Origin of the sequence: Archaeoglobus sulfaticallidus PM70-1, assembly GCF_000385565.1 — an archaeon.
GTDB classification, from domain to species: domain Archaea; phylum Halobacteriota; class Archaeoglobi; order Archaeoglobales; family Archaeoglobaceae; genus Archaeoglobus_A; species Archaeoglobus_A sulfaticallidus.
This window is the reverse complement of sequence record NC_021169.1, coordinates 168,837-225,435: the sequence shown is the minus strand read 5'-3', so window position 1 is coordinate 225,435 and position 56,599 is coordinate 168,837. Positions and strand designations below refer to the sequence as shown.

Annotated in this window: 61 protein-coding genes (1 of these 61 running past the window's edge); 33 read left to right on the top strand and 28 right to left on the bottom strand. The window is 43.0% G+C overall.

Annotated elements, in window-relative coordinates; genetic code table 11:
- Positions 1-229 precede the first annotated feature (229 nt).
- Together hypF and hypE are read left to right on the top strand one after the other, a co-directional pair.
- Positions 230-2,533 carry a carbamoyltransferase HypF gene (gene hypF, locus ASULF_RS01275; protein WP_015589885.1) on the top strand — a complete coding sequence of 768 codons (2,304 nt, stop codon included), beginning with the start codon at positions 230-232 and terminating at the stop codon, positions 2,531-2,533.
- Positions 2,530-3,567 (top strand): hydrogenase expression/formation protein HypE, encoded by a 1,038-nt coding sequence (gene hypE / locus ASULF_RS01270; protein WP_015589884.1) that lies wholly within the window; start codon positions 2,530-2,532, stop codon positions 3,565-3,567. Before hypF ends, hypE begins: the two co-directional genes overlap by 4 nt.
- Here the strand turns inward: hypE and ASULF_RS01265 are convergent.
- A complete protein-coding gene (locus ASULF_RS01265) occupies positions 3,564-4,841 on the bottom strand; it encodes a tRNA (N(6)-L-threonylcarbamoyladenosine(37)-C(2))-methylthiotransferase (protein ID WP_048098264.1) in 1,278 nt (425 codons plus the stop codon). The genes hypE and ASULF_RS01265 overlap by 4 nt on opposite strands.
- A gap of 122 nt (positions 4,842-4,963) precedes the next feature.
- Here ASULF_RS01265 and ASULF_RS01260 point away from each other — a divergent pair, with 122 nt between their 5' ends.
- The 5 genes from ASULF_RS01260 to ASULF_RS01240 all read left to right on the top strand — a co-directional run bounded on the left by ASULF_RS01260 (position 4,964) and on the right by ASULF_RS01240 (position 11,027).
- Positions 4,964-6,310: a hypothetical protein gene (locus ASULF_RS01260; protein ID WP_015589882.1), complete on the top strand. Its 1,347-nt coding sequence runs from the start codon at positions 4,964-4,966 to the stop codon at positions 6,308-6,310.
- A 4-nt stretch (positions 6,311-6,314) separates the two neighbouring features.
- Positions 6,315-6,779, top strand: coding sequence for a hypothetical protein (locus ASULF_RS01255; protein WP_169336377.1), 465 nt, complete (start codon positions 6,315-6,317; stop codon positions 6,777-6,779).
- Between the two features lies 1 nt (position 6,780).
- A complete protein-coding gene (locus tag ASULF_RS01250; protein WP_015589880.1) occupies positions 6,781-8,355 on the top strand; it encodes a type II/IV secretion system ATPase subunit in 1,575 nt (524 codons plus the stop codon).
- Positions 8,339-9,214, top strand: a complete 876-nt coding sequence (locus ASULF_RS01245) for a type II secretion system F family protein (RefSeq protein WP_015589879.1) — start codon at positions 8,339-8,341, stop codon at positions 9,212-9,214. Before ASULF_RS01250 ends, ASULF_RS01245 begins: the two co-directional genes overlap by 17 nt.
- 214 nt (positions 9,215-9,428) lie before the next feature.
- Positions 9,429-11,027 carry a type II secretion system F family protein gene (locus ASULF_RS01240; RefSeq protein ID WP_169336376.1) on the top strand — a complete coding sequence of 533 codons (1,599 nt, stop codon included), beginning with the start codon at positions 9,429-9,431 and terminating at the stop codon, positions 11,025-11,027.
- Here the strand turns inward: ASULF_RS01240 and cofC are convergent.
- Positions 11,011-11,652: a 2-phospho-L-lactate guanylyltransferase gene (cofC, locus tag ASULF_RS01235; RefSeq protein ID WP_015589877.1), complete on the bottom strand. Its 642-nt coding sequence runs from the start codon at positions 11,650-11,652 to the stop codon at positions 11,011-11,013. The two genes, ASULF_RS01240 and cofC, sit on opposite strands and share 17 nt — an antisense overlap.
- A gap of 115 nt (positions 11,653-11,767) precedes the next feature.
- On the opposite strand from cofC, the gene ASULF_RS01230 reads away from it, so the two are divergent.
- The 6 genes from ASULF_RS01230 (at position 11,768) to ASULF_RS01205 (ending at position 16,290) form a co-directional block, all read left to right on the top strand.
- Entirely contained in the window at positions 11,768-12,043 is a 276-nt protein-coding gene (locus tag ASULF_RS01230; RefSeq protein ID WP_015589876.1) for a DUF5749 family beta-barrel protein, read from the top strand.
- A 9-nt stretch (positions 12,044-12,052) separates the two neighbouring features.
- The gene (pth2, locus tag ASULF_RS01225; protein ID WP_174269877.1) at positions 12,053-12,406 is read left to right on the top strand and encodes a peptidyl-tRNA hydrolase Pth2; all 354 of its coding nucleotides are present in this window, start codon (positions 12,053-12,055) and stop codon (positions 12,404-12,406) included.
- Positions 12,403-13,659 (top strand): tRNA pseudouridine(13) synthase TruD, encoded by a 1,257-nt coding sequence (truD, locus tag ASULF_RS01220; RefSeq protein WP_015589874.1) that lies wholly within the window; start codon positions 12,403-12,405, stop codon positions 13,657-13,659. The genes pth2 and truD overlap by 4 nt, the downstream gene beginning before the upstream one ends.
- Positions 13,660-13,802: 143 nt before the next feature.
- Positions 13,803-15,152, top strand: coding sequence for a phosphoglucosamine mutase (glmM, locus tag ASULF_RS01215; protein WP_015589873.1), 1,350 nt, complete (start codon positions 13,803-13,805; stop codon positions 15,150-15,152).
- Positions 15,153-15,231: 79 nt separating this feature from the next.
- Positions 15,232-15,630 carry a thioredoxin gene (gene trxA, locus ASULF_RS01210; protein WP_048098073.1) on the top strand — a complete coding sequence of 133 codons (399 nt, stop codon included), beginning with the start codon at positions 15,232-15,234 and terminating at the stop codon, positions 15,628-15,630.
- Positions 15,631-15,678: 48 nt separating this feature from the next.
- Positions 15,679-16,290 (top strand): TIGR00296 family protein, encoded by a 612-nt coding sequence (locus ASULF_RS01205; RefSeq protein ID WP_015589871.1) that lies wholly within the window; start codon positions 15,679-15,681, stop codon positions 16,288-16,290.
- A 51-nt stretch (positions 16,291-16,341) separates the two neighbouring features.
- On the opposite strand, the gene ASULF_RS01200 is transcribed toward ASULF_RS01205, so the two are convergent.
- On the bottom strand, positions 16,342-17,517 hold the full coding sequence (locus ASULF_RS01200) for a magnesium transporter (RefSeq protein ID WP_015589870.1): 1,176 nt from the start codon (positions 17,515-17,517) through the stop codon (positions 16,342-16,344).
- A gap of 206 nt (positions 17,518-17,723) precedes the next feature.
- On the opposite strand from ASULF_RS01200, the gene ASULF_RS01195 reads away from it, so the two are divergent.
- The gene (locus ASULF_RS01195) at positions 17,724-17,888 is read left to right on the top strand and encodes a preprotein translocase subunit Sec61beta (RefSeq protein WP_015589869.1); all 165 of its coding nucleotides are present in this window, start codon (positions 17,724-17,726) and stop codon (positions 17,886-17,888) included.
- A gap of 41 nt (positions 17,889-17,929) precedes the next feature.
- On the top strand, positions 17,930-18,577 hold the full coding sequence (gene engB / locus ASULF_RS01190) for a GTP-binding protein EngB (protein ID WP_015589868.1): 648 nt from the start codon (positions 17,930-17,932) through the stop codon (positions 18,575-18,577).
- Here the strand turns inward: engB and ASULF_RS01185 are convergent.
- From ASULF_RS01185 to ASULF_RS01155, 7 genes are read right to left on the bottom strand one after another with little or no spacing between them, the layout of a single operon-like run.
- A complete protein-coding gene (locus ASULF_RS01185; protein WP_015589867.1) occupies positions 18,567-19,232 on the bottom strand; it encodes a fibrillarin-like rRNA/tRNA 2'-O-methyltransferase in 666 nt (221 codons plus the stop codon). The genes engB and ASULF_RS01185 overlap by 11 nt on opposite strands.
- A 4-nt stretch (positions 19,233-19,236) precedes the next feature.
- On the bottom strand, positions 19,237-20,031 hold the full coding sequence (locus tag ASULF_RS01180; protein WP_015589866.1) for an NOP5/NOP56 family protein: 795 nt from the start codon (positions 20,029-20,031) through the stop codon (positions 19,237-19,239).
- Positions 20,032-20,039: 8 nt separating this feature from the next.
- Complete coding sequence (locus ASULF_RS01175) at positions 20,040-20,732, bottom strand: ATP-binding cassette domain-containing protein (protein WP_169336375.1); 693 nt, start codon at positions 20,730-20,732, stop codon at positions 20,040-20,042.
- On the bottom strand, positions 20,719-21,366 hold the full coding sequence (locus ASULF_RS01170; protein ID WP_015589864.1) for an ATP-binding cassette domain-containing protein: 648 nt from the start codon (positions 21,364-21,366) through the stop codon (positions 20,719-20,721). The genes ASULF_RS01175 and ASULF_RS01170 overlap by 14 nt, the downstream gene beginning before the upstream one ends.
- Positions 21,353-22,270 (bottom strand): branched-chain amino acid ABC transporter permease, encoded by a 918-nt coding sequence (locus tag ASULF_RS01165; RefSeq protein ID WP_015589863.1) that lies wholly within the window; start codon positions 22,268-22,270, stop codon positions 21,353-21,355. The genes ASULF_RS01170 and ASULF_RS01165 overlap by 14 nt, the downstream gene beginning before the upstream one ends.
- A 4-nt stretch (positions 22,271-22,274) precedes the next feature.
- Positions 22,275-23,030 (bottom strand): ABC transporter permease subunit, encoded by a 756-nt coding sequence (locus tag ASULF_RS01160; protein WP_015589862.1) that lies wholly within the window; start codon positions 23,028-23,030, stop codon positions 22,275-22,277.
- Positions 23,021-24,214 carry an ABC transporter substrate-binding protein gene (locus tag ASULF_RS01155; RefSeq protein ID WP_015589861.1) on the bottom strand — a complete coding sequence of 398 codons (1,194 nt, stop codon included), beginning with the start codon at positions 24,212-24,214 and terminating at the stop codon, positions 23,021-23,023. Before ASULF_RS01155 ends, ASULF_RS01160 begins: the two co-directional genes overlap by 10 nt.
- A gap of 123 nt (positions 24,215-24,337) precedes the next feature.
- Here ASULF_RS01155 and tmk point away from each other — a divergent pair, with 123 nt between their 5' ends.
- Positions 24,338-24,952, top strand: coding sequence for a dTMP kinase (gene tmk, locus ASULF_RS01150; protein WP_015589860.1), 615 nt, complete (start codon positions 24,338-24,340; stop codon positions 24,950-24,952).
- Here the strand turns inward: tmk and ASULF_RS01145 are convergent.
- The 3 genes from ASULF_RS01145 to ASULF_RS01135 are packed head-to-tail and all read right to left on the bottom strand — an operon-like array spanning position 24,949 to position 26,282.
- Complete coding sequence (locus ASULF_RS01145) at positions 24,949-25,257, bottom strand: transcription factor S (RefSeq protein WP_015589859.1); 309 nt, start codon at positions 25,255-25,257, stop codon at positions 24,949-24,951. The genes tmk and ASULF_RS01145 overlap by 4 nt on opposite strands.
- Complete coding sequence (locus ASULF_RS01140) at positions 25,235-25,648, bottom strand: NUDIX domain-containing protein (RefSeq protein ID WP_015589858.1); 414 nt, start codon at positions 25,646-25,648, stop codon at positions 25,235-25,237. The genes ASULF_RS01145 and ASULF_RS01140 overlap by 23 nt, the downstream gene beginning before the upstream one ends.
- Positions 25,641-26,282 (bottom strand): PHP domain-containing protein, encoded by a 642-nt coding sequence (locus tag ASULF_RS01135; RefSeq protein ID WP_015589857.1) that lies wholly within the window; start codon positions 26,280-26,282, stop codon positions 25,641-25,643. The genes ASULF_RS01140 and ASULF_RS01135 overlap by 8 nt, the downstream gene beginning before the upstream one ends.
- 44 nt (positions 26,283-26,326) lie before the next feature.
- Here ASULF_RS01135 and artA point away from each other — a divergent pair, with 44 nt between their 5' ends.
- Genes artA through ASULF_RS01120 form a run of 3 tightly spaced genes read left to right on the top strand, consistent with a single transcriptional unit; the run spans position 26,327 to position 28,722 of the window.
- On the top strand, positions 26,327-27,106 hold the full coding sequence (artA, locus tag ASULF_RS01130) for an archaeosortase A (RefSeq protein WP_015589856.1): 780 nt from the start codon (positions 26,327-26,329) through the stop codon (positions 27,104-27,106).
- A 5-nt stretch (positions 27,107-27,111) separates the two neighbouring features.
- The gene (locus ASULF_RS01125) at positions 27,112-27,714 is read left to right on the top strand and encodes a phosphatidylserine decarboxylase (RefSeq protein WP_236609732.1); all 603 of its coding nucleotides are present in this window, start codon (positions 27,112-27,114) and stop codon (positions 27,712-27,714) included.
- A gap of 30 nt (positions 27,715-27,744) precedes the next feature.
- Positions 27,745-28,722, top strand: a complete 978-nt coding sequence (locus ASULF_RS01120; RefSeq protein ID WP_015589854.1) for a transcriptional regulator — start codon at positions 27,745-27,747, stop codon at positions 28,720-28,722.
- Between the two features lie 3 nt (positions 28,723-28,725).
- On the opposite strand, the gene pyrE is transcribed toward ASULF_RS01120, so the two are convergent.
- Entirely contained in the window at positions 28,726-29,271 is a 546-nt protein-coding gene (pyrE, locus tag ASULF_RS01115; protein ID WP_015589853.1) for an orotate phosphoribosyltransferase, read from the bottom strand.
- A 5-nt stretch (positions 29,272-29,276) separates the two neighbouring features.
- Positions 29,277-29,828, bottom strand: coding sequence for a CDP-2,3-bis-(O-geranylgeranyl)-sn-glycerol synthase (locus ASULF_RS01110; RefSeq protein ID WP_015589852.1), 552 nt, complete (start codon positions 29,826-29,828; stop codon positions 29,277-29,279).
- Positions 29,829-29,931: 103 nt separating this feature from the next.
- On the opposite strand from ASULF_RS01110, the gene tes reads away from it, so the two are divergent.
- The 3 genes from tes to ASULF_RS01095 are packed head-to-tail and all read left to right on the top strand — an operon-like array spanning position 29,932 to position 32,566.
- Positions 29,932-31,497, top strand: coding sequence for a tetraether lipid synthase Tes (gene tes, locus ASULF_RS01105; RefSeq protein ID WP_015589851.1), 1,566 nt, complete (start codon positions 29,932-29,934; stop codon positions 31,495-31,497).
- A 17-nt stretch (positions 31,498-31,514) separates the two neighbouring features.
- Positions 31,515-32,102, top strand: coding sequence for a nicotinamide-nucleotide adenylyltransferase (locus tag ASULF_RS01100; protein ID WP_081623029.1), 588 nt, complete (start codon positions 31,515-31,517; stop codon positions 32,100-32,102).
- Positions 32,099-32,566: a methylated-DNA--[protein]-cysteine S-methyltransferase gene (locus ASULF_RS01095; protein ID WP_015589849.1), complete on the top strand. Its 468-nt coding sequence runs from the start codon at positions 32,099-32,101 to the stop codon at positions 32,564-32,566. Before ASULF_RS01100 ends, ASULF_RS01095 begins: the two co-directional genes overlap by 4 nt.
- A 27-nt stretch (positions 32,567-32,593) precedes the next feature.
- Here ASULF_RS01095 and ASULF_RS01090 read toward each other — a convergent pair whose 3' ends face one another.
- The 5 genes from ASULF_RS01090 to ASULF_RS01070 all read right to left on the bottom strand — a co-directional run bounded on the left by ASULF_RS01090 (position 32,594) and on the right by ASULF_RS01070 (position 35,884).
- A complete protein-coding gene (locus ASULF_RS01090) occupies positions 32,594-33,502 on the bottom strand; it encodes a formylmethanofuran--tetrahydromethanopterin N-formyltransferase (protein WP_015589848.1) in 909 nt (302 codons plus the stop codon).
- Between the two features lie 99 nt (positions 33,503-33,601).
- Positions 33,602-34,069 carry a DUF1641 domain-containing protein gene (locus tag ASULF_RS01085; protein WP_015589847.1) on the bottom strand — a complete coding sequence of 156 codons (468 nt, stop codon included), beginning with the start codon at positions 34,067-34,069 and terminating at the stop codon, positions 33,602-33,604.
- Between the two features lie 20 nt (positions 34,070-34,089).
- Positions 34,090-35,229 (bottom strand): NAD(P)/FAD-dependent oxidoreductase, encoded by a 1,140-nt coding sequence (locus tag ASULF_RS01080; protein WP_015589846.1) that lies wholly within the window; start codon positions 35,227-35,229, stop codon positions 34,090-34,092.
- 27 nt (positions 35,230-35,256) lie between these two features.
- Positions 35,257-35,484, bottom strand: a complete 228-nt coding sequence (locus ASULF_RS01075) for a sulfurtransferase TusA family protein (RefSeq protein ID WP_015589845.1) — start codon at positions 35,482-35,484, stop codon at positions 35,257-35,259.
- 10 nt (positions 35,485-35,494) lie between these two features.
- Entirely contained in the window at positions 35,495-35,884 is a 390-nt protein-coding gene (locus ASULF_RS01070) for a DsrE/DsrF/DrsH-like family protein (RefSeq protein WP_015589844.1), read from the bottom strand.
- A 105-nt stretch (positions 35,885-35,989) separates the two neighbouring features.
- Here ASULF_RS01070 and ASULF_RS01065 point away from each other — a divergent pair, with 105 nt between their 5' ends.
- Complete coding sequence (locus tag ASULF_RS01065; RefSeq protein WP_015589843.1) at positions 35,990-38,332, top strand: DNA-directed DNA polymerase; 2,343 nt, start codon at positions 35,990-35,992, stop codon at positions 38,330-38,332.
- On the opposite strand, the gene ASULF_RS01060 is transcribed toward ASULF_RS01065, so the two are convergent.
- Positions 38,321-39,052, bottom strand: coding sequence for an acetoacetate decarboxylase family protein (locus tag ASULF_RS01060; RefSeq protein WP_015589842.1), 732 nt, complete (start codon positions 39,050-39,052; stop codon positions 38,321-38,323). The two genes, ASULF_RS01065 and ASULF_RS01060, sit on opposite strands and share 12 nt — an antisense overlap.
- Before the next feature lie 172 nt (positions 39,053-39,224).
- On the opposite strand from ASULF_RS01060, the gene ASULF_RS01055 reads away from it, so the two are divergent.
- The 4 genes from ASULF_RS01055 to ASULF_RS01040 are packed head-to-tail and all read left to right on the top strand — an operon-like array spanning position 39,225 to position 42,600.
- Complete coding sequence (locus tag ASULF_RS01055) at positions 39,225-39,467, top strand: hypothetical protein (RefSeq protein ID WP_048098072.1); 243 nt, start codon at positions 39,225-39,227, stop codon at positions 39,465-39,467.
- A 57-nt stretch (positions 39,468-39,524) separates the two neighbouring features.
- On the top strand, positions 39,525-40,721 hold the full coding sequence (locus ASULF_RS01050) for a methionine adenosyltransferase (RefSeq protein WP_015589840.1): 1,197 nt from the start codon (positions 39,525-39,527) through the stop codon (positions 40,719-40,721).
- A gap of 51 nt (positions 40,722-40,772) precedes the next feature.
- Positions 40,773-41,954: an Nre family DNA repair protein gene (locus ASULF_RS01045; protein ID WP_015589839.1), complete on the top strand. Its 1,182-nt coding sequence runs from the start codon at positions 40,773-40,775 to the stop codon at positions 41,952-41,954.
- Positions 41,955-42,012: 58 nt separating this feature from the next.
- Positions 42,013-42,600, top strand: coding sequence for a metal-dependent transcriptional regulator (locus ASULF_RS01040; protein WP_144060463.1), 588 nt, complete (start codon positions 42,013-42,015; stop codon positions 42,598-42,600).
- A gap of 9 nt (positions 42,601-42,609) precedes the next feature.
- On the opposite strand, the gene ASULF_RS01035 is transcribed toward ASULF_RS01040, so the two are convergent.
- The gene (locus ASULF_RS01035) at positions 42,610-43,791 is read right to left on the bottom strand and encodes a hypothetical protein (RefSeq protein ID WP_169336374.1); all 1,182 of its coding nucleotides are present in this window, start codon (positions 43,789-43,791) and stop codon (positions 42,610-42,612) included.
- A gap of 352 nt (positions 43,792-44,143) precedes the next feature.
- On the opposite strand from ASULF_RS01035, the gene ASULF_RS11650 reads away from it, so the two are divergent.
- The 5 genes from ASULF_RS11650 to hisC all read left to right on the top strand — a co-directional run bounded on the left by ASULF_RS11650 (position 44,144) and on the right by hisC (position 50,617).
- Entirely contained in the window at positions 44,144-46,849 is a 2,706-nt protein-coding gene (locus tag ASULF_RS11650; RefSeq protein WP_015589836.1) for a PGF-CTERM sorting domain-containing protein, read from the top strand.
- A gap of 66 nt (positions 46,850-46,915) precedes the next feature.
- Complete coding sequence (locus ASULF_RS01025) at positions 46,916-47,479, top strand: UbiX family flavin prenyltransferase (RefSeq protein WP_015589835.1); 564 nt, start codon at positions 46,916-46,918, stop codon at positions 47,477-47,479.
- A 132-nt stretch (positions 47,480-47,611) separates the two neighbouring features.
- Complete coding sequence (gene glnA / locus ASULF_RS01020; RefSeq protein ID WP_015589834.1) at positions 47,612-49,060, top strand: type I glutamate--ammonia ligase; 1,449 nt, start codon at positions 47,612-47,614, stop codon at positions 49,058-49,060.
- Positions 49,061-49,210: 150 nt separating this feature from the next.
- A complete protein-coding gene (locus ASULF_RS01015) occupies positions 49,211-49,528 on the top strand; it encodes a hypothetical protein (RefSeq protein ID WP_015589833.1) in 318 nt (105 codons plus the stop codon).
- A 33-nt stretch (positions 49,529-49,561) separates the two neighbouring features.
- Positions 49,562-50,617 carry a histidinol-phosphate transaminase gene (gene hisC, locus ASULF_RS01010; RefSeq protein WP_015589832.1) on the top strand — a complete coding sequence of 352 codons (1,056 nt, stop codon included), beginning with the start codon at positions 49,562-49,564 and terminating at the stop codon, positions 50,615-50,617.
- A gap of 38 nt (positions 50,618-50,655) precedes the next feature.
- Here the strand turns inward: hisC and ASULF_RS01005 are convergent, their stop codons facing one another.
- From ASULF_RS01005 to ASULF_RS00995, 3 genes are read right to left on the bottom strand one after another with little or no spacing between them, the layout of a single operon-like run.
- A complete protein-coding gene (locus ASULF_RS01005) occupies positions 50,656-51,555 on the bottom strand; it encodes an OB-fold nucleic acid binding domain-containing protein (RefSeq protein WP_015589831.1) in 900 nt (299 codons plus the stop codon).
- 9 nt (positions 51,556-51,564) lie between these two features.
- Positions 51,565-52,506, bottom strand: a complete 942-nt coding sequence (locus ASULF_RS01000; protein WP_015589830.1) for a ribose 1,5-bisphosphate isomerase — start codon at positions 52,504-52,506, stop codon at positions 51,565-51,567.
- Between the two features lie 4 nt (positions 52,507-52,510).
- Positions 52,511-53,296 (bottom strand): ROK family protein, encoded by a 786-nt coding sequence (locus tag ASULF_RS00995; RefSeq protein ID WP_015589829.1) that lies wholly within the window; start codon positions 53,294-53,296, stop codon positions 52,511-52,513.
- A 109-nt stretch (positions 53,297-53,405) separates the two neighbouring features.
- Here ASULF_RS00995 and ASULF_RS00990 point away from each other — a divergent pair, with 109 nt between their 5' ends.
- Complete coding sequence (locus ASULF_RS00990) at positions 53,406-54,293, top strand: malate dehydrogenase (protein WP_015589828.1); 888 nt, start codon at positions 53,406-53,408, stop codon at positions 54,291-54,293.
- A gap of 12 nt (positions 54,294-54,305) precedes the next feature.
- Here the strand turns inward: ASULF_RS00990 and ASULF_RS00985 are convergent, their stop codons facing one another.
- The 3 genes in view from ASULF_RS00985 to ASULF_RS00975 are tightly spaced (at most 33 nt apart) and all read right to left on the bottom strand, a layout consistent with a single transcriptional unit that may run on beyond the window.
- Positions 54,306-55,898, bottom strand: a complete 1,593-nt coding sequence (locus tag ASULF_RS00985; RefSeq protein WP_015589827.1) for a tRNA uridine(34) 5-carboxymethylaminomethyl modification radical SAM/GNAT enzyme Elp3 — start codon at positions 55,896-55,898, stop codon at positions 54,306-54,308.
- Between the two features lie 33 nt (positions 55,899-55,931).
- Positions 55,932-56,423 (bottom strand): Mut7-C RNAse domain-containing protein, encoded by a 492-nt coding sequence (locus tag ASULF_RS00980; RefSeq protein ID WP_052312072.1) that lies wholly within the window; start codon positions 56,421-56,423, stop codon positions 55,932-55,934.
- Positions 56,413-56,599: the 3' end of an HD domain-containing protein gene (locus ASULF_RS00975; protein WP_015589825.1), read on the bottom strand. It continues 377 nt past the right edge of the window; only the last 187 of its 564 coding nucleotides appear in the window; its start codon lies off the right edge, out of view — the gene reads right to left on this strand; its stop codon occupies positions 56,413-56,415. The genes ASULF_RS00980 and ASULF_RS00975 overlap by 11 nt, the downstream gene beginning before the upstream one ends.

Here is a 56,599-nt window from a genome sequence, read left to right as displayed (position 1 = left end):
TTCGAGACCCTGATTGTTTCATATGGTGCGGACCTGTCAAATATTCACCCTATTTTGCTCTTGAGAAGTCTTACTTGGTATCGGAATTGTGTTTGTGATTTATGATGTAGTCCTGATCCTGAAAACCGAGATTGAAGTTACTGCTATTTTTGGCTTTTTATGATCAACCTCTCGTTTTTGTTGAGCAAACCATCAAAATTTTAAATGTTTGTTTCGGTTAGGGACTGTAATGTATAAACTGACTGTGAAGGGAGTAGTTCAGGGGGTTGGCTTCAGACCATTTGTGTATCGCCTTGCCAAATCTATGGGGCTTAAAGGCTATGTCAGGAATATGGGAAATGGAACGGTTGAGATAGTCATTGACAGGAATCCGGAGCTGTTCATTGAAAGGATGAAAGATGAGAAACCCCCTATTTCGAGAATTGATGAGGTTTTTGTTGAGACTGTAGAATTTGAAGCTGAAGACTTTCTGATTTTGAGAAGTGCTGAAAAAAAGGCTGACGCCCTCTCACTGCCACCTCCCGATGTTGCGATCTGCGGTAAATGCCTTGAGGAACTTTTTGATGAGAGCGATAGAAGGTATCTCTACTCGTTCATATCATGCACGGACTGTGGAGCGAGGTTCTCGGTTGCCATAACACTGCCCTACGATCGAGAGAACACTACATTCAGCGAATTTCCCCTATGTGAGGAATGCAGGAATGAGTATGAGAATGTTATGGACAGAAGGTACTATGCCCAGTCGATTGCCTGTCCAAAATGCGGGCCGGATTACTTGTTGTTCAACCACAAAAAAGAAAGGCTTGCTGAGGGGTATGAGGCCATTAAAATGGCAGCCAGACTAATAGACTCATCTCATTTTATTGCCGTAAAGGGCATCGGTGGATACCATATAGCATGCATAACTGACGATGATGTTGTTTTTGAGCTGAGGAAGAAGCTGAGGAGGGAGCAGCAACCCTTCGCAATAATGGCCAGGAACATGGAAAAGCTGAAGGAGATAGCCGTTGTTAATGCTGAGGCTAATGAGCTGGAAAGCTATATAAGGCCGATTGTGGTTTTGAAAAAGAAAAACAGAGATGCATTTTACGCTGTAGCTCCAGAGCTCGACACGATTGGTGTTATGCTACCGTATTCTCCAGCACATTATCTGCTATTTGAAAACATGAAGGCAGATTTTATAGTGATGACCTCTGCGAACCTGCCCGGAGAACCGATGTTCATCGATGATGGAGTTTTTGAGCTCGACCTCGATTACTATCTGGTGCACAATCTCAGGATAAACAACAGAATCGATGATTCTGTCATCAAATTCGTTAATGGGAGGAGGATGATAATCAGGAAGTCGAGGGGGTTTATACCTCATGCGTTCAGGCTTGAATCAAGATATAACGGGGTAGCTCTCGGTGCAGAGCTGTACAACTCGATCTGTTTTCTCAAGGATAGCATGATAATCCAGAGCCAGTACATTGGAAATACGGCAGATTTCAGAACATTCAATGAGTTCTTCAAGAAATCTCTGAACTTCTTCCAGAATTTTCTGTCAATGGACTCAGTGGATTTTGTCTTCTGCGATCTTCATCCTCTTTATAACACCTCACAGTTCGCTGAAAAGCTGGTGGAGAAAATCAATGCGAGGCTCATCAGGATTCAGCACCACTTCGCCCACGGAATGTCTGTTATGAACGAGAAATCCCTCGACAGGGCCGTAGCCATCTCGGTTGATGGCGTTGGCTATGGTTATGATGGCACGATCTGGGGTGGTGAAGTCATTTACATCGATCTTGAGGAAGGCAGATTTGAAAGAATTGGAAGGCTTGAGGACTTCAGGCTCATCGGAGGGGATCTGGCTGGAGAATATCCTTTGAGAATTCTTTTCTCGCTTGTTTACGATTATCTTGGAGACTACGATTTGCTGAGAGGGTATGAAAAATATCTGAGAGAGAATGAAAACTTTGAGCTTTTCGAGAGCCTGATGGATCGCAATTTATCGACGATTCTGTCAACTTCCACAGGCAGAATGCTCGACGCAGCATCGGCAATGCTGGAGGTCTGCTTCAGGAGAACCTATGAGGGGGAGCCAGCAATGAAGCTCGAGGCGATTGCAGTCGATACGGATCCGGATGGACCTGAGATAGGAGGGAGCAGAGAGGGAAGAGTGTATCCAGTGTTCGCAGATAGGGTTGTGGATGGCAGGAAGGGAGAGGTCAGCGTCCTGAAAACCAAAAGAAAATTCGTTGAGTGTCTTGAGAGATACGCTGATGGGGAGGACAGAGGTGTTATAGCTGGAGAAATCATAGCATACCTTGCCGAAGGTCTGGCTGAGATAGCATGCAGGTTTGCTGAGAGAAAAGGCTTGCCTGTGGTTTTGAGCGGTGGTGTAGCTTATAACACGATCTTTAACCGCCATGTATATAAAAAGGCTGAGGAGTATGGGGTTAAAGTCCACATAAATGAATACACCGCTGCTGGAGATAATGGAATAAGCTTCGGACAGATCTATCTCTCAAAATATCTGGATGTGGAAAAATGAGAGTGAGAAAAGAGGATGGTGCTGGCGGAAAGTACATGATGGACTTCATAAAGCAAAACATAGTCAGCAGATTCGACTGCAGGATTAACGAAATCTCGCTGGGGGATCTTGAGGACTCAACAGACTTCTCAGAAAATTTTTTGCTAACAACTGACTCTTATGTGGTTGACCCTCCAGTATTTCCGGGAGGAAGCATCGGAAGTCTTGCCATATGCGGAACCTCAAACGATCTGGCAGTAAAGGGGGCCAAACCGTCTTTCATGTCGATGTCGCTTGTACTCCAGGACGGATTCGAGATAGAAAAGCTGAGAACAATTCTGGAGGATATGGAAAGGTGGGCAAGAGAGATTGGTGTGAAGATTATAACCGGAGACACAAAGGTCGTTGACTCCGGGGTTGGAGTTATAATAAATACATCTGGTGTTGGTGTGAGGAATGAGTATCTGGAGAAAAACCTCGGCGTTCTGAGGGAGTATAGAGAGTATCCGTATTCATGGGTGAGGGATTGCGGTGTTGTGGATGGAGATGTGATAATAATCAACGGCAGTATTGCGGAGCATGCTTCGGCGATCATGGTCATCAGAGAGGGACTGGAATTCCAGATGGATGTTAAATCCGATGTCTATCCGGTCTGGATGTTTTTGAAGGATGCCATGAATGTTGGCGGGATTTCTGCTATGAAGGATCCCACTCGAGGTGGCATCGCAGCATCCCTCAACGAGATCGCTGAGAAGAGCGGTGTGGGAATACTGATTGAGGAAGATGCCATCCCGATAAGGGATGATGTGAAGAGCTTCTGCGATGTTCTTGGCTTGGATCCATTCTCGATGGCTAATGAGGGGAAGGTTGTTATGGCTGTACACCCAGAAATGGCTGAGGAAGTTCTGAAAGCTCTAAGAAAGTCAGGACAGAAGGATGCGGCAATAATAGGTCATGCCACCTCCGAGTTCAGTGAGGTTGTCCTTGAAACGAGCATCGGAACTAGAAGGATCCTCCCCCAGCCTGTGGCAGATCCAATACCGAGGGTCTGCTAATCTTTTTTACTAATCTTTTTACCCTTCAGATAGTTGAATGTGCAGTCTTCAACAAAAACACTGTAAAAATTCCCGATCTCGACATCTTCAACTATAACCGGCCTGTAAGAATCAGTTCTCGCAAGAAATGTGTTTCCTTTCCCTTTTTTCGTTACAAGCACGGTATATCTTTTTCCAACATGTCTTGAGTTGTTCTCCTTTCCTATTCTATAGACCAGTTCTGTCAGCTTCCTGCTACGCTCTTTTTTAATCCAGTCAGGTATATCCCTGAGTTTACTCGCAGGAGTTCCTTTTCTGGATGAGAACCTCGTTATATTCACGATGTCGGGCTTTATTCTCTCTAGAAGCCTGTAGCTTTCCATGAACTCCTCAAGACCCTCCTGTGGATAACCAACGATTATGTCTGTCGATAGCACGATATCCTCAAACTCTTTCCTGAGCTTGACTATGATCTCTTCAAACTCTTCTACGGTATATTCTCTGTTCATCCTTCTCAAAACAGCATCAGAACCGCTCTGAACCGGGATGTGGAAGAACTTGAATATCTTCTCAGATTTAAATGAATATATTAGATCTTCAAGGATATCCAGCATGTGGTTGGGATTCATCATCCCAACCCTGACCCTGAACTCTCCATCGATTTCGGAAATCATCATCAGGAGTTCAGCCAGATTCGTGTTCATGTCTCTTCCATAGGCCGATGTGTCCTGTGAGGTAAGCTGTATCTCCTTAAAGCCGGACTCAACAGCCAGCCTTACCTCATCGACTATGTTCTCTGGTTTGAAGCTTTTCAGCCTCCCCCGCGCAAACCTCGTTGCACAGTAGGAGCATTTCCCGAGGCAACCTTCAGATATTGAGACTATTGCTATCGCATTCTCCCTCAGCCTGCATTTCACACATCTGAACTCTGATTTGTCAACCTTCCTTCTCTCATCGAAGACAACATTCTTGCCCTCAAGAACATTTCTTACAGCATCGCTTATCCGGTCTATGTTGTCTGGGGATACTATGGAGTCTGCAATGCTGTCTTTTATGCCTGCTATTCTGGGAAGACATCCCGCTAGAATAACTCTCTTTCCTGAGCTTTTGAGCTCCTGAACCCTCCTCAGTATTTTCCTTTCAGTGTACTCAACCACACCGCATGAGTTTATCACAACGACATCAGCATCGTCAATACTCGATAGTGTGAACTCCTTTGCGATCAATCCTCTCATTATGTCCGAATCTGCCTGATTGCTCGTGCATCCATAGGTTTCTATGTACACTTTTGCCATAGCTGTTAACTCGCTCTCATGGGATAAAAAGGTGACTTTCTTTCTTGTCACGAAAAGATAATTACATTCATGTAAAAAAATCATAGTAAAATTAATAAATAACTGGTATTAATTAGATTGTAATGATTAGGGACGAACGGGCAGTAGTAGGTATTTTATCCATGGTACTGGTATTGGGTATTGTCGCAATTGTAATAACTTACCTTAATGTTGATTTTTTCCCGTCTTTAATCAAGAATAATGAAGCTTCACATATGAGGGAGGTAGGAAATCAGTTTTCCGAGATGGTTAGTAGGATGGAGATGCAGGCGATTTTTGAGGTTGAGGGTGTTATGGCCTCACCCATTACACTAGGTTCCAAAACTCTCTGGTTTCCCCCCTCTTCAGGAACAATAGGGGTGGAACAGAGTGGAAGCGTACACTTAAACGCTACCAACGCCTTTGTCAGAGTTCTGGAAGGAAAAGATTATTCGGCAGTAGGACAGGGGGTTACACATGAAATCTCTCAGGGAACTGAAGAAACTAATATTGCAAAGATAACTTATTTTATGCTTACGATAAATGTTAACAATATTGGGACAAACGATTACGCTCTGGTTAACGTCTCCGTTTACGATAAAGATGGGGATTATGTTGGAAGTGCAGTTGTGAAATTTATAAAAAAAGCTGGAAGTAAAGGACAAGAGTGGACAGGGGTGTATCTGATAGTCTCAAATTCAACAACAGAGTACCTCAATCAGCCTGTATCTTGGTATTATGCTGAGAACGATATTTCAAACTATAGAATCAATTTACTCAACCCAAATTATAGATTTACAGAGGTACTTTCTTCCGCAGAAACGCCTTTAACTTTGAGTTTTACCTATAGTTCAAATGGACCGGAAATTTCCGCCGATTACACAATAGTCTATGAAACTCAGGAAGGAGACGAGGTTGGAGTAGGTGGAAAACTTAAAAATATCGACCTTACATATCTGTGTAACGCGATAAAATTCTCATCAAGTAATCTTAGGTTCATCGACCAATCGTATGTTTTTGAATGTAGTGGTACGATATTACATCAGGAAGATGGAAATATTTTTTACCAGTTACCCTCAATAAGTTTTGATAGGCGAGGAACTAAGACTGAAATTGATATGCTCATAATCAATGTGATTCCTAAGGATTACAGCGAGGTTAGTGGGAATCGGCTGTCTTCTGTAAAAACAAAATTTAGGATGGGAAGGAGTACAGTTTTTGAAACGAATACTTTGAATCTAACAATAATAACAAATTATCAGAATGCGTGGTATGAATACTTGGATAACAGCCTTCAAAAACTGGGTTTCGAAAAAGGAGTGGACTATGAAATAAGTAAAGGTAAAAATGTTAGCCTGAAGATTTATGGTGTCAGTAAGGATGGTGAGAGGGATATAGAAGTGCATATGAAGTATGCAGAAATCGAAGCAGAAATTGGAATTAGAGGATGAAGAGATGCCCGAGGAAGAAATACCATCTGAAAAACCACTGGTGGAGGACGCTAACTTAATGTTAAAGATAGAGGATGCTCTCACATTGTCTAGAGTTATTGGTTATCTGGAAGCTAAAAAAGAGGAAATTAAGGAGAAATCCGATCAGCTTAAAAAAGAAATACTCGATTATGAGCGGGAAAAACTCGAACTCGAAAGAGAAATAGAGAGACTTAAAGAAGAGATAAAGAATTTGAGAAAGGAAAAGGAAGCCAAAATTGTTAAGGTAAAAAAGAAACAAAGGTTTTTGAAGAGATTACTTGGACTAGGGAGGAAAAACGAAATAGAAATACCTGAAGAGGAGCTAAGGCTTGTGCTGGCTGAGGTGGACAGGCTCCTTGGGTTTTTACCAGAAGAGGTTGTTGCTGAGTTCTCCCAGACGGAAGAGGGGAAAAAATACCTAGAGCTTTTAGAGAAGCTTGGTGTCTGATATGGGGTTAAAAGACAGGATAAAGGACGCTTTGCTAGGAAAAAAAACCAAACCAATGGTTAAGAGAGGATTTCAGATAGATGTAGAGGGCAGACTTGTTGAGGCGTATGATATTGAAAAAGGTTTTTCAAAGGTCGAAATACTGTTTGATGATGAAAATGATGAGTACTTCTACAAGGTTATTGAGCCTGAGCTTTCTGATAGAGATCTTTACATTCTCGAGTTCATCAAGGACACGATGCTAAAAACGATACATGTTGACATAGAGAAAGCTGAGAATAAGGTTGAAACACTCTGGGAAATCTTTCAGAAAATAATCACAGATTATGATATCAATGCAGATTCAAGGATTTTCTATTATATTAGGAGAGACTTCATCGAATATGGTAAGATTACTGTTCTGATGAAGGATCCCCTGCTTGAAGACATCTCCTGTGATGGGCCATACATCCCGGTTTATGTATATCATAAAAATTACGAGCATCTGAAAACCAACATAGTTTTTGAGGAGTATGAGCTGGATTCCTTTGTCATCAAGCTTGCACAAAAGGCCGGTAAGCACATTTCAGTTGCAGATCCTATACTCGACGCTGCACTACCTGATGGTTCAAGATTACAAGCAACTTATGGCAGGGAAGTTACTGCAAGCGGTTCAACCTTTACAATAAGAAAATTCCAGGAGATTCCATTTACTGTTCTTGATCTGATAAAATATAACACGATCAACCCGCAAATGGCTGCATACTACTGGTTAATGGTTGAAAACAAGATGAACATAGTTTTTGCTGGAGGAACTGCAAGCGGTAAAACCACAATGCTCAACGCAATCTGTCTCTTCATACCCTTCAATGTTAAGATTGTGAGCATCGAAGACACTAGAGAGGTTTCCCTTCCTCACCCCAACTGGATTAAATCTGTAACTAGGGAAGGGTCTGGGGAGATCGTTGGAGGTAGGAGAATCGGTGAGGTGGACATGTATGATCTGCTGAGGGCTGCGTTAAGGCAGAGGCCAGAATACATCATCGTTGGAGAGATTAGAGGGAAAGAAGCTGTAGTTGCTTTTCAGGCTATGGCAACGGGGCATGTTGTTTATACCACAATGCACGCCGACTCTGTCAGCTCGGTTATTCACAGGCTTGAGTCTGAACCGATAAACATCCCGAGAATCCTGATCCAGAACCTCCATGTAGTCTCCATACAGAAGATGCTGAGTCTTGGTGGTAAGAGGCAGAGAAAGGTTGATGAAATAGCTGAGATTATAGGCATCGATCCGGCAACAAAGGATGTGCTTGTAAATACGGTTTTCAAATACGATGAATCTATAAACGATTTCATATTTTCGGGAAGATCGTATCTACTGGAAAATATTGCAAAGGTAAAGGGAGTATCGGTTGAAGAAATTTTTGAGGAAATGGAGAATAGGGCGAGGGTTTTGCAGTGGATGATGCATAAGGGCGTGAGTTATGATGAGTTCACGGTTATTGTTAACAAGTATTATAAAAATAAAGAATCTATTATGGAGGAAGTTAATGCCCTAGAAACCTATTCGGGAGGGGATTATGAGGATATACGATAAAATTGCCTACAGACTTTTCGGTAGATTTGCTGATAGGAGGGTTAAGAACTATCCGCAAATCGAGACCACTCTTTTAATGGCCGAGATGTTTATCCGGGCTGAATATTATGTTGCTAGAATTTACTTTTCTTGTTTTCTGGCTGGAATAATAACATCCCTGTCATCACTACTTCTCTTTTTCTTACTACCAGAAAATATGAAAGCGAGATTGGTCCCGATTCTGGTAGCTTTTCCAATGATAACGATCACATTTGTGTACGCTTTCGGTTATTTCTATCCGGAAAATAAGGCAAGAGAGAGGGCGAGAAATATTGAGTTACAGCTTCCATATGCTCTTTCCTTTATGGCAGCCCTCGCATCTGCTGGTGTAACTCCTGTCGGGCTATTCAGAGCTCTTGCAAACCAGAAAAGTGCATATGAGTCTATATCTAGTGAAGCCTCAAAAATATATACTGACGTAACCCTGTATGGAATGGACATTATCACAGCACTAAAGAATTCTGCAGAAAGATCGCCTTCCGCTAGATATAGAGAAGTCATTCAGGGAATAATTTCAACGATAACCGCAGGAGGTAGTTTGAAAGAATATCTGTTCAGAGAAGCTCAGGAGTTGATGAGGGAGAACAGGACTAAAATGAAATCTTTTTTTGAGACATTAAGCGTTCTTGCGGAATCCTATGTTGTGCTGGGCGTTGCCTTCCCGCTTTTTATGATGATACTCTTTTCTGTCATGCTTTTAATTCAGACTTCAGGTTTGGTGCTCTCAATTCAGGTCTTATATGTAATAATCTTCATTGTTCTCCCAGTAATATCCATAGCCTATGCAATATTATTGAAGATATCGATGCCGGGGGTATGAGATGGAGGGTATTACTGAATCAATAAAAAACTTTGGCCTTCAGAAAATTAATTCAGCTCTTAAAGCGGGATTTCTAGACTTAACCCAAAATGAATTTATAAACTCGTTTATTGCGAAAATTATTGAAATTAAAGACCTCTTGGTCCAGTATCTGAGTAATCTGAGTATTACCCATCTAAATTTAGAATTTGACATATTTTACATTCCAATAATTTTGATAATAATATCAAACCTGTATTCTTTTGTAAGTTTAGAGAAGAGAAGGTGGAAGGGAGAAGCTGATGGTGTCGCCAGAACACTTTCGATAAATATTTCAGTTTTCCTGTTGAATGTATTTGTAACTCTCTATGCCCTTATACTTGTCTTTTCAATTTTGAAAAGGCTTAGAATTTTAATTTTTGAGTGGCCACCTAATTATATTTATGTCTGGACTCTACTATATGCTTTAACCCTCATTTTCATCGTTGTTGCAATAGAGAATGCGTCAAAAATCATGATCAAAAGGGGCGAGAGAAAAAGACTTTCACTCCTGTTAGCTTCACTCTCAATCCTGTTCGCTATAGTTTCTGTTCTAATCTGGGAAGGAATAATTTCAATACAAATCGGAGGCCTCATTCTTTATCCGAGCGATGCTTATGGTATTCTCAATGTTTCTGCAATACTCAATATCTTAATGGTGCTCGTTCACAATGAATTTCCAAACGTCTACAGATACTTTACTGAAATTGAGTTCAGAAAGAAGAGGTACTATCATGGAGGATGGGGGATCTGGTTGTTTATTATTATTCTACTCACACTAATCCTCTCAATTCTGATTATTGTTCAGCTTGAAGTTTATGCTGGAATACTGAAATTGCCTTTCTCGTATTTCCTCACGATCGCTTCATTGATCTTTGCGAGCATAATCCTGATACTGCTGTATCTCGCATGGCCAAGGAGAGAAGAAGGTATTCTGAAAAGAAGGCTTGATTATATAGAGGTCGAAAAAGTATTTGTTTATTCAACTTCTGCAATTCTTTCAATAGCTTTTGCTTTTACTTCGGTTATGATAATAATTGGAAATATTGGGGAAATTGAGTTTTACGATGTAACACTTGACCACATAGACTTTGCTGTTTTCGCATCCCTCTCAGCTACAGGACCAGTTTCCTTCTATCTCGCATATCAAAACAAGAAACTTTTTGCAATTGAGGAGCTTTTCGCGAAGTTTTTGATTGATCTTGCAGAATCGAGAAGAGTTGGTATGCCACTTGGACAAGCTATAAAGAGAGCGAGTGGAGGAGATTACGGCCTCCTGACACCGTACATAGTTAAAATGAGCTATCAAATGTCAGCAGGACTCACATTTATTGAGGCACTTGAAAAATTCGCTGCTTCTATAAAATCCAAGATTATAAAAAGAGGTGTTGCTTTAATAATCGAGGCTTTTAGATCTGGTGGGAGCATTTCAGAGGCACTCGAAGTTTCTGCCATGCACATAACAGAGATGAAATATCTGGAGAAAGAGAGGAGAAGCAACATGACTGTTTATTTACTTGTTATATATGTTGCATTCTTTGTTTTTCTTTTTACAGATGCTGTACTCTACAAGTTATTTCTACCATCTCTATTTGAAGCTTCTGCCGTAATGGGAGCTGGGGCAAAAACTACTTTAGAGGAAATGAAATTCCTTTATTTCTCAGCGGCCTTCATTCAGGCATTCGGAAATGGTGTTGTTGCAGGAGTTCTTGCAGATTCGAGAATATCAACAGGAACCAGACACTCTTTCATAATGCTCTTGGTTGCATGGGCTCTGTTCAAGTTCTTCGTTTGATGTACGGGTCTTTACTACTGCAGTCAACGCTCATAATCGAGCTCAAAAACTTATAACTCTCCTTTCCCTCACCATGTATCAAAAGCTCCAGAATATCTGACTCATCATCTATATCGATACTGGAATAGAACGAGTCGAACACAACTACTTTCAACTTTCTGGATTTGGCTATTGCTAAATGCTTCATAAAGCTTCCATAGTGGTACGAAACTCTAAACATCCTGTTTCTCACGAGTAACATGTTCGTTCCACCCTTTCTTCCGGGAGCGATAACAACATCTCCATCAGTTTCAAAGAATTTTGACAGAATCTTCTCGTTCAATAAAGGCAAATCAGCCATCACAACAGCGACCTCTCCATGACTATCGATGAAATAATTCACGAGATCGTCAAGGTTTCTATCATCCATTACAACTTCGGCATTCTCAAACTTTGCGTTAATAAAGCTGCAGGCTTTAACGCTCTCGTCATCCGGAACAACCACGGTAACCCTGTCAACTCCGCTCAATGCACTGAGAACATCCCTTAGCATGGTCATGGCGAGCTTCTTTCTTTCATCCAAGCTCAGTATTTTAGCCAACCTCGTTTTTGGATTTCTGTACTTGAATGGCACCACTGCGATCATCAAGGGCAGTTTGGTTTGGGGATAATAGTATTTTTGCTTTGGGTTTTTGTTTAGGTTTGCTTTAAGCACAGAAAACTTATATTTTCCAAGTTTAAGTTAACTGAAGGTGAAGGTGATGGGGAATTTTGACATGATATGCAAGTTCGTTTACTGCAATGGAGCGATGGTAGGCGAGAGTGTTGATGTGTATGAGAACATGATCATTGTAAAGGTGGGAGAAAGGTTCATCGGAATTCCACTGGATAGGGTTGAAAAAGTTGATGCTGAAAACATCCATATCTCCGAATTTGATGAGGATGAAGCAAAAGAGGTTGGTGAGAGATGGTTCAATGAGAAATCAAAGCCAGTCAGCATTGAGGAATTGAATGTCTTCGGTTTTGGCGAGAACTAGTTGCCGGGGATATCTATGGAGTACAAGCAGGTAATTGTTGTGAGGGACGATTTAAAGCTTTCAAGAGGGAAGTTGTCCGTTCAGGTTGCACATGCTTCTATTCTTGGATATGAAGCCTCAAATAAAAAGATCGTCGATGCATGGAGAAAAAGCGGTCAGAAGAAGATAGTTCTCAAAGTTAAGGATTTGCAGGAAATGATGATGGTTAAATACAAGGCTGAAAAGGAAGGTCTTGTTACGGCATTGGTCAGAGATGCAGGTTTGACTGAGATTCCACCGGGAACAGTAACAGCTTTGGCGATAGGTCCTGACGAGGAGAAAAAGATTGATAGGGTGACCGGTAACTTACCTCTGCTGAAATGAATGTCGAGCACAGGGTTGGGATAAGGGGATACATAACCTCCACAGGAGGTATAGGCGGCTTAATAAAGGAGGAACCGGATTACTTCAAGGTAACCGAGGTTGCTGATGTGGCAATTGGTGAGGGCAAGCATCTGATCTTAAGGGTGGCTAAGAGAAACTGGGATACCATAAACTTCGCCAGAGTTCTGTCCAACAAGCTTGGAATAAGCCAGAAGAGGATTGGTTATGCTGGAACAAAAGATAAGAGGGCTTTTACGGTTCAGTATTATTCAATAGCCAATGCCAGAGAAGTGGCTGAAAAGCTTGAGGGCTTGCATATAAAGGATGCTGAGATAGAAGTCATTGGGTGGAGCAACAGGGCTTTGAAGCTTGGAGATTTGATCGGAAATGAGTTTGAAATAAGAATTACGGAAAGCGATGCTGACAGCGAAATAATAGATGAAACCATTGAGGAGTTGAAGGTTAAAGGCTCCCCCAACTTCTTTGGAACCCAGAGATTCGGCACGATAAGGTACATAACACATATAGTAGGCCTTCATATTCTGAAGAGGGATTATGGGGCTGCTTTCTGGACATATGTTGCAAAGCCCTTTGTTTCAGAGAATGAGGAGGTAAGGAAGATCAGGGAGGAGCTCTGGGAGTCAAGAGATCCTAAATTTGGGTTGAGGGAGTTGCCAAAGCATTTGAGGTATGAGAGAACATTATTGCAAAAACTCATTGAAGAGAACTCTGAGGAAAAAGCACTTCTAAGCCTGCCAAAGAACCTGAAGATGATGTTCGTTCACGCCTATCAGTCCTATGTCTTCAACAGGATCCTCTCTGACAGGATAGCGGAGTTCAAAACCCTAAGAGAGATCTGTGATGAGGACATCGTGGATTTCATCCGGATCAGGAATGGTAGGTTAACGATTGCGGGCAATCCAGTTGAGGTTAGAAACAGGAAGAGAATAGATTTCCTGATATCTGTTGGAAGGGCCGTTCTCTGCCTGCCTCTTCCCGGCTATAAAACGGAAGTGAAGGGGTGGGTTAAAGACAGGCTACTCGATATTCTGGCAGAGGATGACATCAGCTTTGAAGACTTCAGGCATGAGCATAAGGAGTTCTCATCCTCAGGGGAGTTCAGGTCTGCGGAGATACCCATAGACTTTGATGAGCTTTACTATGAGATAGATGGAAGAGATGTCTTCATGAAGTTCTTCCTGCCAAAGGGCTGCTACGCAACATCTTTCCTGAGGGAATTTCAGAAGTCGTGATGGCTCAGAACTCAATACCCTCATCATGGTTCAGAGGGGTCCTTTCATCATCGCCGTATAACCTTCGCATTGGGGATTAATTACCTTTTGGATACTTTTCCGAATTTCGAATACCTTTTAAACTATCAAATCTACTTGCTTTTATGACAAGAATTGGTGGTGCTGGAGAACTTTTCGGTACTAATGGTGTTAGAGGAGTTGCAAATGAGGAATTAACAGCAGAAATGGCTCTGAATCTTGGAAGGGTCATCGGTAGCCTTAGAAAGGGTAGAATTGCAATAGCAACGGATGCAAGAATCTCATCGCAGATGCTGAAGTGTGCTGTTATCGCTGGCATAACCTCTGTTGGAAGCGATGTTATCGATTTAGGAGTAGCACCAACTCCCGCACTGCAGTACTATGTTAAGATGAGGGATGTTACCGGTGGTGTTATAGTCACAGCAAGCCACAATCCCAGAGAGTACAACGGAATCAAGTTCGTTCACAGCGATGGGACGGAGTTCACGAGGGAGATGGATGAGGAGAGTGAGAGAGTTTACAAGAGCAAGGACTTCATGCTTGCGAAATGGAATGAGGTGGGACAGGTTTTTGAGGATGATTGCAGGAGGCTTTACATCGATGGAATCAAAAGCAGGGTTGATCAGGGTCTTATAGCGAAGAAAAAGTTCAGGGTTGTTATTGATTGCGGGAATGGGGCAGCCGTTTTTACAACCCCACAACTGCTCAAGGAGCTTGGCTGTGAGGTTATATCCATTAACGCACATCCTGATGGAACTTTCCCGCAGAGAAGTTCCGAGCCGGTTGAGGAGAATGTTGAGCTGCTAAAGAAGGTTGTCAAGGAGACATCAGCGGATCTGGGTATAGCTCATGATGGGGATGCGGATAGGGCAACCTTCGTTGATGAGAATGGCAACTTCATATCTGAAGATGTCATGCTCGCTTTAATGGCTGAATACTACGTCAGAAGCTTTGGTGGGAAGGTTGTAACTCCCATTTCAAGCTCGAAATGTGTTGAGGATGCTGTGTTGAGGGCTGGAGGGGAGATAGTATATACTGCTGTTGGCTCTCCCGTGGTTGTTAAAGTCATGAAGGAAATAAATGCCGTTTTTGGAGGAGAGGGAAATGGTGGACTGATCTTTCCAGAGTTTCAGCTAACAAGGGATGGGGCAATGAGTGCGGCGAAGGTTCTGGAGCTTATGGCTAAGGAAGATAGACCAATATCTGAGCTGGTGAAGGACATTCCGAGATATTACACCTTAAAAGAAAAGATGGGATGCGATAACAAGCGAAAGTTACTTGATGGATTGAGAAAGGAGTTCCCGGATGCGAACTTTACAGATGGTGCGAGGATAGACTACGATGATGGCTGGATTCTCATACGACCTTCAGGCACGGAGCCAATAGTGAGGATTTTTGCTGAGGCTACGACGAAAAGCAGGGCTGAAGAACTAATCAAGGAAGGAATGGATGCTGTGAGGAGGATTTTGGGTTGAAATTAATGTGATCTATATCAATGCGGTCATCACTCACTATTGCGAAACCTTCAAAAAGCTGATCGGGAAATTGGGATTTATGGATGAGCTTGAGATAATCCGGAAGAAGAAGCTAATGGAGAAAATGGAGAGGATGATGGGTGAGAAAATGGAGAAGATAAACTATCCCGTTAATGTAACTCAATCAAACTTCAATGAGATTTTGAAGAACAGGTATGTTGTTCTAGACTTCTGGGCTGACTGGTGTGCTCCATGCAAGATGATTGCCCCCATTATCGATGATCTTGCAAGGGAGTACGATGGGAAAGTGGTCTTCGGGAAAGTGAACACAACTGAAGAGCAGGCTATAGCGAACAGGTTTGCCATAACGGCGATACCAACCCTGATATTCTTCAGAAATGGAAAGCCTGTGGACAAGATTGTTGGGGCGATGCCGAAAGGTGAATTGATCAGGTGGATAAATAAGAACATGGTTTAGCGTAACCATATACGATAAACTAATATTTTCTTGGATCTTTTTACTGTTATGACCAAACTTCTCACACTTGAAGAAGGTATAAAGGCCGTGAAGCTTGCCAGAAATGCAATCGAGGTATATCTAAAAGAAAAGAAGGTTATTGATACAAGATATGATGGAGTTTTTGCCGAAAAGAGGGGTGTTTTCGTAACGCTCAGGAAGAACAAGGAATTGAGAGGATGTATAGGCTTTCCATATCCATACAAGAGGCTTGATGAGGCAATAATCGAATCCGCAATATCTGCTGCAACTCAGGATCCGAGGTTCAGACCTCTAAGCACAAAAGAGCTTGATGTTGTTACTGTTGAGGTCACTATCCTCACACCTCCGGAAAAAATAGAGGTGGATGTAAGAAAAATTTCAGAGCAGGTTGAGATCGGTAGGCACGGTTTGCTTATAAAGAGAGGAATTTTTTCAGGCTTGCTGTTACCCCAGGTGGCGATCGAGTTCAACTTTGACAGTGAAGAATTTCTATCGCAAACATGCATGAAAGCTGGACTGCCTCCTGACTGCTGGCTGATGGATGGGACAGAAATATACAGGTTTGAGGGGCAGATCTTTGAGGAAGTTGAACCCGGAGGAGAGGTAGTTGAGGTAGATATGAGATCGTGCAAGGTGTAGCAAAAGCGGGATGAAGTTGATAGAATAAGGGTAACTAAAGCATACTAAAGCTTACAGCAGCAGGAAAGCCATAACAACCGTGAATGCAGTACCTATCATATCTGCGATGGTGGTTATAACAGGCACGGTTGTGTTGTCGGGATCGAAGCCAACCTTCTCTGAGACTATGGCTATCAGGTGAGCTATCGTCATCACAAAGAGCAGGAATATCGGATATAGCAGAAGGAAAATGGGAACGAGTCCAACTGTTTTTCCGAGAGTAACCTTAACGATGAGGGTTGCGAGGGAGTTCATGATCACAGCCAGAGGTATACCGGTCATCGAGTAGATAAGAATCTCATAGACTATTTTCCTGTCTAGGGGTTTCCCAATCTCACCGAGATGCAGCATTGTCGATGTTTTGGCACCTATGATCGACCCATAGTTTCCTGAGCTATCAAGAATTGCTGGATACATCACGCTGAAGATTGTTGAAGCATAGATTACATCGCTGTAGGATTCGAGTATTCCTCCAGAGATAGCTGATATCGCCGCTAAACCAGCAATGATAGTGATCATTTCCTTGAGGGCTCTCTTCTCATCCATTCCAAGTTTTACAGCAATTAGCATGTACGCGAAGAGCATAAAGGCGGATAGGGTGAGGCTGTAGAATGTTATACCAGAAACTTCGTACAGCAGCATGAATCCGACAAGGAGGGGTATTGTGACAAGATCCGCTATGGATGTTATTACCGGTGGAGCTATTGAGTTCGGATCAGTCCCCTTCCTGAAGGGTATAACTGTCACCAATGCTGTGGAATAGGCCAGAATGAGGCTTGCAAAAATCGTGGAGGATATTGCGATTAAGAAAACAACAATCGCTATGCTGAAATCCATAACCTTCAAGCTCCCAACGGCCCAAAGAATAACAACAGGAAGCATTGAAAGAATAAGGCTCAAAAATATGTTGCTTGAGATTCTTCTGTTCTTTCTGATCCTTGGCTCCATTTCTCCTAAGTAGAGCAGGGTTGAGAAACGATTGGCCATTGCTCCAAAGATGTTTCCCCTCAACCCCATGAGCCCGGGGAGGATAACAAGGATTATTGGATAATGGTTCATTATCTTGTCAAAAAAACTGCCGAGAAAAGCTCCTGCAAAGAAGTCAAGAACAACGCATACTATCAGGAAGGGGAACGATATCAATATAGCTTCTTTCAGCCTTGAACCATTCGTTGGATGGGTGATCATGGTCTTCACCTCTCATTCGTTCCCCTCCTCAGCCCTCTCAGCCTCACTGAACCTCTTTGAACCTTTAACTTTTCTCAGATTTAATTTAAGGTGTAAAAAGGTTTTGGTTTCCGGATGCCGTTTTGCAGCAATATTCAGTAAGCCAGTAATAGAACTAATAACCAAATACCATTAAAGTTATATACTAACTCCCGCAACCATTTATCATGGCAAAGAGGAAGGATAAGACACCACCTCTGATGTCCTCAGCGGGTATAATGAGGTACTTTGAGGAAGAGAAAACACAGATCAAGATCAATCCGAAAAGCGTTTTCGCTTTCGGTTTAATTATTGGTGCGGTAGTGTTCATCATGAACATCTTCTATGGATAGTGGAATAGTGAATAGTGGAATAGTGATAGCGGATAACCCAAATGCTTTATTTTAGCAATTCCAAGAAAATAAAGCTGGAAATAATATTTGTTGGCAGATCGAATGTTGGCAAGTCAACCCTATTCTCCAGGCTGTTTGGCAAAGAGGTTAAGAAAGGTAAGAGGCCGGGAACGACAATAAAGCCGAACACCTTGGTCTATAAGGATCTTCTGGTTACCGACCTGCCGGGTTATGGGTACATTCATGGGGTCAGGAGAGACTTCAATGAGAGGGTTAAGGACTTCATTGTCCACTACATTGAGTCTAATGCTGAAAGGATCATATGCGGGATTCATGTGGTTGACGGAAAGTCTTTTCTGGAGATTGTAGAGAGGTGGGAGAGCAGGGGTGAAATTCCCATAGATATTGAGATGTATGATTTCCTGAATGAGTTTGATTTTCAGGTGTTTCTGGCTGTTAATAAGATGGACAAGGTTGAGAAGAAGGATTACACTCTGAATGCCATTTCTGAAAAGCTTGGCATGATCCCACCATGGACGAACTGGAAGCACAGAATCTTTCCGGTTTCTGCGAAAAAAGGAGAGGTTGATGCTTTGGGTGGAGCTATAAGAAATGTGTTGGTTCAGAAAAAGAGGCACGATCTTCTGCCTGTTCTGAAAACAAAAAGCACGAGGAAAATCAAACTTTGAGATGGATGAAGATGTGGTCTTTGTGGTAGGGTTCAAGCCCTCCAGACTTAACAATTCTGAACTTCTCTTTCAGTTCATCAATCACTCTCTCGAAAACACTTTCTGGCTCGGCAGTTGAATCGATGCTGCGGGCCTTGACCATTATCAACCCATGACCACCATCCTTCAGAAAGAAGTCCACGTTGGCTGTGAATATCTCTATCTGGTTCTTCTGGGCGATATCCTGGTAGATAAAATCAACCTTCTCCACTATCCCACTGTAGTTTTCAGGCTTTCCGGCATCATCGAGGATTGGGATTATATTCTGCCTCTCTATGGCGAGTTCAAGGAATTTCTTGAACGGCTTTGCGGAGTACTCTATGGCATAGATGTATCCGTAATCCAGAATATCGGAGATGTGGCTTACTGTGGTACCGCTCGCCGCACCCAGATACAGAACCTTCCATTCCGGTTTGATGTCTATTCTGTGTCCTTTCATAAACATCGCTGAGAGCTTGCTCCTGTACGGAATCCACTCCCTGTACTTGCCGATCTTTTTTTCTCCATAATGCGGAGGATTTCTGCTCTCGGTGACGATGGTCTCTTTGCCATTGATCTCGGCGAGGTAGGTTTTATTCGCTATTTTCTCTATTATTTTAATGCCTTTAAGGCTCATGCTATCAACCCTTTTTAAGCTTTTTAAGCTCTTCGTACTTCAGTCTGACTGTCTCAACCAGATCCTCGTTGAGTTCTCCTCTGAAGAAGTCAATTCTCGAAGCGATTGCAAGCTTTCCGGCCATGAATCTCGCCATCTTTCCCCTCATCGATTTTGGAAGGGTTCTGATGTATGGGTGCTGGAATATTATTCCATGTTTGGGGGTTTTTGCTTTCCTGCCCTTTTTGATTCTTGAGAGGGCTTTGAATAAGCTCTTCTCAGCACCGAGTATCTGGATCGTACTGGCTGGAAGCTCTGCGATCCTTTTAAGCCCTCCACCTCTCTCTATCAGCCTGACTGCTATAACCCCCCCAAGAATCTCGCTCATGTTCGGAATTAGCTTTCTCGAGTTTGAGTTGATCTCATCCTCAACCTTCTTTCTGAGTTGCTTGGTGCTCTTTATCAGCTCTTTAAGTTCATCGCATATGATAGTGTCCCTGACATCTTCAAGGTCTCTCAGCTTCTCGCTGAGAAGGTTAATCGTGAGATCGAGCTCATCTAGGGTTTTGAGCAGAGCTATGAGGTATTTTTCATCACTTCTAAGCTCTTCATCGACTTTTTTCTCAGCAACTGCAATGGATACTTTTCTCAGGGTGTTGTAATACTCCTTTTCGGATTTAAAAACCTTCAATCCAGCATCTTTAACTGAAAAAGGAATTTTAGGATTTTTACAGTTAGAGAAGGATTCGAATAAGTTATCTGATCTCTCAACCACTTCACAGTCTCTCACACGCCCGAACCATACCTTGTACTCAGCCATAACCTCACCTAAATCAAAAGGTACTCCCTCAGCTTTTTTATAACCTCATCTGAACTGGTTATCTCTCTACTATGTATAACTTTTCCTGAGATCATCAGTGTGATTCTGCTGGAGATCTCTATTAGATCTTCAACCCTCTCATGACTTATCACTGCAATGCCAGCTCTCTTTTTAATTCGCTGGATCTCCTCCAGTACAATATCTCCAGCATCTCCATGAAGACCCTGAAAAGGCTCGTCAAGCAGAAGATACTTCGGGTTTGAGGCTATAGCCCTCCCGAACACAACCATCTGTCTCTCTCCACCGCTCAGATTCTTTGCCTTATGGTTTCTGAGTCTCCTGAGCTTTGGGAATAAATCGTAAACTCTCTCAATCTCACCACCGATCCTTATGTTCTCCTCAACTGTCAGATTCTCCGCAACCCTCATCTTCTCTGGAGCCAGAACTATCCCCATCCTGTATCTCTGATGTGGTGGATAATCGGTTATATCAACTCCATCGAGATATATTGATCCAGAATGAGCTTTTACCAAGCCAGCCATCGTCCTGAATACGGTCGATTTCCCACTGCCGTTTGGGCCTGTTAGTAAGTTAATCTCTCCCCTTTTAATGAAAAAATCCACATCCTGTATTATATCTCTTATCCCGACTTTAACACTAACTTTTCTGGCTTCCAGCATCACTTCTTCAACCCTCCACAATCAACCTCCCATTTTCAATCGAGAAAATCCTGTCAGATATTCTCTCCAGAATTCTCTTCTTGTGGGCGGTTATCAGCATCGCTATGCCATCATCTCTCATTAGTCTGACTTTCTTCATCACATTCTTTGAGTTTTCTCTATCCAAGGCTGAAAATGGCTCATCGAGCAGCAAGAGTTCGGGCTCGGTTGAAACACTTTTGCATAATTCAAGCAGTTTCAGCTCTCCCTGTGAAAGATATGTGGCTTTTCTGTTTGAAATGTGGTCTATATCGAATTTTCTGAGCAAGTCTGAAGCTTTTCTTGCGGCCTCTTTTTCATCATACCTCAGCAGAAAGCCTGCCAGAACATTCTCGAATACGGTTAAACTTTCAAAGGGCTTGGGAATCTGGAAAGCGTAGCTTATTCCTATCTCCGCTCTTCTCTCTACCGAGAACCCCGTGATGTTCTTACCCTCCATTATTATCTTCCCGCAACTCGGCTTTTCAAATCCGGAAATTATTCTCAGGAGTGTTGATTTTCCACATCCGTTTGGCCCGAATATACCAATAACCTCTCCTCTGTCAATTTCTAGATTGATCTCTCTCAGCACAACCAGATCTCCGAATTGCTTGGAGACATTCTTAACCTTCAGCAAACCTCTCCCTCCAGTTCATGATTTTGGGAGAAAGGATCAGGATGATTGCGTACAGCATGAGATGGAACTGGGGAAATATCGAGTTCAGGTAGTCTGAGAGCAGGACTATTATGAAGCTACCCGCTATCGCACCAGTTATGGGCTCTCTGAAGAATACGGTTGCTATGAACGGAAATATCGCGAGGTGGACTGAGAAAAGCTCCGGACTTGCATGGTTGAAGTGCAGCACATACAGATTCCCCGCTACCGATGCGAAAAAGGCTGATATCAGGGAGGTTACGGCTTTAACCCTGTGAGATCTGATGCCCAACACTCTGGCAGAATCCTCATTGTCTCTGAACGCCTTAAATCTCAGTCCGTAATGGCTGATCTCAAAATATTTCATGAATGAAAACAGCATGAGCAATATGAGCAGAGATGTTAGGTATATGCAATCCCTTGAGATGTGGATCATCGAGAAACCCTCTTCACCGCCATAAATCTCGCCATTCTTTGTTATTGTTATCAGTGGTGAGATGATCCAGATGAGCACACCGAGTATGAATGTTATGAAGACGAAACCTGTTCTCTCAGTTTTTTCCATTAAAATGAAGAAAATTATGGATGATGCGACGAATCCAGGAATCCATCCAGCGTAGAAAAAATCTCCGAAGTAGAAGTTCAGTATTGCGGAGAAGTACCCTGCCAGACCGAAAGGTATTGTGTGTCCGAGGCTTATTCTTCCTGAATATCTTTCCATGAAGACCCATGATAGAGTTAGTATGGAGTACAGGATTGCGAGGTTGATCAGCCACTTGAGGTGGAATGGGAGTAGCAGAGCGATGGCTAGAAGCGAGAGTAATGCTGCCTGAGCAGCAGATTTCCTTCTTGCCAGTCTGATTCTTTCGAAGTATTCTTTTTCCATCAGATCACCAGATCACCATCATCAGGATCGAGTATGATATGGATATGATCGCTATCTTGATGTAATGCATGATCCCGACGCTTCTGAATATCGATGCGAGTGAGGCTATCACGATCCCGCTCATCAGCGGGAGATAGCCTATCGATGGAGAGACTGCGAGTGAGAACGATGACATTGCTCCGAGCACACATATTGCTGAAGAGGTTAGAGCTATGCAAATCAGAGAGTACTTTTCAACATCAACACCATATATCTCTGCGAGCAATGGATCATCTTCAACGAACTTAACCCTTATTCCGAATTTTGAGAGATAAATCAGTGCCAACGAGAGGAAAACTAGGATAAAGAGAATGATCTCGGACAGCTCCCATAATCTGATTCCAAAGATTGTATAATTCAGATCCTCTATTATGAGGTAGTATCCGCTGGAGTGGGTAATTCTGAGAATCTCCTCAACTGCAATACCAAAACCCAGACTGATAATTGTGGCTTCGAGCATGCTGCTACCAATTCTTTTAATCAAAATGTAAAGGGTCACGCCAAGAACGATTCCGGCTAACATGCTCAAAGCTATCGAAGAAATAAAGCCGAATCCTGTTTGAGACAGATGGTACAGGTGATATGAGATATATGCTCCCGAAGCATAAACTGAACCTAGGGCAAGGTTAAGGAACTTTGAGATTCTGAAATTAAGGCTTATGCATGTCGCAAAAATTGATAAAAAAATTGCGGAAGAGAACAACTCGTAGCCTATGGCCATACAACATCCGATTCCCTGTACTCCTCTGGGTATAGAACAACAGCTCTACCATCAACCCATTCTGATATCTTGCCTTTCAGCTTCTCGCTTCCCCACAATGCCTGATGGTTTTCGTTGAACTTGTACACGCCGCAAGCTCCGGTGAACTCTCCCTCCTCCAGCACCTTTATGAGCATCTCCTTATCGTCTCCAGACTTCTCAAACGCCTTTGCGAGAATAAGGATGGCATCATATGTCAGAACTCCAGCGTAGTTGTTGGCATCCTCGCCAAATTCCTTCCTGTAGTCCTCGAAGTACTTCTCGGTGTACTCTGTGACCTTTATTTTGTCAAGTGCTGCGGACTGGAAGGCAGTGTATTCTGCACTCTCGAGATTTTTGAGCGTTTGAGGCAGAGCCAGAACTCCACCGATTGAATACACTATTCCCTTTCCACCGTTCTGTCTGTATTCTTTGAGGTATGATATCGATAGCCTTCCGGGATCTCCTAGTATCAGAACATCATGCTCGCCAACAGCGTTGGCAGCCTCGACAGCCTTCTTCTGAACATCCTTTGGATCTACGGATGGGTTATAGTAGCTCACAGCGACGGGTTCCTTGTACTTCTTTATGACATTCAGCATTCCCTGATTGAATGTGCTGAGTGGCTGGAAGCCCTGGAAGTAGTAACCCTCAGCCTTCGATAGCTTCAGGAACTCAACTGCAAGTTCGCCCCAGTATGTGGTGTTGTAGGCATTTCTGAAAACATACCTATTTCCTTCATTCACCTTCTGCTCGATAATTCCGGCTGAAGCTACGCTCACGATATACGGGGTTTTCGTTTCCATTGCAGTATCTGCTGCTGCAATTGCCTGTGTGCTTGAATACGCTCCGACAACTGCCAGAACGCTATCGGACAGCTCGAGAAATGCTGACTTCGTTTTTTCTGCAGAATCGCCACAATCGGCGAAAACAAGCTCAACCTTTATTCCCATTTCCTCTTCGATATGCTTCTTTGCGAGCCTGGCTGAATTCTCCATCACCACTCCGGAAGTCTGGAACTTGCCGGTTTTGGGAATTAGAACGCCAATCTTCAGGACATTAGCTGGAACAGGAGTTGGAGTCTTGGTTGGAGCCTTCTCTTCTGTGCAGCCAATAACCAGAACAGGGATCAGTAAACTGATCAGCAACAACAATCTAAACTTCATATTTTAGCTTTTATGACTGTTATTAATAATAAATTTTTTGATTTCTCGATTATTTTTCTTGCTAAAACCGTGCTAAAACCGTGCAATTGAAAAACTTTTAAAGTTTCGTTGCTATTGACATCTGTGCTTATCGCTATTGAGGGGATAGATGGTTCGGGAAAGACCTCTCTGGCCAGATTTCTGGTTGAGAAGCTTAAAGAGCTTGGATATGATGCGATCCTGCTCAAAGAGCCAACCGATAGCAAGTGGGGGAAAAAGATAAAGGAGTCTTATAAGTCTAGGCTCTCACCTGAGGAAGAACTGAGACTTTTCCTTCTGGACAGGGAGTACGATGTTAAAAACAACATAATTCCTGCTCTGGAGAGCGGCAAGATAGTGATTATGGACAGGTATTACTTCTCAACCATTGCATATCAGGGTGCACTGGGTTTTGATCCAGATGAGCTGAAAAGGATGAATGAGGAGATAGCTCCAAAGCCTGATCTGCTCATAATACTGGATTTAAATCCAGAAAAAGCTCTGGAAAGGATAAAGAATAGAGATGAGCCAAATGAGTTCGAGAGGAAGGAGTATCTGAGCAGGGTCAGGGAGATATTTCTGTCGATTGAGGATGAGGATGTTGATATACTGGTGGTGGATGCTAACAGGGATCAGGATGAGATAAGATCGCTCGTTCTGGATCGTGTTCTGGTTGATTTATCTAAAGGAAAATCGAAGAAAAAGGAGGAGGTAAGTTAATCGTACTCTCTCCAGGTCTTTCCACATTTCGTGCATCTGAAGAATCTTACCTCGCTCTCATCAGCAGCCCTCAACTGCCTTAACCACCAGTATGCCTCTCTGTTCCCGCATTCCGGGCAGATGGCAGTTGTTGTCGGGAGCGTTTTGATGTTCTCCCCCTCTATAACCGGAACATCCTCTCTGTTTGTTTTCGTAACGAGCACAACGCTCTTCTCTCCAACTTCTTTTTCATACCCGCATTTCCTGCAAACAGCTTTGTTCTGGTAGTATATCATTATGCTCTTACATTTTGGACAGAATTCCAACTAAATCACCCCTTGCTGAGTCTATCATCTTTTTGTGATCAAAGGCAAGCTCGGGAAGCTCATCAAGCGAAAAAACTCCAACTTCTCTGGCATCACTTCCGGCCTTGAGCCTGCCCTTGCCCTTCACAATAAAACACACTGACACGAAATGACCTCTTGGATCTCGATTAGGATCTGAATATACACCGACCAGCTTATAAATCTTCCCATCAAGTCCGGTCTCTTCCTTAAGCTCTCTCAACACAGCAGACTCCACACTCTCCCCGTACTCGACTATCCCACCGGGAAGGGCATAGTATCCCTTAAACGGTTCGTTCTTTCTTCTTATTAAAACGATTCCGCCCCTGTAGGGCACTATCGCATCTACTGTGAGAACTATGCATTCACTCAATTATGAACCTCCCGTCCTTTACAATGGTCTTGGCCTTTTTAAAACCTTCTCTGACATCACCAATTCTTGCTAGGGAGTGAGCGTCACTGCCGATAGAGTATTTTATTCTCCTGCAGCGCAGTAGAATCTCATCTGGAGGGGAGTTATGGGCTGTATTCAGTTCGATAGCAACATCATTGTCCTTTATGAAGTCTATGAGGTCTAACGCATCCTCCACACAGTCGTTCAATTGAAAATCGAATGGATGGAACATCTCGGAATACAGATGGGCTATTACATCGACATCATATTTTTCAATGCACTTCCTTACCCTCAGATTGTATTCCTTAAAGCTTATGTTTGCGTGTATTGAGGCGAGGATTATGTCAAAGTCAAAATCTGGAATCATGATTTCCCCATCGGCAAGAATTCCGCATTCAACGGCAGACAGTATCTCAATGTTGTAGGCTGAGGAGTACTTTTCTATCTCTAATTGTCTTTTAACAGCCTTAGCCTCGTCCAGTCCAAATTTATGCTCCATAGAGTGATCCGCAATTGCAATAACCTTCAGATTCCTCTCCTTTGCCTTTTTTGCAATATCTCTTATTGGAGAACTTCCGTCGGAGTAGTTTGAGTGGATATGTAAATCGAACATTACAAACGAATTGTTTAAGTATCTGAGTTAAATCTTTTTGCTTCATGGATTTTATCATTGTAATCTCAGCAGCCCTGATGTTCGCATTCGTTATATCAAAAAACAGCATTATCGGCGGTTTTTCATGGATACTGTTTGGCTTTGGCTGGATAACGAAGCTGCCGTATTATCTTGACATAGGAGATTATTTCAACTCCGTGATAATAGTTTCAGCGTTCATACTTTTTACATTAATTGGAATAGCCATAATCGCTGAAAGGGATGTCAGCAGGCTGAATACCTTTCTGAATTTGAGTGCATTTTCAGCCCTTTCAGCCATATTTTACTTCCCATTTGCGATGAATGGATTTCTTGGAGATTTTCTAATATCCAAAACTGCTCAACTGACTGTTATGCTCGCCAACTTTCTTGGCTACAACATTCAGATGTACGGCGACAGGATTCTCTATCTTAACGGCAAGTGCGTTGAGATAATTCTCGCATGCACCGGAATAGAGAGTATAGCCCTTTTTGCTGGGGCTACACTTGGAATGAGGGCAGACTGGAGCAGAAAACTGAAGGCGTTCATGGTTTCCGTACCGGTGATATATGTACTCAACCTTTTGAGGAATGTTTTCATAACCGTCAGCTTTGGCTACTCCTGGTTTGGTGAGAATAGTTTTTACATAGCCCATCACATAATTTCCAAGATTCTCGCAACTCTGGCTTTAATCCTGATCTCGCTAACCGTCTTTCGAATACTGCCGGAGCTTGCAGATCTGATATATGATTTGAAGGATATTCTTGAGGAGAAATATTTAAGGTTCATGAAGAAATCAGACTAATTTTGGTGGTTGGTGTGATAGACAGGAGCGGATTGAGGCTCATATATGCAGAAATAACCATGATAACAGTCCTGTTTCTCATCAATTTCATTTTGAACTCAGACCATCTCGTTTTTCTTATTATACTATCTTTGTTTTCGTTGCTTTTCACACTCTTATTTTTTCGGGATCCACCGAGGGATATCGGTGAAGGGATTGTATCTCCGGCTGATGGCAGGGTGGATTTTGTTGGAGAGAGGAGGATAGAGATCTTCATGAGTCCTTTTGATTGCCATGTTAATCGGGCTCCAGTAAGCGGGGTTGTGGAGAAGGTAGTTTATAAAAAGGGGAGTTTTATCCCCGCCTACAGGAGAAACGACTTCAGCGAGAGGAATGAGATATTTATAAGGAATGAGAAAGGTTTGTTCAGGGTTATTCAGATTGCTGGGTTTTTTGCGAGGAGGATAAACTGCTATGTCAAAGAGGGGGATTTTGTGGAGAAAGGTCAGAAAATAGGGATCATAAAGTTTGGGTCGAGAGTTGTTCTGGAGATTCCTGATGGTTATGCCTTTGTTGTTAAAGAGGGAGAGAAGATTAAGGCTGGCAGGACGATTGCTGTTGAAGCATAGCTTTATCTATGCCTGATACAACTATGAACTGTGCTTGCAGAAGAGAGGATAATAAGGCTTCTTGAGGAGGTTGGTGAGAAGGGAATACTTCAGAGCGAGATACCATCTATTCTCGACCTCTCTAAATCTACGGTCTCTGAAATTCTAAGCAATCTTGAATCTAAAAGGAAGATAGTCAGAGAGCAGGTATCATCCAGATCCTACAGGGTCTGGAGTGTTAAGATGTATCCCAACCCTGTTGAGGGTATTCTGAGAGTTGGCGTGCTGAAATCCACTGAGTATGCTTACCTGATAAAATCCGCACTGGATTGCGGGATGATAGTCAGGGTGTTTGATGATGCAATAGAGCTAACGAAGGCTTTGAGTCAGGGAAGGGTGGATCTGGCTGGAAGTCCTTTACTGACCCAGGTTCTCATGGGAATACTGATGAAGAACATCAGGATAGTTTCGGCAATAGCACAGAATGGAAGTGGAATAGCGATTAAAGCTTTGAGAAACGCGATATTTGGTGCATCAGAAATGTCAACGATGGACAGAAATTTGAGGAGATACATGGACAAAAAGGATATTTCTGGCAGGGTAATCTATTTCAAATCTCCTGAGAAGATGATCGAGAGCTTTGAAAAATGTCAGATCGATGGTATAGCGATATGGGAACCATATCTCACAATTCTGGCAAAGAAAGGATATGATGTTGAGTACTTCAATGAGTGCTTGGGCGATTTTCTGTGCTGCACTCTCGCGGTCAATACAGATTCGTACAGGTTGAATAAGGACCTTTTCAATGAGTTCATTGATCATTACTGGAAATTTGACGGGAGTCTGGATATGGATGTTGTATCGGGGATTCTTGGTTTTGAGGATATGGACAAAGAAATCCTTATCGAATCTCTGAAGAATTACAGGTTCAACCCTGAATTGGATATGGATATGGTTATAAGCTATCTGAAAGATGCTGGAATTGAAATTAGAAAGGAGAGCCTGGAGGAGATCATTAGAGTTGTTTAATGTTTATGCTTTAGAGTACTTCATAAGCTCGCTGGCTTTCAGGCATGGAATGAACCCTATCCCCTTTTCTTTGAAGACATCTTCAGCACCCTCTTCTCTGTCAACAACAACCAGCACTCCTAATACTTTACCTCCTCTCTCCATAACTCTCTCGACAACAGATAATGCGGATGAGCCAGTTGTTGTTACATCCTCAACCACAACAAACCTCTCTCCATTTATTTCCCCTATAAGGTCAGAAGTGACCCCATACTCCTTCTTCTTTTTCCTGAAGATTATGTATGGTTTGTTTGATGTGATTGAGAGTGCAACTGCTAATGGGACGCCGCCAAGCTCTATACATGCGATCTTGTCGAAATTCAGTCTGCAATCTTCAGCAAGCCTGAGCATGGTTTTCGATATCAGGGTTAGGAAGTCCGGATCTGTCAGGCTCTTTTTGACATCAACATAGTAGCTGCTCTTTTTTCCGGATGAGAGAACGAACTCACCAAATTTGAGCGATCCATTTTCTATGAGCTTTTTCACGATCTCACGCTTCAGCTCATCCATTTTTCTCACCATGGCACATTCTTGAGCCCGAGCTTGAAAGCTATAATGTTTGCGATCAGGTGAAGTACTGGTGTGACAATAAGTCCCGTGACTATCACCTCTCTTGTAAACAGACTGCTGAAGTGTGGGGAGATGAGATAAGCGAATAAGAGCGATACAGCAAGGAAGGTTAGCTGATCGAATACCGGAAAAACACCTCCCCGTTCTATTCCAGCCCTCCTCTTTATGAAGCTCCCGAAAACATCTCCGCTTAAAGAGCCAAAAGAGAGTGCAAAGATTAAGCAGAAAGCATCGAAAATGCTGAGAGATGAGAACAAATTCAAATTGAAGATTGGCTCAATCTTGTATTGAATCATCCCACACAGGATACCGCCCATAACCCCGAATACGAATCCCCGTATAGTTTTTCCATCACCGAGGATTCTCTTGCCATCTATGAATTTTTTTCTGAAATCTATAGGCATGCCTCCACCAAAAACGACCGCGAAATTGTTTGGTGTGTAAGCGGGAATGAGCAGCCAGATTGTTTTGATGATCAGGGCGATTATATTAAGCATAAATCAAAGCAACGAAACCTTGATATATCTCTTTCGGATTTTAAATTTATGGGAAATTCTTATCAGATTTATAGAATAAAATTATCAGCGCGGAGGTATGAACATGAAATCAAAAATTGATTCTCAATCAGTTGCGAAGGACATTTTACCATATAACACGACATCACTTTGTCCCGAGTGCATTAAAATCATCAACGCTACGGTTTACGAGGAAGATGGCAAGGTTATGATCAAAAAAACCTGTGAGGAGCATGGTGAGTTTGTCGAGGTTTACTGGGGAGACGCAGAGATGTTCAGGAAGGCTTACAAATTCGCTCATGATGGGCCCGGTATCGAAAATCCTCAGATATATGATGCAAAGTGTCCGTTTACATGCGGGCTTTGCAAAGATCACATGAGTCAGACTGCTTTGCTGAACATTGTCCTGACAAACAGATGCGATCTTGCCTGCTGGTACTGCTTCTTCTATGCAAAAAGGGCCGGTTATGTGTATGAGCCAACAATTGATCAAATAAGGGAGATGGTTAGAACCGCCAGAAGTCTGAAGCCCGTGCCTGCAAATGCCGTTCAGCTTACCGGTGGTGAGCCCACGCTGAGGGAGGATCTAGTTGATATCATAAAGGCGATAAAGGAGGAAGGAATAGATCATATTCAGCTGAATACCAACGGCATAAGGTTAGCCCTCGACCCGGAACTGCCAAAAAAGGTCAGGCTTGCCGGATGCAACACCGTTTACCTGTCATTTGATGGGGTTGATGAGAAAACGAACCCGAAGAATCATAATGAGATACCCAAAATTTTGGAGAACTGCAGGAGGGCTGAACTGGGCATAGTCTTAGTTCCAACTGTTATTAAAGGTGTTAACGATCATCAGCTTGGAGACATAATCAGGTTTGGTGTTGATAATATTGATGTTGTCAGGGGGGTTAACTTCCAGCCCGTCAGCCTCGTAGGAAGCATGCCTAGAAGGGAGAGAGAGAAAGTCAGGATAACGATTCCAGATGCGATAAAGAAGATAGAAGAGCAGACTGATGGGGAGATAAGCAGGGAAGATTTCTATCCAGTTCCAAGTGTAGCACCGATGTCTCACTTCGTTGAGGCGATAACTGGCCATCCACAGTACGAGCTGACAACTCACTGGGCGTGTGGGATGGCGACATATGTTTTTAAGGAAAATGGCAGGATGATCCCGATAACGAGGTTCATCGATGTGGAAGGGCTTTTTGAGTACCTCAACGAAAAGTCAGAAGTTATGAAGTCGAGCAAGATCAAGACAATTCGGGCTTTAAAGAGCGTCATCGATTTGAGGAAGTTTGTAGATAGTTCGAATGCTCCAAAAGGATTTGATTTTGCTAAAATACTGTTTGATGTTCTCGTGAAGCACGATTACTCCACTCTTGGTGACTTCCACGTTAAAGCACTATTCATAGGAATGATGCACTTCCAGGATCTGTACAACTATGACATCGAGAGGGTGAAGAGGTGCGAGATTCACTATGCAAGCCCGGATGGGAGAATAATTCCGTTCTGTGCGTTCAATGTCATACCTGAAATTTACAGGGACAAGATTCAGGCAAAGTATGGTATCCCACTGGATGAGTGGGAGAAAAAGACTGGCAAAAAGCTTAGAGATGACATATACAGGGTTGTCAAGAAACCGAGAGATTAAAAAGGAGGGAGAGGTTGATAAGGGGCTTCTTCATAGGCAGATTCCAGCCGTATCACTATGGACACCATGAGGTAATAAGGAACATAATAACTAAAGTTGATGAGCTAATAATCGGAATAGGCAGCGCTCAGGAGAGCCATGAGCTTGAGAATCCATTTACTGCTGGAGAGAGGATTCTGATGATCTCAAGTGCGTTGGATGAACTCAAAGATGAACTTGGTGATAAGAAGGTTTATCTGATACCTCTTGAGGACATCTACAGAAACAGCCTGTGGGTTTCGCATGTCATATCCATGGTTCCACCCTTTGATGTTGTTTTTTCGAACAACCCCCTTGTTGTAAGATTGTTTACTGAAGCCGGGAAGAAAGTGGTCAACACGAGCATGTACAACAGAGATGAGTATCAGGGAACGGAGATAAGGAGGAGGATGCTTGAGAACGAGGCGTGGGAGCATCTCGTGCCAAAGCCTGTGGTCAAAATCATAAAGGAGATAGACGGAATCAGGAGAATAAGGGAGATTGGAGGGAAAGATGCTGGCAATGGAGTTATAATCAGCTCGAAATCTGAGCTGAAATCTCTTATGAATTCAAAAAGTGAGTTATGAGAGTAATAAGCTTTGATCTTCCAGTTGGAACTTTCAGGGTATTTTTAGAAGATCGTTATATCGTTAGATCTGGGTTTGAGACTGGTAGTTTCGGTGATAAGGCTACCAGCAAGGTAAGGGCAAGGTTAAAGTCTGAGAGCAGGTTGGAGAATGCTCTGAGATCTTATTTTGATGGGGAAGTTGTGGACTTGAGCGATCTGGTTGAGATAGAGTCTGATGGTTTTGCATCAGAAGTTCTTAAAGTTGTCTCTGAAATTCCCTATGGCAAAACACTTACATACTCTCAGGTGGCTGATAGAATTAACAGCAGAGCTTACAGGGCTGTTGGAAAAGCATTGAGGAACAATCCTGTTCCGGTTATAATTCCATGCCATAGAGTTGTGGCGAAAAATGGAATAGGAGGTTACAGTTCCGGCATTGAAATAAAAAAATATCTTTTGAGACTTGAGGGTGTGGAAATTTAGAGCAAAAGTCAAGAATAAATAAAAAATTTAGGAGTACTCCTCGATAATGTCTCTCAGGTATATCTTGTGCTGACCCAGCTTTCCGTCATAGTTCCCGCTGGATATCCTGAGCACTCCATCAACTTTCGATGCAACCTCCATGCACACATACATTGCCTTTTTCAGAACATCCAGATTTATTCCGTTTATGACTATTTCTGGAATTGATTTAACACCATCCGGAACCTTTGAGTCGGGTATCTTGTTTTTGAGTGTTGGACAGAAGTAGTGGTTCGTTGTGGGGCCTATTTCTGGATACTTTGTCTCAGGTTTGGATCCGGCTGAGCATATGCCAAAGGAGGTTATAACTCCATCTATCTCCTTCAAAGCCTCAACAGCAAGTTCTCCAGCCTCAAGGGCAGATTCTTCTGAATCGCAGAAGTACCAGATGTTTCCTCCGGCTACACCCTCAGCATATCCGATGTATCTCTCGATTATGAACTCTCCGAACATTATTGGCACCCTGATAACCTTCCTCCCCCACATTTCCTCTTCCCACTCATAACCATCTCCACATCTTCCAATATTCAGCTCTGCATCGAACTTGGTCTCGCTATCGGTAGCGTTGAACACTCTCGTTGTTGGGACCACAAGCACTCCCTGACGGATTCTCTTGCTCATCTCTCTTGTCAGAACATCCATGAACTTCTTGCTTTTCTGAACCCATACCTGAGCGATAGCTCCATGTCTGCCATCCGGTGTCTCAGATGGGGAAAGCCATCTGTCTATTCCACCTTCAGACTCCCCAAAAACAGTCGAAGGCAGGGCAGTGGCCCCATAAGCAGCACTTTTCAAAAGCCATCTGTGCTTTGCAGTTATTATAAACCTCGAATATATTCCATCAAACGCCTCGCAGTAGGTATCATCTACTGGAACACCATTCAGTTCTAATGCCATGGTTGTGATAGAATTTTCAGAAATAAAAACATATCTGTGTTTTCGAGTTTGTTTAGCTATAATCAAGCGAAATAAAAAATAAATGAATAAATGATTACTTCAAATATTCTTGCCCATCTCTCTCGCGATTTTCACGAGCATTCCAAGGGCTTTCTGAACTTCTGGCTCTCTGAGGGCTTTAAGCAATCCGAACAGTCCAACGGGTTCAGCTTCTCCAGAACATCTGCATATAGCATCTCCTATGGCGTTGAACAGCTTTAATGAGTTATCACTGCTGAACTTTGAAGCTATAAGCCCTATATTTGAAATCATCTCTGCATTCTTGGCTACAACCTCGTCAGACAGCGTATCCTGAAATATCTTTATCAGCGCGGCAAATCCAAGTATGCTTTCAAGGTTGCCACTTTTCTCGAGCCAAACAAGTTTATCTATAACTCCATTTATGTCGTCTTTATTCTCAGCAAGATTCTTCAGAATCTCTCCTAAACCACTTGATAGCGAAATTAAAGCATCCGCGTTATTTGCAAGCTCCTTCAACTTCTTAATTTCCTCTTCAGTCAACTCCATAATTAATACCTCCTTATTGTTTACAGCACACCTCTCGCCGTCAGCCAGTAGAGCCTGTTGTAAGCGATCTTGCTCCAGTGAATGAATTTATTTGGCTTCACAAGTTTTGGTGGGGTTTCGTAGTCAAACCAGATGTATGTGCCGAGGTCGAAACCCATCTCGATGAAGCACATAGCCTTTCCAAAATACCTCGCAGTTGGGGGCAACCCCTTAATCTGTGCAGCAATGTTCTCGGAAATAACCTCTGCCTCAAAGTGAGCAACACTTCCAGCTTTGCTTACTGGCAGGTTCGTAGCATCTCCAACAGCGTAGATGTTGTCGTATCCCTCTACTTTCAGAGTATATCTGTCTGTTGGAACCCATCCGTCTCTATCTCCCAGGCCAGAATCGATTATCAGCTGTGAGCCTTTGTGGGGTGGTATTGCTATCAGCAGATCGTATGGCTCCTCCTCCCCCTCGAGCGTTATTATCTTCTTGTTCTTGGCATCAACCTCTATCGGGTTGAAGAATGTCTTGTACTTGATTCCCCTCTCGTTGAAGTACTCCACAACAACTTCAGTAACATTCTCAAGCGTGAAAACCCTGTTTATGGGGTATGTGTACAGGATTTCAACCTTATCTCTCAGTCTGTGCAGCTTGAAGAAGTCATGCAGCATGAAGGTAACTTCGATTGGAGCTACCGGGCACTTGTGCGGGATGCCCATTATGCTGACAACGATTTTTCCACCTTTGAACCTGGCAAGCTCATCTCTTAACCTTCTCGCACCCTCGACATTGTAAAACCAGTGGCCACCCTCTACAAGCCCTGGAACCTCTTCCGGAACAATTCTCGATCCAGTGGCTATAACGAGGTAATCGTAATCGTATCTACCCTTTTCGGTTTCAACATAGTTTTCATCAGCAACTATTTTGGTTGCCCTCTCTATCTTGAGGTCTATCATTGGATCCAGAAGGTATGTGAGCTCTTTGAAAAGCTCACCTTCCTCCATCCTGTTGAAGATCATGTAAAGCAATCCGGGCTCGTAAAGCTGTTTATCTCTATCAGAGATGAGCGTGATTTTTGTCTTACCTTCTCTAATTTCCTCTTTAAGCTTGTGTGAGAGGTAATTTGATACCAGAGTTCCCCCAACTCCTCCACCAATTATAACGATATTTTTCATAAAATCACCTCTAAAATAAAAAATAAATTATTTCAGCTTCTTGACAACGATACTCCAGTAATCTCCCTTCTTTTCAACTCCAACAAGCTCATGTCCAGCCTTCTTTACCCACTCGGGAATGTCTTTTGCGGAACTTTCATCGCTGGACAGGACTTCTATCTCTGTTCCAACCTCTGCGTCTTTTATTGTTTTAACCAGTTCCATCAATGGTCCCGGGCAGAAGCTTCCTCTGGCATCTACAACTATCCTTGACATCTCGACCACCTCATATGAAGAGAACCTGAGCACCTTCAGTCATGCCGAGAAATGCTGTAACCCCGAGCTTGTCATCGAAGACATCCACAAATTCATCCATGCTCAAACCGAGCATGTCCATGACCATTCCGCAGGCATAGAGCTTTAAATTCCCAGTTTCTTTCGCCTGTTTGAATGTGTCTATGAAAAGCGGTGCATTAGCCTGTAGCATTCCCTTACCAAGTTCACCAGCCTTCCAGGCCTTCTTTTCTACCACATCTTTCTTAAAAGCCATTAATCCATCCATCGTTGCGAAAACGAGCACCTCAGTGCCAAGCGTTGCGGCTACACTACCGATTATGCTCGCAGCCTGAAGCTTCTCAAGCTCACCACTTGCAAGAACTATCGCAAGTTTTCCCATTCTTACCACCTCAATTAAAAGTCCGACCTTATGGTATATAAACTTTTCTTGGTTTTTTCAAAATCGTTAAAATTCGGTCATCAAAGTATAAATAGTTAGAAAGCCATGGATGTAAAAATGAAAGCTTGGCTGATCGACATAGATTACATAACCAAAAACGAGAAGGCTGTAGTCAGAATGTGGTGTAAGGATAGCGATGGCGTTTTTGTCGCGTACGATCGCACATTTGAACCATATTTCTATGTTATATCTGACTATGAGCCGTATGTTAAGGTTGAGGACGGAAAAAAGACGATAGCTGTTGAGCGAATTGAGAGAGTAAAGAGAAAGATTTTAGGTAAGGAAAAGGATGTTTTCAAGGTTTTTGCAAAACACCCTCAGCATGTTCCTAAGCTCAGGGAGAGCATTTCGAAATTCGCTGATGTTAGAGAAGCGGACATACCCTTTGTATACAGATATCTGATAGACAAGGATCTGGCCTGTTTTGATGGTATAGCTTTGTCCGGTAAGCTAGTTGGTAAAAACTTCAGGGAGTTTGAGGTGGAGAGTGTCGAGAGGGTGAGGGAGAATGGATATCCGGATCTAAAGATAATGGCTTTTGATTGCGAGATGCTCTCCAGCTTTGGAATGCCGGATCCTGAAAGGGATCCCATAATCGTCATAGGGGTAAAATCCGGAGATTACGAGGAGATAATTAATGGGGACAATGAGAGGGAAGTAATCAAAAGGTTCGTTCAGGTTGTTAAAGAAATAGATCCTGATATAATTGTTGGATACAATCAGAACTCCTTTGATCTTCCATATCTCAAAAAAAGAGCAACTAAGCTTGGAATAAAGCTCGACCTTGGCAGAGATGGAAGTGAGTTAACCCTCAGAGGGAATCCAAAGATTGCAGGAAGGCTGAATGTCGATTTGTATGACATCGTTTTGCGAACTATCGATGTGAAAGTCAAGAAACTCGAGAATGTTGCGGAATTTCTAGGGAAGAGAATAGAGATTGCAGATATTACTGCGAAGGATATAGCTAAGAGATGGAAGGAAGGAAAGAGAAAGGACGTTCTGAACTACTCTTTGCAGGATGTGCTGCATACGTACTACATAGCCGAGGAACTGCTTCCGATGTATTACGAACTATCCAAGATGATCAGAATCCCGCTTGATGATGTTACGAGAATGGGTAGGGGGAAGCAGGTGGACTGGCTCTTGCTGAACGAGGCTTACAAGCTCGGGGAGATAGCACCGAATCCTGCGGAAATTTCACAGCCCTATGAAGGGGCTTTCGTGCTTGAGCCAGAGAGAGGCTTGCATGAGAATGTTGTCTGTCTGGACTTCGCATCCATGTATCCCTCCATAATGATAGCCTTTAACATAAGTCCCGATACACTTGCAAAGGGTCCATGTGATTGCCATACTGCTCCGGAGGTTGGACACAGATTTTTGAAGTCTCCGGATGGCTTCTTCAAGAGAATTCTGAAGATGCTCATCGGCAAGAGAAAAGAGATAAAGAAGATAATGAAAACTCTTGACTACAACTCTCCAGACTACAGGGTGCTTGATATCAGACAGCAGGCTCTTAAAGTCCTGACGAACTCTTTCTATGGTTATACCGGATGGAACATGGCGAGATGGTACTGCAGGGAGTGTGCAGAGGCTACAACAGCATGGGGCAGACACTTCATCAAAAAATCTGCGGAGATTGCAAGGAACATGGGATTCACGGTGCTTTATGGAGATACGGACTCCATATTCGTCAAAAAAGATGGATTGAGTATTGATGAGATGAGGGCAGAGGTTAAAAGGCTGATAATGAAATTGTCTGAAGAGCTGCCGATACAGATCGAGGTTGATGAGTATTACAAGACCATATTTTTCGTTGAGAAGAAGAGGTATGCTGGATATACTGAGGATGGCAGGATAATTGTAAAGGGTCTGGAGGTCAGGAGAGGAGACTGGTGTGAACTGGCTAAAAAGGTTCAGAAAATGGTTATCGAGATACTTTTGAAAGAGAGAGATCCTGAGAAAGCTCTGAAGACTGTTAAGAGTGTGATTGAGAAGATAAACTCCGGCAGCTTTGGGATAGAGGAGTATGTAATATACAAGAGCATAACGAGGAAGATATCGAGGTACGAGAGCGTTCAGGCACATGTTAAGGCTGCGATGAGGGCTGAGAAGATGGGGATCCATTACAGCGTTGGATCCAAGGTTGGCTATGTTATCGTTAGGGGTGCAGGAAATATAGGTGATAGAGCATATCCTTACGATCTGATCGAGAGCTTTGATGGGGAGATAATCCGGGGCAGTGATGGTGGAGTTTACAGGATAGACAAGGAATACTACATCGAGAACCAAATTCTGCCATCTGTTATGAGAATTCTTGAGAGATTCGGATATACCGATGGAGTAGTTAAGGGAGAGGCCGAGCAGAAAACCCTCGACTCATTTTTCTGATTTCAGAACTCTGATATCCTTGACCTTCAGCAAGGCTGAATATCTGTATCCCTCAAGTATCTTCTCTGGTTTGAAAAACTCCAGCTCATCGTTTATTCCTCCTCCGATTTCGAGCGTTGCTTTTCCTCTATAGATATATTCATACTCGACCTCTGGCACGAACTCGATCAGTTCGTCAATTCCCATCAGCCCGATGTATCTTCTGAGAATCCATGTGCCAAAGTTGTCCAAGGGAAGACTCTTAGCTTTTTCCTCCACCTCTACTTTTGCTCTGATCAGGCTGTATCCTGCCCTCATAGCGTTCGCTCCGAAAATTTTCTGTTTCATTAGCGGATGATCTCTTGTTATCCCAATGCTCGCAATCTTCTTCGGAAATCCCACTATGTACCCTCTCATCAGGGAAACATCGTTATCAACATACATGAATGGGCAGTAGGCATAACTTTTTCCTTCAAATTCAATTTTGATGAAAAAGGCAACCTCTTTGTACTGGACTAACTGTGGAGTCTCATAGTTTAGCTGTGGAAAGTTTGGACTGTGGGAAATTATGTCTGCGAAGTATATCCACATCTCACCATCAGTCTTGAGCTCTGTTATATTCTTCAACCTATCCGGATTAGCAACAGCGTGCACGGCTATTGCGTCGAAAGCATAGCTCCATGGCCCTTCTGGAACAAGAGCAGACCTTCCGAATTTTGTGAGTGGTGAAGTCCACTGCATGGTTTTACAGTTGCTGGCAAAAATTTAAAGGTTTGGCTTTTGAGTTTAGACTGGTTTTTCAGCCACATAATTGTTATCTCTTCTCATCGAGTCTCGTGTTTATGAAGTGAATAATTTCGGGAAACTATAGCTTACCGAAAAGCTAATTATCTGATGGATGTTTCTTGTCCAAATGAAAAGGATCAGATTTCCAGACGGATCAGAGAATGTAATTCTCCTTGAAGATGAGAAAACCGGAGCTAAGTTTCTCGCCAAAAGACCAACGAAAGACCAGTTGATGTGGATAAGCACCGGAAAGTATGAGATTGTTGAGGAGCTTACGCTTGAAGAGATTGAGAAGAGGGTAAAGGAAATTGAAAAGAAAGTCGAGAAGGAAATAGAGAAAGAGAGCGAGGAAAATAATTACGATCAGTAATTAACTTTTGGAATGATATTTATACTCTTGATATCTACCTTTAGGGAGGTGATGCTCATGAAGAACATATTCATCGAGGAAATAGTCCATACACCAATTGAGGAGCAGCAGATAGAAATTGTTGAGAGGAAGGGAATAGGACATCCGGATAGTCTGGCGGATGGTATAGCTGAAGCTATGAGCAGGGCTTTGAGCAAGGAGTATCTGAAGAGATGTGGGTATGTTTTACACCACAACACCGATGAGACACAGATCGTTGCTGGAAGGTCAAACCCTCAGTTTGGGGGTGGAGAAATAATCGAGCCGATCTATGTTTTACTTGTCGGCAGGGCAACGAAGCAGTTTGATGGTGTTTACATTCCCGCTGACAGGATCGTTTTGAAAGCTGCAAAAGAATACGTGAAGAATTCCATGCAAAATCTGAATCCAGAAACAGATATTGTTTTTGATGTGAGGATAGGGGAAGGAAGCACGGATTTGAAGGATGTTTTTCAGAGAAGCAAAGGGGTTCCACATTCAAACGATACATCCTTTGGAATAGGCTTCGCACCCTTGAGCGAGACTGAAAGGGTAGTTTACAATGTTGAAAGGAGGATATACAACGAGTTCAGAAAGAAAAATCCAGCTATTGGAGAGGATGTAAAGGTTATGGGGTTGAGAGAGAAGGACATGATAAACCTAACGATTGCCTGTGCCTTTGTGGACAGATATGTTGGGGACATCAGAGAATATATCGCGATAAAGGAAGAACTCCAGCAGTTCGTTGAGGATATCATTACTGAATACACGGAAAGAAAGGTTGTTGTAAACATAAACACAGCCGATGATTACGATAACAAGGTTGTTTATCTCACCGTTACGGGAACCTCCGCAGAAAATGGTGATGATGGTAGTGTTGGCAGGGGTAACAGGGCGAATGGTCTGATTACACCAAGCAGACCTATGAGCATGGAAGCGACGAGTGGTAAGAATCCTATAAACCATGTTGGCAAGATCTATAACCTCCTTGCAAACAGAATAGCCAATGACTGCGTTTCTGCTGTGGAGGGGATAAAGGAGATATATGTTAAGATACTCTCCCAGATCGGAAAGCCGATAGATGATCCGTATGCACTGAGTATTCAGGTAATTCCGGAGAAGGGTTACAGCTTGGATAAGATGGAGAGCAGGATAAGGTTTGTTGCAGAGGAGTGGCTTTCCGATATAACAAAAATTACCGAGATGGTCATAAACGGTGAGTTGAGCACTTTCTAAATATCACTTAACCGAATAAATTAACTCTTTTATCAACTTTTTTGTGATCAGATGATCAGATGTGCTGAATGCAAGGGAAATCTGAAGTGCGGGAGAAAGGAATGCCCTCTGCTAAAAAAGTTCAGCTTTTTGAAATCCTTTGATATTAGGGAGGGCGAGCTTGAGAAGCCCACTCCACCATCCGTATTCGTTGGCAGGATTGGCTATCCTAAGGTTTTTGTTGGCCCGCTGATAGCTTTAAATCCTGAAAATCCTGAGTATCTGGATTCTCCTTGGAAATGGAGCGGGAAGGTGGATGATGTAATTGCATTGAGAATGTCCCTGCTCAGAGGGATGAAAACCATGAGTGTTGACAGTGCGAAAAATCCGGACAGGTTTTTGACGAACATCCAGGAAATGACTGCAAGTATAAAACCCGTGGACCTGAGCACAGAGGTTGGGAGGGTAGTGAGGAAAGAAGTATTCGACGATACAGTTCAGCCCATGGGCATGTCTGCTAGAATCAAAGCTCTTGAGCTTGCCGAAAATCCGAAAATTCCGAGAAGAGTTGAGAATTTATATTACGATGATCTGAGCGCAGCAAATGCTGTAAGGTATCTGTTCGATCACGGCTTCTCCACATACTATCTGCAGAAGATACTGTCCATAGGCATGCTTGGCTACCAAAGCAGGAGAAGAATTGTGCCAACGAGGTGGAGCATAACAGCAATCCATGACATCCTCGGGGAGCAGATAAAGAGAGAGATAGCTGAATTTGAATCGCTGGATGAAGTACTGCTCTTCAGCTATGAGCATTTCGGAAACCACTTTGAAATTATAATCTCTCCGGGAGATTACAGTTTCCAGCTAATTGAGATCTGGATGAGAAAAAGCTTCTGGAGTCCCGATAATGTGTGGATAGGTTCTGATAGTGAGAGCTTGGCAAGAAAGAGAGGATACTCTCCGCTATCTGGTGGATACTATGCGGCAAGGCTACCGGTTCTTGAATATTTGAGAAAAATCAGGAGGAAAGGCAGGATTCTCGTAATAAGGGAGATAACTCCTGAGTACTATGCTCCTCTTGGAGTGTGGGTGGTGGAAGAAGGAGTCAGAAAGGCTATGAATAATCCTGTGAGATTTGATAGCTTTCCTTCTGCTGTTGAGGTGGCGTGTAAGCGAATAAAAACCCCGTATAATTTTTGGAAAGACAGAATAGTCAGGTCTTTTCAGGTGTCACTGGAAAACTTTCTGTAGCTGGCTGTTATTGACAAGATTGCAAAAGGTTTTTATCGATTCGATTATGACATGGAGTGTGGAGCGGGTAGAGGAATATCTTGAAGCAATCTATGACATACAGGAGTCATCCAACAGGCTTGTTAAAACTACTGAGCTTGCTAAAAAGCTCGATGTTAAACCGTCAAGCGTTACAGAGATGATTCTTAAGCTCAAGGATTCTGGTTATGTGGATTACCAGCCGTACAGAGGTGTTATGCTGACAAAGAAGGGCTACGATGTAGCAAAGAGAATAAAGAAATACCACAAGATATTCGAGACTTTTTTTACTGAATTTCTGGGATTGAATGAGGAAGAGTCCCATAACTTAAGCTGTGAACTTGAGCATCATGTGAGCGATGAGGTTGCAGAGAAGATATGCATGATCGTATCCTCCTCGGACTGCAAAATCTGCGAAGAGTGTGATAGGGTTTACTATCTGCTTGATGGGGCTGATGATGGGGAGTATGAGGTTCTGGCAGCTCCAACAATCGTTAGGAATCTGGGTATTGCTCCGAATACGATCATACAGAAAGTGGGGGATACAGTAAGGGTTAATGATATGGAATTCGAGCTGTCAGATGAGCTAAAATCAAAGATTCTGGTGAAATTGATAAGAAAATTTTAGATTCGGTTACTATTTCAGTTCGTCCCACTTTTTCCTCTTTCTGTAGGCTTTTATGATGCGTGATAGGGCATACCCTATTGCTATGAGCAGAACTATTATGCCTGTATAGATCGCAATCTTTCTTGCGTTCTCTCTTAAAAAGCTCGAGATCTTATCGAGTGTGTTTGGAGTAGGCGTTGCTACAGCGGTCTTTGTGGGTGTGGGCATTAGCCCCTCAAGCTCTTTTTTCAGGTTATTGACATCGGTAGTTAGCTTATCAACTTCATTGTTTGCGGAGTTTATTATCACTATTGCATCCTCAAACAACCCCTGAGCTATGTAATCTTTTGCAAGCTCTATTTTCTTGTTTTTAATTTCTTTATATGTGTCCTTGAACTCTTCAAATTTTATATCATATTTTGTGGTTGGAGTGGTTTTTCTCAGTTCAACAAGTATGGCATCAATTTCGTTTATTTTGTCAAGTACTTTGTTCAACTTGTCCTCCACTTTGTACAATCTGTTCATAGCATCAATTCTGTTCAGTTCATTTTCTGCCTGAATGAGATTGTCTTCTGCATTGGTCAGTGTGGTGTTGGCTTCTATATACTTCTCATTGTTAAAAAATCGTTTTCCATCGTTTATGTATGATTCTGCGATGTCGAGATATTTCTTGGCAGTAGCTGTAGAGACTCCAGCTTTTTCAAGACCATCAGCTCTTTTTCTCAGTTCTGATATTTTTTGTGTCAGTGAGGTTATGTAATTGCCGAACAATTTTGGATTAACGACTTTAATTTTTAAATCTGGGAAAATATTCTTTTCTGCATCAGTTACGCCTATTTTGAGTACAGTGATTTCCTCTATTCTTTTATCTACCTCCGGGACTTTTCCGCTAACCTCTACCTTTATCGACTCCACACCATACTGCCATGTACCTACAGCTAGCTGTAGGTATTCTCCTCCCTCATAAGATACTGATCCACCGTTTCTGTAATTTATGGTGGCTCTTATTTTTGGGGAAGTCAGTTCTGTGGAAAATTCATATGTCCTTTCATCGAGTTTAACTGCATCATTTTCGGTTTTTGGTTTAATTTCTATTGAGAACTGTACCTGCTCAGAGGCCTTGTAAAAATCGTTAAACTTTGGTATAACTAGTTCAGCAAAGTTACTTTTTGTCAAAGTTTCAGCGGCAAATGACAGTGATGCTGATAGCATGATAACCGCAATAGTGATCAGCACTCTTGTAATTTTACTCATGTCATTAAGAGAGTTTAATTGAATTTAACTTTTATTGTCGAAAACGGGTGTTTGGTGTGGGCATGTCTGAACTAGCTCCTAACTCCCCCTATAGTTAATCCTTTAATGCGCTGACACATCTGTATCCATTAAAACAGCAAAAAATTTAAATATGGTATTGGTTTTATAAAATGTAGCTGGCGGCGGGGGAAATCACTTAGTTGAAAGTGTAATATACGGCAAGTGCCGTAGTTATGTTCGTCGCCAGAAAAAAGGAGATTTTATATAGTGGTGGGTGAGAAAATACCTGCCGTAGGGAGGTAGGAGAAGTATGAAAAGAATGTGGAAATTAGGGGTTCCGGTATTAGTGGTACTATTGATTGCATTGAGCGTACCTGTGAGTGCAGCGTTTACGACCAACGCTGGGCCAATCAGCGACACCGCACTGAAAGTTGATCTTGCAAAATTGTCTGACGACTCACCCAGTTATGGCGATGACCTATCAATTGACGTCCAGTGGAGCTATCTTGATAAGGTGACAGGTACAAGAAGGATTGCAGTAGTTGAGTATACGGTATATAATTCATCAATATACAATGCAACAACAGGTCAGATTGATACTGCAAAGCTCCTCGATGAGGCAAAGTATGTAGTCTCATTGAGTGAAGCTGGAGGTTCTGCAACATACACCTTCAATACTGTTGATAAGAGCGTTTATCCAGGAAATTACAAGGTGGTTATATTCCTGAACAACACAGTGTTCAATGATGCACTTGGTTTTGAGGTTTTGCCAGTAGAGGCGCAAAAGCCATTCGTTGACATCTCAGTCTCTCCAACAACAGTGGTGTTTGGAGACAGGCTCAAGGTATCATACAAGATGTCGTACACAACCACAACTCCAGTCAAGGTATTCGTTACTGGAATGGGTGCCTACAAGGAGCTGGTGAATAGCACAGTCTCTCAGTTGGATGCCAGCAGCTATGTGGACATAACAGCACTTGACTTTGGCGTAGCTGAGCTGCAAGAGGGTATATATGTTGCAAAGATTGTAGCTGGATCAGGTACGAATCTTGCAGAAAAGGCTGTAACCTTCCAGGTAGTAAGTCCAGCAATTGAGAGTGTAGATATACCTGCGACATATGTCAAGTTCACAGACCTCAAGTTCAGTGGAGTTACAAACCTCCAGAAGACTGGAAGCAGCTACGATATGCAGGTTGCAGAAGGTCAGAACATAGTAGTTGTTAGAATCCTTGACCTGAACGACAACGAAAAGATCAACAAGACAGTGTTTGTTGACGATAGTGGTAAGTTCAGCGTAAAGTTCACAGATTCTGAGGTTGGTGCCTTCAGCACAGGATACTACAAGATAAAGATCGAGGCAATTTCATACAATAATGTAACAGCTAATCTGAAGTATTCGGATGAAGCAGTATATAACATAGAGTTTGTTAATCCGTCACTCACACTGACTGCGGACAAGAGCACCGTAACAAGGGGCCAGTCAATAAAATTCACGATCGATACGAACCTTAAGATCAACAAGATCGTTAACTTCATAATTGAGAATCCAAAGATCATCGGTGATACTGTTAATGCAACAAGAACATTCGTGTATGCAGTTGACGCTTTGGGTGATGCTACAGTAAGTATTACTGTCGCGAACGATGCTCCGCTGACGACCTATACATTCAAGGCGGAAATTCCAGGAACCTCGGTAAAGGATGAAGTCTCAGTCGAGGTTGTCAAGCAGACACTGAATGTCAGTCTTGACAAGAATGTTGTTACAAAGGGTAGCTCGATAAGAATAACTGGTACGACAACTGCAGACAGAGTCTACATCTACGCAGATGAGGATGATGTGTTCCTGTTTGGAACCACCAAAATCAAAGCCAGACCAAGCACCACAACAATACTTACCGCCGGATACAATGCATACGCTCTGCCAGATAATGACAATAATCTTGACTTCAAGATAAAGGTCTCTGATGCATCCGGTGTTGATGCGGGGACATACTACCTGTACTTCTATGCTCCAGCAAATGTGAGCATGATCGATAGAGCTTCAGATCCACAGAAGTCATTCGTTATAACTGTTGCCGAGGGTACAATTGAGAGCGTGAACTTGAGTACAACGAAGATACCATATCAGGGTAAAGTGGATATTGATGTCAAAGTGAATGTTGGAGACACATCCAAAGCACAGGTCACATTCACACTCGAGGGAATGAACATCAAGGTTGGGCCAGCAGACTTCGGTATGGCGGCATTCACAAGTGTTGACTCTGACGGTATTGCAAGCTTCAGCCTGAGCCTGAGGGACTACACGGGTTCAAGCAAGCTCTCTGTTGGCATATACACACTGAAGGTCAAGCTCTACTACAACAACTCTGAGGTCGATTCTGCAACGAAGACGATCCCGATCGAGATTGTGAAGCCGGAGATGACTGTGACAATCAAACCAGATCAGCCGGTAACTGGCGACGTACTCGAGCTGGAGATAACAACGAACAGAGTGGGTGATTCTGGATATGACAACATATATGTTACAATGGTCGGTCCGAACCACAAGGCCGTACAGCAGGTGTCTCTGAACGATGAAGGCAAGGGATATGTGACATTTGAGACCCTCGGGCTGGCTGCTGGCAAGTACACCTTCTATGTGAGGGATACACAGGATACGATAGCCGGAGGTCTTACTGAGACCCAGCTGGCTGAGAGCTATTACAACCTTGATCCAACCTCACCATCTGCGATCACATACGATGCAGATGACGATGTGCTGCTGGTAATGTCTATCGACCTGCTTGCGACCAAGCCAACACCAACCCCAACTCCAGAAGAAACACCAACCCCAACTCCAACCCCAGAAAAGACCCCAACCCCAACTCCAGAAGAAACACCAACCCCAACTCCAACCAAGGAAGTGACCCCAACACCAACCCCAACCAAGGAAGAACCACAGCCAGGACCAGGATTTGAAGCGATCTTCGCTGTAGCAGGACTGCTGGCAGTAGCATACCTGCTCAGAAGACGATAAATTAAATTTTTTCTCTTTTTTTAACTTTTCGAGAACTAATATATAGCTGGTTGATAACGCTATTCTATGAAAAAAATCGTTGTAGCTATAACTGGAGCGAGCGGGCAGATATATGGGTTAAGACTCCTTCAAAAACTAAAAGAGCTTGATGTTGAAACACATGTGATTGTCTCAAATCCAGCAATAATAACAATGAAGTATGAAGGTGTAGATCTTGAAGATATAAAGGATTTATCGGATCACTTCTATTCTACTTCAGATATCTCTTCCAGGCTCGCGAGTGGTAGTTTTAAGCATGATGGAATGGTCATCGCTCCATGCACAGTAAACACTGCATCATCTATAGCATACGGTATCGCAGACAATCTGATCGTGAGGTCGGCGGATGTTACACTAAAAGAGAAGAGAAAGTTAATTCTACTTGTTAGGGAAACACCACTCCACGAAGGACATCTCGAAACTCTGCTGAAGCTGTCAAGAATGGGTACCATAATCATGCCCCCTGTTCCTGCATTTTATATAAAGCCTAAGCATCTAACTGACATTGTTGACCATACTGTATTCAGAGTGCTTGATCTTCTCGGTTTTGACATAGAATACAACAGATGGAATCCATTTGGTAATGATTAATCTATAACTGGCTCACTCTTTTAACTCTTTACTTTACTCATTGAAGATTTTTCAGTAAAACAACACTTACGAAAAAATTTATATAACCAATTACAATCTGCTCTAAATATATTTAAATCTGGAGGAATGAAAATGGATGCCGAGACTGTGAAAAAAGTACTTGAAGAGAATAATGTTAGATGGGTTTTATGTGCTTTCAGTGATATCAGGGGTTTCCTGCAAACATTCTCCATACCAGCCAAGGTCTTCATGGAAAACAGCGTTTTTGAGAGAGGTATAGGATTTGATGGCTCGTCTATTAGAGGTTTTAGGAGTATTGAAAAGAGTGACCTCGTCTGGATGCCAGATCCGGCAACTCTTAAAGTCATTCCGTGGATAGACGATCCAATTCAGAAGACAGCGATAATGTTTGGAGATGTGCATGAACCTGGTCCGGCAGAAGTGGCTGACTGCGATCCGAGAGCCTATGTTGCAAAGAGCCTTGAGAAGAAGCTCGGCGATGACGGGATGAGTGTTATATTCGGCCCGGAGATCGAGTTCTTCGTGTTTGAGGGAATAGATCCAACAAGACTTGCATGGGACATGTGGGTATCTCCAAACGGAGGTGCTGGTGACTCCTGGGGTCCCCCGAGGGTTATGCCGGAGAGCAGTGAGATCGAGCCGGGTGGCTTCTTCATAAGGCCAAAGGAAGGATACTTCAGACCACCTCCAGAGGATACAACCATGGAATACAGAAACGAGCTTTCGTACTACCTTGAAAAGCTTGGTGTGTTTGTAGAGTATCATCACCATGAGGTTGCTACAGCGGGACAGGTTGAGCTCGATTTCAGACCAAAGACGCTTGTGGATGTCTCTGATGCGTTCTACCTCTACAAGTTCGCAGCCAAGAATATTGCAGCGATGAATGGGCTTCTCGCAACATTCATGCCGAAGCCACTGTATCTGGATAACGCGAGCGGTATGCACATAAACCAGAGCCTCTGGGAGGGCAAACCCTTCGAAGGAAACCCCGTATTTGGCGATGCAGATGATGAGTTCATGCTGAGCCAGAAGGCGAGGTATTACATAGGTGGACTGCTCGAACATGCCAAGGCGTTGACAGCCATCTGCGCTCCGACGATAAACTCGTACAAGAGGCTGGTTCCGGGATTTGAGGCACCAATCTACATCTGCTGGAGCCCGAGAAACAGGAGTGCTCTGGTTAGGGTTCCAATGTATGTGAAGAGCCCATCTGCTGTCAGGCTTGAATACAGAGGTGCAGACCCAAGCTGCAATCCGTATCTGGCATTCGCCGCACAGGTTGCAGCAGGTCTGGATGGTATAAAGAAGAAGATTGAGCCCGGAGATCCAGTAATGGAGGATGTTTATGAGCTATCGCCAATGAAGAGGAAGGAACTCGGTATCGGAGAGCTACCAACAACGCTGAGAGATGCTCTTGACCACCTGGCCAGTGATGAGGTCCTGATCAAGACTCTTGGCTCCCATATATTCGATGCGTTCATGAGCCTGAAGTATGATGAGTGGAACCAGTACTGTCTGTACATAACTCCGTGGGAGATACTGAAATACATTGACATCTAATTTTATTTTTATTAATTTAATGCTAAAATGATAAATTAATACATAAAATTAAATTGAATTCGTGCAATTCTATTATCGAATTTGAATAGATAAGTTTAATAATGTTTTGTGATATAACTCATACTAGCTATGCTATAGGAGGTGTATAAAATGGGTGTTCACAGGATAACCAGCGAGGCTGCGAAATATTATGCACTAAAAGAAAAGATCATCGGTACAGGAATCGTTCTCTTCGGTGAAGCAAGTGAGAAAGTTGGAGAGCTGTCTAAAGAAGATCTCGAGAAACTGGGTGATCTCGCAGCAGCTTTGCTCCCACACACTCCCGGAAACTCCGGGAAGTTGATGGTTGTTGTGGCAAGACTCTTTTGGGCTTTGGCAGGAGTCACGGAAAGGGAGTTCAAGATTCTTCAGCTTGAAGAGATCGAAAAGATGGTTGAAGAATTGAAAAGCAAGATAGGATCTGAATAAGATTTTAATATTTTATTTTTTATAGTTTGATTCATGGTTAGAAATGTTATACACTTCATAAATCCATATGATCCGGGAAGATTTCCTGAAGATTTGGGTATAAGTGAATCCAAGATAATTTCCCTTTCATCCAACGAGAACCCTTTGTTGCCACCAGATGATGTTAAAGAAGCATATATAAGGGCATTTGACAGGATAAACAGATATCCTCATCCATTCTATGATGATTTAAAGGAGTTAATCTCAGAATATGTGGATGTTGAGAAAGATATGATTGCTGTTGGGAATGGTGCGAGCGAAATACTTAAGATGATCTGCGAAGTTAATCTTGAGGCCTTCGATAAGGTCATCATACCAATGCCCGGTTACACGATGTACATAGTCTTCTCAATGCTGATGGACGCCTCGATCCGGCTGGTAGAGTTTCCTGAATATAAAGTTGATGCTGGGAAGATAGAGGATGGAAAACTCATTTTCCTATGCTCTCCGAACAACCCAACAGGAAATAGCATTCCTGAGAGAGAAGTCAGGAGAATCCTCGAAAGCTTCAGCGGATTGGTTGTTATTGATGAGGCCTATGCGGAATTCTCGAAAAAGTCCTTTTTGAGGTTAGTAGATGAATTCGAGAACCTCATAGTAGTCAGGTCTTTCTCTAAATTCTTTTCAATGGCTGGAGCGAGGGTAGGATACGCTGTAGGGAATTATGAGACGATCTCAGCAATAGAGAAGGTTCGATTGCCGTTCAACATATCCTATATCTCTGTAGCAGTTGCAAAAGCGTGTCTGGACAATCTGGATTATTTCATTAAGGTCAGAGACGAAATAGTGAGAGAGAGGGAATGGCTATACAGAGAGCTTAAAAAGTTCGATTCCCTTAAAGTATATCCATCTGATGCAAACTTCATCCTCGTCAGGTTTGATGATCTGAGTGATTCACAGGAGGTATCAAGATATTTCGAGTCAAAAGGAATCATCTTGAGGGATGTAACCGGGTTGATAGGACTCGATGGAGTTCACTACAGGATCACCGTGGGAAGAAGGGAGGACAACCTCAAATTTTTGTCAGCTTTGGAAAAGTTTCTCGGTTAGTTTTAGATCATAGTTTTTGATCATCCGTTCGGTTAGCGCTAATGGAATTTTTCAACGATATATATTAGGGACTCCCACCCACAGTGAACCTCTGACTTCTCCCCATTCTTCACATATCCCCTCAATATCACGATATGATCTCCAATATCGATTTCCTTGAAGATCTCTACCTTGCTGTCCCACAGGACAACCCTTATCCTTCCACTATCATCTGACAGGTACATATCCGCATAATTCCCTCGCTTAATGCCTATTCCGCTAACCCTTCCGATCAGATTAACTCTCTGCCCAAGATCTGCTATTCTGTTAAAAAATGGCAGGGGGTCTCCTTTTCCGACCCTCTCAACTGAATCTTGTCTGATGATGATTCTGTCTCCAAAATTTACATCCGGATCGATATCTAGCACAACAATCTTCACAGCATCATCCTTGGCCAAAGCTATCCTACATTTCTCGTTAGCCCTCTCTTTCCCGAGGAATATCCCTTCCATTTCCTCAAATCCTTTAATCTCAACATTCTCTGCAGAGCTGACAAAAATCTCGTTCTGCTTCAGAAATCCCTTAATCTCGATAATGCAACCCTCGAAGACATCTCCAACCTTTACAAGTTCAGCACAGTCCTTCCAGAACTTGACACCAACAACTCCACTCTCATCCTTCAGCTTCAGCTTCGCCACCATTCCCTTGGTGTAGAAGTACTCTATCTCCTCCACAACTCCACTCACTCTAACGACTCTGTTGCTGCCATTAACGACATCGGATATCTTCTGGATTGGCTGATGACCGAAGCTGTAGACGGTTAGCTGCAAGGCAGTCTCTTCTGTGATGTAGTCTCCAAAATGTTCTTTTATTTCATCATACCTCTTTAAAAAGTCCTCAAATTCAACTTCTTCTGAGATCGGCTTATAGTACTCTTTAAGTTTCATTCCTTGTTTCATTCCTTACACCTAATCGTAGTGGTGGACTGATAGCTTAAGCTCATCCTCTCCAAGAAGTCTGTATCCAAGCCTCTCCTTTATCACCAGATATGCCATTTCGGGAGGAATAGCTCCAATCTCCGTGATTATCAGATCTATGTAGTGCCTTGGAGTTATATCAAATGCTGGATTTCTTATCTTAACGAGGGAACGCAACTCCTCAGGAGCAACCTCTGCTGGATCCCTTTCCTCAATAACTATGCTCTCACCAAGCAGAGTCTTGGGACTGAACTTGTAGGTCTCTGCTGCAACCATGAAAGGAACTCTCGCCTCCTTAGCTATCAGAGCAATCTGGGATGTGCCGATCTTGTTGACTAAAGATCCGTTAACGGTTATGGCATCCGCACCAACAATAACATAGTCTATTTCTCTGATAAAGTATCTCACTGCGGAATCAACGATTAGCGTAACCGGGATTCCTTCAGCTGAAAGCTCCTTTGCAGTTAGATGTCCCTGATACCTTGGTCTTGATTCTGTGGCAAAAACCTCGATATCCTTTCCCTTTCTGTAAGCTTCTTTGATTACTGAAAGGGCTGAAGCTGAGTTGCAGTGAGTCAGAATGGTGGAACCACTTTTTATCCTTCTGGATCCAATCCTGCCAATCTCTTTCTGTGCGGTATCTACCCATTCTATGAACTCTTTAGCCCTTTTTACTAGACTCTCTCTCTTTTCCTCATCGCTCTCCCCACTGTAGTCCATCACATAGTATATCGAGTTGTACAGGCTAACAGCCGTTGGCCTCGTGTTGAGAAGTATCTCAGCAGCCTTCTTCATCTCTTCATCGAAATTTTTCTTTATCTCCATCGCATACTCCATCAGAACCTTTGCACAGAATTTGGCTATTCTCCCAGCCCCTCTAACCTCCATATTCTTTATTTTCTCTGCGGATTTGACGACGTAATCTATGCTCATACAATCACCCGAAATACTCTTTTGCGAGAAGTGCAGAGCCTTTCGCAACAGCCAGTTCATCCTTCAAAATCTTAATCTCTGGATCAAACTCAGGCATCAGATATTCTGATATTCTCTTCTTTAAAACCTTCTCGCTCAGACTCATGCCGATCCTTCCTCCAACAACCACTCCCTCGAAATCCATCATCATAACCGCAAAGGCAACAGCCCTGCAGAACCTATCAAAGCCACTTAAGCTATGGATATCGATATCCAGCTTCTCAGCGGGTTTTGAGAAATCTCTTTCTATAGCCCACCCACCAAAATGGGCTTCTAAGTGGCCTACTTCCCCACAAACACATGTTTTATCATCACTCACAACGGCATGCCCGATCTCTCCTGCCAGACCCTTTCCCCTGTACAGCTTTCCTTCCAGAATTATACCAGAGCCTATTCCGGTGCCGATGGTTATTCCGATCATGTCTTTAAATCCAAACTCCTTTGATGCAAAGAAGGCGAAGCAGTTGGCATCGTTCTCTATGATATGGTTCAGATTAATATTTATATTCGGAATTACTGGTAGATTGGGTGCTCTGAATATCTTTCCATCTCTAATCCATGCTGCAATGCCTATACCCACAGCCTTTACATCTTTTTCAGGAATAATGTCAAGAATAAAGTCACTAATAAGATCACTTATTCCATCGATTATATCTCTTGTCTTTACGGTTTTGATGTGGTGGAAAGTAGAGTCATCTAAAAGCACGACATCTGTGTTTGTTCCTCCGACATCAAGTCCAAGAAAACCCATAATGGATATTTCACAGGGATTTTAAAAATGCTGCTGGCAGGATTAAACGAACTGAGCAAATTCCATAAAACTTAATTACTAATTGAATAAATTGAGTGAGGGGATTGATATGAAGATTGGTTTTGTTGGAGCGGGAAGAATCGGTGCCACTTCAGCTTTTACCTGCTTACAGCACATGGATGTGGATGAAATAGCTATTGTTGATATAATGGAAGATCTGGCAGTTGGAGAGGCGATGGATTTGGCTCATGCAGCAGCTGGACTGGATAAGTATCCTAATATAAAGGGTGGTTCAGATTACTCGCTGCTCAAGAGGAGCGACATCATTGTGGTGAGTGCCGGACTTGCGAGGAAACCGGGAATGACCAGGCTCGATCTGGCAACAAAGAATGCTGGCATAATCAAGGACATCGCAGGGAAGATAATGGAGTACGCTCCGGAGAGCAAGATCCTTGTTGTCACAAATCCAATGGATGTGATGAACTACATAATGTGGAAGGAAACCGGAAAACCGAGAAATGAGGTATTCGGAATGGGCAACATGCTCGATTCCTCCAGGCTAAAAGAAAGGCTCTACGCCCATGGTGCGAGAAACATAAGGAAGGCATACATGCTTGGAGAGCATGGAGACAGCATGTTCTTGGCGAAGAGCCTTGCAGACTTCGACAACGAGGTTGACTGGGCCAAGGTTGAGGAAGAGACGAGGTTTGTGGCTGCAGAGGTTATAAAGAGGAAGGGCGCAACGATTTTTGGCCCTGCGGTGAGCATATTCAGAATGGTTAGGGCTGTGGTTGAAGATACAAAGGAGGAGATCCCAACAAGCGTTATACTCGATGGAGAGTACGGAATAAAGGATGTTGCTCTCGGCGTTCCAGCAATTCTCGGCAAGAACGGAGTTGAGAAGGTTGTTGAGTACGACTTCAGCGAAGAAGAGCTGGAGGGCTTTAAGAGGTCTGCAAGCATTCTGAAAGAGAGATTGAAAGAGTTGGGATACTGATTATCTCGACTATTACTTCAACCTTTTTGCCATATAATTCCTCAATTTTTTGTATCCATGTTTTCTGTAGTATTCTCTTGCTCCAACACCGCTTATCACAGCTATTCTATCAAATTCCTGGATTGCAATCTCCTCTGCGGCAGATAAGAGCTTTGATCCAATTCCGCGATGCTGTGGAGAGGAGGAATCCTTCAAGCCAAGTGGAAGGGATATGCCGTAAACATGGAGCTCTCTTATGAGCGCATGGTTTTCTATCTCTTCCAGTGCCGCCTCACAGAACCTCAGTCTTATAAACCCGGCCAGAAAGTCTTCAGTCTCGTAAGATATGAAGTACTCCACTCCATCTGATGCCCTGTATCTCTCTATTTTCAGCTCACAGGATGACAGGATCTCTTCTACTCTACTCTCTCCAACATTGTGTCCGATCTCCCTGCATCTTATGCAGTTGCACCTCCAGCCTCTCTCCTTCAGCTTCTGATGCACTATCTGCCTCAGATTTCCTTTGTCAAGTCCTATTGCAAGCTTGACAGGGATATCTCTCTGTATCCTCTGCACCCTGACCCATTTCGGGAAGAACCTCTTCGCCCTTGCTATAAGCTCGGCAACCTCTTCAGTTGTGTATGGTCTGTACTCCCCAGATCTGTACATCTCGTATAGCTCAGTGCCATCTACAACTAGAGTTGGGTATATCTTGAGGTAATCCGGCTTGAACCTCTCGTCTTCGAAAATCTTCCTAAACATTCTCAAATCTCTTTCAAAGTCGCTTGAAGGCAATCCGGGCATGATGTGGTATCCGACTTTAAAAGCCGAATTCTTGAGAAGCTTTGTGGCTTTAACTGTTGCATCAACGCCATGCCCCCTCTTTATGATTTCAAGAACATCATCGTAAATGCTCTGAACGCCAAGCTCCACCTTTGTGCCACCGTAGCTCAGCATCTCCTTTATCTCTCCGAGACCACAATAATCCGGACGGGTTTCGAAGGTCATTCCGATACATCTCGCTTTAGCCTTCTCGTTTATCTCCTTTGCTTCCTCAATAGTTGAGCTGATACTTGGATCGCTATCAAAACTGTTAAGGGCGTTGTAAATGTTCAGTATAAAGTGATCCCTGTATTCCTTATCTCTCGCCGGAAATGTTCCGCCCATAACGATAATCTCAACCTTATCCACCGCATGGCCTATCTCCTTCAGCTCGCCCAGTCTTGCAGTAACCTGCCTGAAAGGATCATAACCGTGCTGGATGGCCCTCATAGCTGCAGGTTCCCTGCCGGTATAGCTCTGCGGGGTTTTGATACCTCCAGGACAGGGAACGCACCTACCATGGGGGCATGGAGCAGGAGATGACATGACAGCGACAACGGCAACACCTGAGATTGTTCTAACAGGCTTTATCCTCAACATCTTTTTGATTCTCTCGTTATCTGGAATGAATTTTCTGATATCCGGATTCGATGGGATTCTGGATAGATTGTACTTCTTTGCTATCCTCTTTTTTATGATCTCTATATCGGATCTTGTCAGCTCTATACCAGGTTCTGTGCTGGCTTTGATGAGCTCTTCAGCAATCTCCTTGCAGGCTTTGTGATATGTGCTGTGTGCATCCATGGAATCATAAAATCAACAGAACTGTTTAAAATTTTACCTCTCCTCAATATTTTTCAAAAATTTTACCATGTTTCTCCAGTGACTCCCCATCCAGTAGAGCTTAACGCAGTTCTCACAGTACCAGAATTCATATCTCGTTTTGAAATCCTCTGGTAAACCCTCTTTTCTGAGGACATCGAGTATCTCTTCTTCACTTGGCCTCCTCAGCAGATTGTTGCAAACACTGCACCTGTCCATGACGATTCTGAACTCGAAGCCCTTCTCTGAGAGCTCTTTTATCTGCTCCGCTATAGTATTCGAGTTAATGAAGATGACCTCTCTGTTGGAGGAGATGCACCTCTCGTAGAGTTCCCTGTCTCTTGTTAGCAGAATCCTGTCCTTAAAGCTCGTAACCAGAAAGGTGTCCTCCTTTCTTCTGTTCATGATGTTCAGGTCTCCGACATAGACTGTATCGTATCCGGATATTCTCAGCCATGTGGTGAGCTTTCCGAGCATCCTGTCGCACACGACCTTCCTATTTTTCATGTTTTTTATGTTTATTATGGTTTAGCTCTTCAAAATAGATCCACCAGCTGTCTGGTTTTATGGCTCTGGCTATCTCTTTTGCTGCATCTGTTTCGAAGCTCAGGTTCTCTGCATATAGCAGAGTTTCTGAATTTATTTTTGAGTACTCCATGGCCTGAAAAAGGAGTTCAAGTTTG

Excerpts from the sequence above, each read along its gene's own strand:
- hypF (WP_015589885.1), top strand. The coding sequence starts at position 230 with ATGTATAAACTGACTGTGAAGGGAGTAGTTCAGGGGGTTGGCTTCAGA.
- hypE (WP_015589884.1), top strand. The coding sequence starts at position 2,530 with ATGAGAGTGAGAAAAGAGGATGGTGCTGGCGGAAAGTACATGATGGAC.
- ASULF_RS01265 (WP_048098264.1), bottom strand. The coding sequence starts at position 4,841 with ATGGCAAAAGTGTACATAGAAACCTATGGATGCACGAGCAATCAGGCA.
- ASULF_RS01260 (WP_015589882.1), top strand. The coding sequence starts at position 4,964 with ATGATTAGGGACGAACGGGCAGTAGTAGGTATTTTATCCATGGTACTG.
- ASULF_RS01255 (WP_169336377.1), top strand. The coding sequence starts at position 6,315 with ATGCCCGAGGAAGAAATACCATCTGAAAAACCACTGGTGGAGGACGCT.
- ASULF_RS01250 (WP_015589880.1), top strand. The coding sequence starts at position 6,781 with ATGGGGTTAAAAGACAGGATAAAGGACGCTTTGCTAGGAAAAAAAACC.
- ASULF_RS01245 (WP_015589879.1), top strand. The coding sequence starts at position 8,339 with ATGAGGATATACGATAAAATTGCCTACAGACTTTTCGGTAGATTTGCT.
- cofC (WP_015589877.1), bottom strand. The coding sequence starts at position 11,652 with ATGATCGCAGTGGTGCCATTCAAGTACAGAAATCCAAAAACGAGGTTG.
- ASULF_RS01230 (WP_015589876.1), top strand. The coding sequence starts at position 11,768 with ATGGGGAATTTTGACATGATATGCAAGTTCGTTTACTGCAATGGAGCG.
- truD (WP_015589874.1), top strand. The coding sequence starts at position 12,403 with ATGAATGTCGAGCACAGGGTTGGGATAAGGGGATACATAACCTCCACA.
- glmM (WP_015589873.1), top strand. The coding sequence starts at position 13,803 with ATGACAAGAATTGGTGGTGCTGGAGAACTTTTCGGTACTAATGGTGTT.
- trxA (WP_048098073.1), top strand. The coding sequence starts at position 15,232 with ATGGATGAGCTTGAGATAATCCGGAAGAAGAAGCTAATGGAGAAAATG.
- ASULF_RS01205 (WP_015589871.1), top strand. The coding sequence starts at position 15,679 with ATGACCAAACTTCTCACACTTGAAGAAGGTATAAAGGCCGTGAAGCTT.
- ASULF_RS01200 (WP_015589870.1), bottom strand. The coding sequence starts at position 17,517 with ATGATCACCCATCCAACGAATGGTTCAAGGCTGAAAGAAGCTATATTG.
- ASULF_RS01195 (WP_015589869.1), top strand. The coding sequence starts at position 17,724 with ATGGCAAAGAGGAAGGATAAGACACCACCTCTGATGTCCTCAGCGGGT.
- engB (WP_015589868.1), top strand. The coding sequence starts at position 17,930 with ATGCTTTATTTTAGCAATTCCAAGAAAATAAAGCTGGAAATAATATTT.
- ASULF_RS01185 (WP_015589867.1), bottom strand. The coding sequence starts at position 19,232 with ATGAGCCTTAAAGGCATTAAAATAATAGAGAAAATAGCGAATAAAACC.
- ASULF_RS01180 (WP_015589866.1), bottom strand. The coding sequence starts at position 20,031 with ATGGCTGAGTACAAGGTATGGTTCGGGCGTGTGAGAGACTGTGAAGTG.
- ASULF_RS01165 (WP_015589863.1), bottom strand. The coding sequence starts at position 22,270 with ATGGAAAAAGAATACTTCGAAAGAATCAGACTGGCAAGAAGGAAATCT.
- ASULF_RS01160 (WP_015589862.1), bottom strand. The coding sequence starts at position 23,030 with ATGGCCATAGGCTACGAGTTGTTCTCTTCCGCAATTTTTTTATCAATT.
- ASULF_RS01155 (WP_015589861.1), bottom strand. The coding sequence starts at position 24,214 with ATGAAGTTTAGATTGTTGTTGCTGATCAGTTTACTGATCCCTGTTCTG.
- ASULF_RS01135 (WP_015589857.1), bottom strand. The coding sequence starts at position 26,282 with ATGTTCGATTTACATATCCACTCAAACTACTCCGACGGAAGTTCTCCA.
- artA (WP_015589856.1), top strand. The coding sequence starts at position 26,327 with ATGGATTTTATCATTGTAATCTCAGCAGCCCTGATGTTCGCATTCGTT.
- pyrE (WP_015589853.1), bottom strand. The coding sequence starts at position 29,271 with ATGGATGAGCTGAAGCGTGAGATCGTGAAAAAGCTCATAGAAAATGGA.
- ASULF_RS01110 (WP_015589852.1), bottom strand. The coding sequence starts at position 29,828 with ATGCTTAATATAATCGCCCTGATCATCAAAACAATCTGGCTGCTCATT.
- tes (WP_015589851.1), top strand. The coding sequence starts at position 29,932 with ATGAAATCAAAAATTGATTCTCAATCAGTTGCGAAGGACATTTTACCA.
- ASULF_RS01095 (WP_015589849.1), top strand. The coding sequence starts at position 32,099 with ATGAGAGTAATAAGCTTTGATCTTCCAGTTGGAACTTTCAGGGTATTT.
- ASULF_RS01090 (WP_015589848.1), bottom strand. The coding sequence starts at position 33,502 with ATGGCATTAGAACTGAATGGTGTTCCAGTAGATGATACCTACTGCGAG.
- ASULF_RS01085 (WP_015589847.1), bottom strand. The coding sequence starts at position 34,069 with ATGGAGTTGACTGAAGAGGAAATTAAGAAGTTGAAGGAGCTTGCAAAT.
- ASULF_RS01080 (WP_015589846.1), bottom strand. The coding sequence starts at position 35,229 with ATGAAAAATATCGTTATAATTGGTGGAGGAGTTGGGGGAACTCTGGTA.
- ASULF_RS01075 (WP_015589845.1), bottom strand. The coding sequence starts at position 35,484 with ATGTCAAGGATAGTTGTAGATGCCAGAGGAAGCTTCTGCCCGGGACCA.
- ASULF_RS01070 (WP_015589844.1), bottom strand. The coding sequence starts at position 35,884 with ATGGGAAAACTTGCGATAGTTCTTGCAAGTGGTGAGCTTGAGAAGCTT.
- ASULF_RS01065 (WP_015589843.1), top strand. The coding sequence starts at position 35,990 with ATGGATGTAAAAATGAAAGCTTGGCTGATCGACATAGATTACATAACC.
- ASULF_RS01060 (WP_015589842.1), bottom strand. The coding sequence starts at position 39,052 with ATGCAGTGGACTTCACCACTCACAAAATTCGGAAGGTCTGCTCTTGTT.
- ASULF_RS01055 (WP_048098072.1), top strand. The coding sequence starts at position 39,225 with ATGAAAAGGATCAGATTTCCAGACGGATCAGAGAATGTAATTCTCCTT.
- ASULF_RS01050 (WP_015589840.1), top strand. The coding sequence starts at position 39,525 with ATGAAGAACATATTCATCGAGGAAATAGTCCATACACCAATTGAGGAG.
- ASULF_RS01045 (WP_015589839.1), top strand. The coding sequence starts at position 40,773 with ATGATCAGATGTGCTGAATGCAAGGGAAATCTGAAGTGCGGGAGAAAG.
- ASULF_RS01035 (WP_169336374.1), bottom strand. The coding sequence starts at position 43,791 with ATGCTATCAGCATCACTGTCATTTGCCGCTGAAACTTTGACAAAAAGT.
- ASULF_RS11650 (WP_015589836.1), top strand. The coding sequence starts at position 44,144 with ATGAAAAGAATGTGGAAATTAGGGGTTCCGGTATTAGTGGTACTATTG.
- ASULF_RS01025 (WP_015589835.1), top strand. The coding sequence starts at position 46,916 with ATGAAAAAAATCGTTGTAGCTATAACTGGAGCGAGCGGGCAGATATAT.
- glnA (WP_015589834.1), top strand. The coding sequence starts at position 47,612 with ATGGATGCCGAGACTGTGAAAAAAGTACTTGAAGAGAATAATGTTAGA.
- ASULF_RS01015 (WP_015589833.1), top strand. The coding sequence starts at position 49,211 with ATGGGTGTTCACAGGATAACCAGCGAGGCTGCGAAATATTATGCACTA.
- hisC (WP_015589832.1), top strand. The coding sequence starts at position 49,562 with ATGGTTAGAAATGTTATACACTTCATAAATCCATATGATCCGGGAAGA.
- ASULF_RS01005 (WP_015589831.1), bottom strand. The coding sequence starts at position 51,555 with ATGAAACAAGGAATGAAACTTAAAGAGTACTATAAGCCGATCTCAGAA.
- ASULF_RS01000 (WP_015589830.1), bottom strand. The coding sequence starts at position 52,506 with ATGAGCATAGATTACGTCGTCAAATCCGCAGAGAAAATAAAGAATATG.
- ASULF_RS00995 (WP_015589829.1), bottom strand. The coding sequence starts at position 53,296 with ATGGGTTTTCTTGGACTTGATGTCGGAGGAACAAACACAGATGTCGTG.
- ASULF_RS00990 (WP_015589828.1), top strand. The coding sequence starts at position 53,406 with ATGAAGATTGGTTTTGTTGGAGCGGGAAGAATCGGTGCCACTTCAGCT.
- ASULF_RS00985 (WP_015589827.1), bottom strand. The coding sequence starts at position 55,898 with ATGGATGCACACAGCACATATCACAAAGCCTGCAAGGAGATTGCTGAA.
- ASULF_RS00980 (WP_052312072.1), bottom strand. The coding sequence starts at position 56,423 with ATGAAAAATAGGAAGGTCGTGTGCGACAGGATGCTCGGAAAGCTCACC.